Source organism: Rhodococcus sp. ARC_M6 (genome assembly GCF_022810305.1).
Taxonomy (GTDB): domain Bacteria; phylum Actinomycetota; class Actinomycetes; order Mycobacteriales; family Mycobacteriaceae; genus Rhodococcus_F.
Genome location: NZ_JALGQH010000034.1, coordinates 1 through 57,671 on the forward strand (window position 1 = coordinate 1; position 57,671 = coordinate 57,671).

55 protein-coding genes and 1 pseudogene (1 of these 56 running past the window's edge) are annotated in these 57,671 nt (G+C 59.7%); 33 read left to right on the plus strand and 23 right to left on the minus strand.

Translation table 11 applies throughout. The features are described from left to right. A partial coding sequence (locus MTX36_RS25135; protein ID WP_279394607.1) for a cholesterol oxidase substrate-binding domain-containing protein occupies positions 1-284 on the plus strand: 284 nt, incomplete at its 5' end. 405 nt (positions 285-689) lie between these two features. Continuing rightward, positions 690-3,362 carry a class III lanthionine synthetase LanKC gene (gene lanKC, locus MTX36_RS25140; protein ID WP_243622350.1) on the plus strand — a complete coding sequence of 891 codons (2,673 nt, stop codon included), beginning with the start codon at positions 690-692 and terminating at the stop codon, positions 3,360-3,362. Between the two features lie 603 nt (positions 3,363-3,965). Here the strand turns inward: lanKC and MTX36_RS25145 are convergent. The 3 genes from MTX36_RS25145 to MTX36_RS30310 form a co-directional block, all read right to left on the minus strand. Beyond that, entirely contained in the window at positions 3,966-4,640 is a 675-nt protein-coding gene (locus MTX36_RS25145; RefSeq protein WP_243622351.1) for a response regulator transcription factor, read from the minus strand. Next, the gene (locus tag MTX36_RS30305) at positions 4,640-5,938 is read right to left on the minus strand and encodes a sensor histidine kinase (protein ID WP_243622352.1); all 1,299 of its coding nucleotides are present in this window, start codon (positions 5,936-5,938) and stop codon (positions 4,640-4,642) included. The genes MTX36_RS25145 and MTX36_RS30305 overlap by 1 nt, the downstream gene beginning before the upstream one ends. Before the next feature lie 148 nt (positions 5,939-6,086). Continuing rightward, a complete protein-coding gene (locus tag MTX36_RS30310; protein WP_243622353.1) occupies positions 6,087-7,364 on the minus strand; it encodes a sensor histidine kinase in 1,278 nt (425 codons plus the stop codon). Positions 7,365-7,638: 274 nt separating this feature from the next. On the opposite strand from MTX36_RS30310, the gene MTX36_RS25160 reads away from it, so the two are divergent. After that, entirely contained in the window at positions 7,639-8,748 is a 1,110-nt protein-coding gene (locus tag MTX36_RS25160; RefSeq protein ID WP_243622354.1) for a hypothetical protein, read from the plus strand. Here the strand turns inward: MTX36_RS25160 and MTX36_RS25165 are convergent. After that, entirely contained in the window at positions 8,670-9,512 is an 843-nt protein-coding gene (locus MTX36_RS25165; protein WP_374230541.1) for an SDR family oxidoreductase, read from the minus strand. The genes MTX36_RS25160 and MTX36_RS25165 overlap by 79 nt on opposite strands. Positions 9,513-9,689: 177 nt before the next feature. On the opposite strand from MTX36_RS25165, the gene MTX36_RS25170 reads away from it, so the two are divergent. The 4 genes from MTX36_RS25170 (at position 9,690) to MTX36_RS25185 (ending at position 14,183) form a co-directional block, all read left to right on the plus strand. Further along, positions 9,690-10,697, plus strand: coding sequence for a diiron oxygenase (locus MTX36_RS25170; RefSeq protein ID WP_243622355.1), 1,008 nt, complete (start codon positions 9,690-9,692; stop codon positions 10,695-10,697). A 17-nt stretch (positions 10,698-10,714) separates the two neighbouring features. Continuing rightward, entirely contained in the window at positions 10,715-12,412 is a 1,698-nt protein-coding gene (locus MTX36_RS25175; RefSeq protein WP_243622356.1) for an FAD-dependent oxidoreductase, read from the plus strand. 113 nt (positions 12,413-12,525) lie between these two features. Continuing rightward, complete coding sequence (locus MTX36_RS25180; protein ID WP_243622357.1) at positions 12,526-12,996, plus strand: Zn-ribbon domain-containing OB-fold protein; 471 nt, start codon at positions 12,526-12,528, stop codon at positions 12,994-12,996. Next, entirely contained in the window at positions 12,993-14,183 is a 1,191-nt protein-coding gene (locus tag MTX36_RS25185) for a lipid-transfer protein (protein ID WP_094270446.1), read from the plus strand. Before MTX36_RS25180 ends, MTX36_RS25185 begins: the two co-directional genes overlap by 4 nt. Before the next feature lie 69 nt (positions 14,184-14,252). Here the strand turns inward: MTX36_RS25185 and MTX36_RS25190 are convergent, their stop codons facing one another. Next, entirely contained in the window at positions 14,253-14,900 is a 648-nt protein-coding gene (locus MTX36_RS25190) for a TetR/AcrR family transcriptional regulator (protein WP_243622358.1), read from the minus strand. 128 nt (positions 14,901-15,028) lie between these two features. On the opposite strand from MTX36_RS25190, the gene MTX36_RS25195 reads away from it, so the two are divergent. Together MTX36_RS25195 and MTX36_RS25200 are read left to right on the plus strand one after the other, a co-directional pair. Next, entirely contained in the window at positions 15,029-15,730 is a 702-nt protein-coding gene (locus MTX36_RS25195; RefSeq protein ID WP_243622359.1) for a phosphatase PAP2 family protein, read from the plus strand. Further along, a complete protein-coding gene (locus tag MTX36_RS25200) occupies positions 15,727-16,557 on the plus strand; it encodes an alpha/beta fold hydrolase (RefSeq protein ID WP_243622360.1) in 831 nt (276 codons plus the stop codon). Before MTX36_RS25195 ends, MTX36_RS25200 begins: the two co-directional genes overlap by 4 nt. 52 nt (positions 16,558-16,609) lie before the next feature. Here MTX36_RS25200 and MTX36_RS25205 read toward each other — a convergent pair whose 3' ends face one another. Beyond that, positions 16,610-17,431, minus strand: coding sequence for an alpha/beta fold hydrolase (locus MTX36_RS25205; protein ID WP_243622361.1), 822 nt, complete (start codon positions 17,429-17,431; stop codon positions 16,610-16,612). A 144-nt stretch (positions 17,432-17,575) separates the two neighbouring features. Between MTX36_RS25205 and MTX36_RS25210 the strand changes: the two genes are divergently transcribed. Beyond that, the gene (locus MTX36_RS25210) at positions 17,576-20,206 is read left to right on the plus strand and encodes a LuxR C-terminal-related transcriptional regulator (protein WP_243622362.1); all 2,631 of its coding nucleotides are present in this window, start codon (positions 17,576-17,578) and stop codon (positions 20,204-20,206) included. Positions 20,207-20,281: 75 nt separating this feature from the next. Beyond that, positions 20,282-21,049 carry a hypothetical protein gene (locus tag MTX36_RS25215; RefSeq protein WP_243622363.1) on the plus strand — a complete coding sequence of 256 codons (768 nt, stop codon included), beginning with the start codon at positions 20,282-20,284 and terminating at the stop codon, positions 21,047-21,049. Here the strand turns inward: MTX36_RS25215 and MTX36_RS25220 are convergent. Then, positions 21,038-22,729 carry a SulP family inorganic anion transporter gene (locus MTX36_RS25220; RefSeq protein ID WP_243622364.1) on the minus strand — a complete coding sequence of 564 codons (1,692 nt, stop codon included), beginning with the start codon at positions 22,727-22,729 and terminating at the stop codon, positions 21,038-21,040. The two genes, MTX36_RS25215 and MTX36_RS25220, sit on opposite strands and share 12 nt — an antisense overlap. 111 nt (positions 22,730-22,840) lie before the next feature. Beyond that, a complete protein-coding gene (locus MTX36_RS25225) occupies positions 22,841-23,500 on the minus strand; it encodes a GAP family protein (protein ID WP_243622365.1) in 660 nt (219 codons plus the stop codon). A 165-nt stretch (positions 23,501-23,665) separates the two neighbouring features. Between MTX36_RS25225 and MTX36_RS25230 the strand changes: the two genes are divergently transcribed. Then, on the plus strand, positions 23,666-25,072 hold the full coding sequence (locus tag MTX36_RS25230) for a DUF1254 domain-containing protein (RefSeq protein WP_243622366.1): 1,407 nt from the start codon (positions 23,666-23,668) through the stop codon (positions 25,070-25,072). A gap of 97 nt (positions 25,073-25,169) precedes the next feature. After that, positions 25,170-25,382: a hypothetical protein gene (locus MTX36_RS25235; RefSeq protein ID WP_243622367.1), complete on the plus strand. Its 213-nt coding sequence runs from the start codon at positions 25,170-25,172 to the stop codon at positions 25,380-25,382. Positions 25,383-25,453: 71 nt separating this feature from the next. On the opposite strand, the gene MTX36_RS25240 is transcribed toward MTX36_RS25235, so the two are convergent. Continuing rightward, on the minus strand, positions 25,454-25,864 hold the full coding sequence (locus MTX36_RS25240) for a hypothetical protein (protein ID WP_243622368.1): 411 nt from the start codon (positions 25,862-25,864) through the stop codon (positions 25,454-25,456). A 129-nt stretch (positions 25,865-25,993) separates the two neighbouring features. Here MTX36_RS25240 and MTX36_RS25245 point away from each other — a divergent pair, with 129 nt between their 5' ends. Beyond that, entirely contained in the window at positions 25,994-26,755 is a 762-nt protein-coding gene (locus MTX36_RS25245; RefSeq protein WP_243622369.1) for an acyl-[acyl-carrier-protein] thioesterase, read from the plus strand. Here the strand turns inward: MTX36_RS25245 and MTX36_RS25250 are convergent. Beyond that, positions 26,746-27,354, minus strand: coding sequence for a CHAP domain-containing protein (locus MTX36_RS25250; RefSeq protein ID WP_243622370.1), 609 nt, complete (start codon positions 27,352-27,354; stop codon positions 26,746-26,748). The two genes, MTX36_RS25245 and MTX36_RS25250, sit on opposite strands and share 10 nt — an antisense overlap. After that, entirely contained in the window at positions 27,351-27,554 is a 204-nt protein-coding gene (locus MTX36_RS25255) for a hypothetical protein (protein ID WP_243622406.1), read from the minus strand. The genes MTX36_RS25250 and MTX36_RS25255 overlap by 4 nt, the downstream gene beginning before the upstream one ends. A gap of 54 nt (positions 27,555-27,608) precedes the next feature. On the opposite strand from MTX36_RS25255, the gene MTX36_RS25260 reads away from it, so the two are divergent. The 3 genes from MTX36_RS25260 (at position 27,609) to MTX36_RS25270 (ending at position 29,867) form a co-directional block, all read left to right on the plus strand. Continuing rightward, entirely contained in the window at positions 27,609-28,067 is a 459-nt protein-coding gene (locus MTX36_RS25260) for a hypothetical protein (RefSeq protein ID WP_243622371.1), read from the plus strand. Next, on the plus strand, positions 28,064-28,666 hold the full coding sequence (locus MTX36_RS25265) for a hypothetical protein (protein WP_243622372.1): 603 nt from the start codon (positions 28,064-28,066) through the stop codon (positions 28,664-28,666). The genes MTX36_RS25260 and MTX36_RS25265 overlap by 4 nt, the downstream gene beginning before the upstream one ends. 154 nt (positions 28,667-28,820) lie before the next feature. Next, positions 28,821-29,867: a ParB/Srx family N-terminal domain-containing protein gene (locus tag MTX36_RS25270; RefSeq protein ID WP_243622373.1), complete on the plus strand. Its 1,047-nt coding sequence runs from the start codon at positions 28,821-28,823 to the stop codon at positions 29,865-29,867. Between the two features lie 40 nt (positions 29,868-29,907). Here the strand turns inward: MTX36_RS25270 and MTX36_RS25275 are convergent, their stop codons facing one another. Beyond that, on the minus strand, positions 29,908-30,558 hold the full coding sequence (locus MTX36_RS25275; RefSeq protein WP_243622374.1) for a TetR/AcrR family transcriptional regulator: 651 nt from the start codon (positions 30,556-30,558) through the stop codon (positions 29,908-29,910). A gap of 164 nt (positions 30,559-30,722) precedes the next feature. On the opposite strand from MTX36_RS25275, the gene MTX36_RS25280 reads away from it, so the two are divergent. Genes MTX36_RS25280 through MTX36_RS25305 form a run of 6 tightly spaced genes read left to right on the plus strand, consistent with a single transcriptional unit; the run spans position 30,723 to position 38,500 of the window. Then, entirely contained in the window at positions 30,723-32,111 is a 1,389-nt protein-coding gene (locus MTX36_RS25280) for an NAD(P)/FAD-dependent oxidoreductase (protein ID WP_243622375.1), read from the plus strand. Next, positions 32,108-33,262 (plus strand): serine hydrolase, encoded by a 1,155-nt coding sequence (locus MTX36_RS25285; RefSeq protein ID WP_243622376.1) that lies wholly within the window; start codon positions 32,108-32,110, stop codon positions 33,260-33,262. The genes MTX36_RS25280 and MTX36_RS25285 overlap by 4 nt, the downstream gene beginning before the upstream one ends. Next, complete coding sequence (locus tag MTX36_RS25290) at positions 33,259-34,299, plus strand: NAD(P)-dependent alcohol dehydrogenase (protein WP_243622377.1); 1,041 nt, start codon at positions 33,259-33,261, stop codon at positions 34,297-34,299. The genes MTX36_RS25285 and MTX36_RS25290 overlap by 4 nt, the downstream gene beginning before the upstream one ends. 19 nt (positions 34,300-34,318) lie before the next feature. Beyond that, a complete protein-coding gene (locus MTX36_RS25295; protein WP_243622378.1) occupies positions 34,319-35,980 on the plus strand; it encodes a class I adenylate-forming enzyme family protein in 1,662 nt (553 codons plus the stop codon). After that, positions 35,977-37,722, plus strand: a complete 1,746-nt coding sequence (locus MTX36_RS25300) for an amidohydrolase family protein (RefSeq protein ID WP_243622405.1) — start codon at positions 35,977-35,979, stop codon at positions 37,720-37,722. Before MTX36_RS25295 ends, MTX36_RS25300 begins: the two co-directional genes overlap by 4 nt. After that, the gene (locus MTX36_RS25305; RefSeq protein ID WP_308198252.1) at positions 37,718-38,500 is read left to right on the plus strand and encodes an SDR family NAD(P)-dependent oxidoreductase; all 783 of its coding nucleotides are present in this window, start codon (positions 37,718-37,720) and stop codon (positions 38,498-38,500) included. The genes MTX36_RS25300 and MTX36_RS25305 overlap by 5 nt, the downstream gene beginning before the upstream one ends. On the opposite strand, the gene MTX36_RS25310 is transcribed toward MTX36_RS25305, so the two are convergent. Together MTX36_RS25310 and MTX36_RS25315 are read right to left on the minus strand one after the other, a co-directional pair. After that, positions 38,497-38,982 carry a carboxymuconolactone decarboxylase family protein gene (locus MTX36_RS25310; RefSeq protein ID WP_243622380.1) on the minus strand — a complete coding sequence of 162 codons (486 nt, stop codon included), beginning with the start codon at positions 38,980-38,982 and terminating at the stop codon, positions 38,497-38,499. The two genes, MTX36_RS25305 and MTX36_RS25310, sit on opposite strands and share 4 nt — an antisense overlap. Beyond that, a complete protein-coding gene (locus MTX36_RS25315) occupies positions 38,963-40,108 on the minus strand; it encodes a dihydrodipicolinate reductase (protein ID WP_243622381.1) in 1,146 nt (381 codons plus the stop codon). The genes MTX36_RS25310 and MTX36_RS25315 overlap by 20 nt, the downstream gene beginning before the upstream one ends. A gap of 395 nt (positions 40,109-40,503) precedes the next feature. On the opposite strand from MTX36_RS25315, the gene MTX36_RS25320 reads away from it, so the two are divergent. Then, entirely contained in the window at positions 40,504-41,760 is a 1,257-nt protein-coding gene (locus MTX36_RS25320; protein WP_243622382.1) for an SMP-30/gluconolactonase/LRE family protein, read from the plus strand. An 81-nt stretch (positions 41,761-41,841) separates the two neighbouring features. Here MTX36_RS25320 and MTX36_RS25325 read toward each other — a convergent pair whose 3' ends face one another. Further along, on the minus strand, positions 41,842-42,513 hold the full coding sequence (locus tag MTX36_RS25325) for an NUDIX hydrolase (protein WP_243622383.1): 672 nt from the start codon (positions 42,511-42,513) through the stop codon (positions 41,842-41,844). Positions 42,514-42,573: 60 nt separating this feature from the next. On the opposite strand from MTX36_RS25325, the pseudogene MTX36_RS30315 reads away from it, so the two are divergent. Beyond that, a pseudogene (locus tag MTX36_RS30315) lies at positions 42,574-43,416 on the plus strand (ADP-ribosylglycohydrolase family protein); the annotation flags it as partial. A 570-nt stretch (positions 43,417-43,986) separates the two neighbouring features. Further along, entirely contained in the window at positions 43,987-44,496 is a 510-nt protein-coding gene (locus tag MTX36_RS30320) for an O-acetyl-ADP-ribose deacetylase (protein ID WP_308198253.1), read from the plus strand. Positions 44,497-44,687: 191 nt separating this feature from the next. On the opposite strand, the gene MTX36_RS25335 is transcribed toward MTX36_RS30320, so the two are convergent. The 4 genes from MTX36_RS25335 to MTX36_RS25350 are packed head-to-tail and all read right to left on the minus strand — an operon-like array spanning position 44,688 to position 47,388. Further along, positions 44,688-45,377 carry a YoaK family protein gene (locus tag MTX36_RS25335; RefSeq protein ID WP_243622385.1) on the minus strand — a complete coding sequence of 230 codons (690 nt, stop codon included), beginning with the start codon at positions 45,375-45,377 and terminating at the stop codon, positions 44,688-44,690. An 18-nt stretch (positions 45,378-45,395) separates the two neighbouring features. Beyond that, positions 45,396-45,761 carry a RidA family protein gene (locus MTX36_RS25340; protein WP_243622386.1) on the minus strand — a complete coding sequence of 122 codons (366 nt, stop codon included), beginning with the start codon at positions 45,759-45,761 and terminating at the stop codon, positions 45,396-45,398. A 35-nt stretch (positions 45,762-45,796) separates the two neighbouring features. Next, positions 45,797-46,609: an alpha/beta fold hydrolase gene (locus MTX36_RS25345; protein WP_243622387.1), complete on the minus strand. Its 813-nt coding sequence runs from the start codon at positions 46,607-46,609 to the stop codon at positions 45,797-45,799. After that, complete coding sequence (locus MTX36_RS25350) at positions 46,606-47,388, minus strand: IclR family transcriptional regulator (protein WP_243622388.1); 783 nt, start codon at positions 47,386-47,388, stop codon at positions 46,606-46,608. The genes MTX36_RS25345 and MTX36_RS25350 overlap by 4 nt, the downstream gene beginning before the upstream one ends. A gap of 163 nt (positions 47,389-47,551) precedes the next feature. On the opposite strand from MTX36_RS25350, the gene MTX36_RS25355 reads away from it, so the two are divergent. From MTX36_RS25355 to MTX36_RS25370, 4 genes are read left to right on the plus strand one after another with little or no spacing between them, the layout of a single operon-like run. After that, positions 47,552-48,553, plus strand: a complete 1,002-nt coding sequence (locus MTX36_RS25355; RefSeq protein WP_243622389.1) for an ABC transporter substrate-binding protein — start codon at positions 47,552-47,554, stop codon at positions 48,551-48,553. An 11-nt stretch (positions 48,554-48,564) separates the two neighbouring features. Then, a complete protein-coding gene (locus tag MTX36_RS25360) occupies positions 48,565-49,341 on the plus strand; it encodes an ABC transporter permease (RefSeq protein ID WP_243622390.1) in 777 nt (258 codons plus the stop codon). Beyond that, positions 49,338-50,132 carry an ABC transporter permease gene (locus MTX36_RS25365; protein ID WP_243622391.1) on the plus strand — a complete coding sequence of 265 codons (795 nt, stop codon included), beginning with the start codon at positions 49,338-49,340 and terminating at the stop codon, positions 50,130-50,132. The genes MTX36_RS25360 and MTX36_RS25365 overlap by 4 nt, the downstream gene beginning before the upstream one ends. Further along, the gene (locus MTX36_RS25370; protein ID WP_243622392.1) at positions 50,129-50,923 is read left to right on the plus strand and encodes an ABC transporter ATP-binding protein; all 795 of its coding nucleotides are present in this window, start codon (positions 50,129-50,131) and stop codon (positions 50,921-50,923) included. The genes MTX36_RS25365 and MTX36_RS25370 overlap by 4 nt, the downstream gene beginning before the upstream one ends. A 10-nt stretch (positions 50,924-50,933) precedes the next feature. On the opposite strand, the gene MTX36_RS25375 is transcribed toward MTX36_RS25370, so the two are convergent. Together MTX36_RS25375 and MTX36_RS25380 are read right to left on the minus strand one after the other, a co-directional pair. Continuing rightward, entirely contained in the window at positions 50,934-52,238 is a 1,305-nt protein-coding gene (locus tag MTX36_RS25375) for a diacylglycerol kinase family protein (RefSeq protein ID WP_243622393.1), read from the minus strand. A gap of 17 nt (positions 52,239-52,255) precedes the next feature. Further along, the gene (locus tag MTX36_RS25380; RefSeq protein WP_243622394.1) at positions 52,256-53,506 is read right to left on the minus strand and encodes a M23 family metallopeptidase; all 1,251 of its coding nucleotides are present in this window, start codon (positions 53,504-53,506) and stop codon (positions 52,256-52,258) included. Between the two features lie 176 nt (positions 53,507-53,682). Between MTX36_RS25380 and MTX36_RS25385 the strand changes: the two genes are divergently transcribed. Then, positions 53,683-54,318: a DUF5701 family protein gene (locus tag MTX36_RS25385; protein WP_243622395.1), complete on the plus strand. Its 636-nt coding sequence runs from the start codon at positions 53,683-53,685 to the stop codon at positions 54,316-54,318. Positions 54,319-54,327: 9 nt separating this feature from the next. On the opposite strand, the gene MTX36_RS25390 is transcribed toward MTX36_RS25385, so the two are convergent. Beyond that, on the minus strand, positions 54,328-54,660 hold the full coding sequence (locus MTX36_RS25390) for a hypothetical protein (RefSeq protein WP_243622396.1): 333 nt from the start codon (positions 54,658-54,660) through the stop codon (positions 54,328-54,330). Positions 54,661-54,929: 269 nt separating this feature from the next. Between MTX36_RS25390 and MTX36_RS25395 the strand changes: the two genes are divergently transcribed. Beyond that, the gene (locus MTX36_RS25395; protein ID WP_243622397.1) at positions 54,930-55,271 is read left to right on the plus strand and encodes a hypothetical protein; all 342 of its coding nucleotides are present in this window, start codon (positions 54,930-54,932) and stop codon (positions 55,269-55,271) included. Here MTX36_RS25395 and MTX36_RS25400 read toward each other — a convergent pair whose 3' ends face one another. Continuing rightward, positions 55,272-56,120 carry a fumarylacetoacetate hydrolase family protein gene (locus MTX36_RS25400; protein ID WP_243622398.1) on the minus strand — a complete coding sequence of 283 codons (849 nt, stop codon included), beginning with the start codon at positions 56,118-56,120 and terminating at the stop codon, positions 55,272-55,274. Between the two features lie 785 nt (positions 56,121-56,905). Here MTX36_RS25400 and MTX36_RS25405 point away from each other — a divergent pair. Beyond that, positions 56,906-57,671, plus strand: the 5' portion of a protein-coding gene (locus MTX36_RS25405) for an alpha/beta fold hydrolase (RefSeq protein WP_243622399.1). The gene runs 206 nt beyond the window's last position; the window shows 766 of its 972 coding nt (coding positions 1-766); it begins with the start codon at positions 56,906-56,908; the stop codon falls past the right edge of the window.

Below are 57,671 nucleotides of genomic sequence, written 5' to 3' on the forward strand. Positions count from 1 at the left end.
CCGGCACTCCCGGCATGTTCGCGTTCTACCGCGAAATGGAACAGTGGATGCGCAGCCACTACAACGACGACAACGCGACCTTCCGCCCCGAATGGTCCAAGGGCTGGGCATTCAGCAGCGAACTACCCTACAAGGACGCCCAGATCATCGAACACGACCTCCCGCAGACCTACCGCGACGGCGTCCCCGCCAACAACAACTGGGACACCGCGAACGCGGCGTTCAACCAGCTCGACCCGCACAAGGTATTCAGCAACACCTTCCTGAACCAGCTTCTGCCCTGATTAGTCGATTAGAAATGCTGGGCTGAAACAGATTTGGGACAGAACGACCGACAACCGATTGCCCTGGTGGGCACCTCCCACCAGGGCAATCGGTCCGGCGCGTCGAGAAGAAGCAACCTATCTGCTCGCAGGTGAATGTCCTTGATTCAACACACCGAAGTGTCCAAAAGAATTGCTTCGAAAATTCGTCGACAAATTTTCCCAAATCGACCACTGCACAATGGATTTGCCCTATCCTGATCCACATGAGCCGATAAAGACCGGCGCGTGATCCACAAGTCCGTTTCCCACCTCACGACGTATCTCACGGCGTGAGTTCACAATCTGGGAACCTCTGGCTCCTAGTTAACAAGCCACACAGATGCTGGGACGCAGTCCGGCCGCCGATCAGGAGAGGTGAAGTCAATGGATACGAAGTATCTCGAATATGCCTTGGCTGACAGGCGATTCTACGATCGACCCCACCAGGATCCGACACAGCGTCCCAGTGCCAACGTCCGCCGATACGAACTGACTTACCTCGAATCGAATATCGAGTGGAAATCAGTGGAATCCTATGGATGGCAACATCATCAGCCGTCGTTATCAGTGAAACTTCCGGATCAGGGGTGGAAGATCCACTGTTCGGCGACTTTGCAGAACGCCCAGGCAATCTTGGACATAACATCCAAGTACTGCATCGAACGGCACTACTCGTTCAAATTCCTGCCCAACTCTGCAGCGATGCTCCGTTCCAACATGAAGTACGCACACCGTGGAGGCAGCGGGAAATTCATCACTATCTACCCTCCCGATGCAAGGTCATGCGAGAGCATCCTCAATGAACTGAACGAGCTCCTTCAAGGATTCGACGGACCATACATCCTCTCCGACCTCCGATGGCAGGATGGCCCCCTCTATGTCAGGTACGGGGGCTTCGCGCTCAAATACGTTCGTGACCAGTACGACGAACTCGTGCCTGCGATCACCGATCCCGATGGCCGTCTCGTCCCTGACCTCCGCCAGCCCGCATTCCGGCCGCCCACTTGGGTAGAAGTTCCGGACTTCATCGCGAAACAAAAGGAACTTCTCCACGCGGACGGCGACGACCAGCCGTTCCCGTACAAAATGATCGACGCTCTCCATTTCTCCAACGGCGGCGGCGTGTACAAAGCCCTCAACGGCAATGGTGCCGAGATCGTCGTCAAGGAGGCACGGCCGTTCGCCGGAATCACACCGGATGGCCGAGACGCAGTTTCGCGCCTCCAGCGTGAACGAGATATTTTGCAGATGCTGAACGAATCACCCTATTTTGCAGGCATACTCGACTATTTCGAGCATTCGAGCCACCACTTCCTGGTGCAGGAGTACGTTCACGGCAGGACTCTCAATAAGGAACTGGTCGAGCGTAATCCGCTGGTGCGCGCCAACGAAACGCAACTAGACCGAGCGACATACCGTGATTGGGCTCTTGGCATCGTCAACGAGGTGCAATCTGCCATCGAGCACCTGCACAGTCAGCGGATCGTGTTTGGCGACCTCCATCCCAACAATGTCCTGGTCCTGCCGGACAACTCGATCAAGATCATCGATTTCGAGATGTCCTACGTAGAAGGGCAAGACGACGTAGTGCAGCCGATGGGCGCTCCTGGTTTCACCCCTGGGGACGGACGAACCGGGTTGTCGGCAGATCTGTACTCTCTTGCCTGCCTGAAAATTTCGATCTTCTTGCCACTCACCGTGCTGCTCGATCTCAGCGCCGAAAAAATTGAGCAACTGGTCGCGGAAGCACACGATCTCTTCGAACTCCCCGATAGCTACTGCCAGAGCGTTCTCGAGGTACTTCGTCCACGACTAAACGCGAATAACGTTGGCATCCATCCCCTCCGAGCTATGGAGCCTATCCAGCAATGGGGTGTCCACGACGTGGACGGCGTTGAAAAGATCCGGTCACTCATCGACCTTGGTATCCGTGAGTCTCGGCAACTCTCGCGCTCAGATCGCCTCTACCCCGGGGACATCGCACAGTTCTCGGGAGATTCATTCAGCATCGCTCACGGACCGTGCGGAAACCTCCTGACTACCGCCATGAGCGAGGAAGATAAGCGCCTCGCGACGGAATGGGTTGAACACACGATTCGTCGCGCCCCGAACGTCAGCGTGGGCCTATACGACGGATTATCCGGTGCTGCAAGCACCTTCGAACGCCTCGGACTGCACAGCACTGCCGATTCGTGGGCCGAGAGAATCTATCGAGCTCCGTTCGAACTGCTCCCGTCCGAGCTCTTCAGTGGACTCGCCGGCATCGGGCTTTACATGCTAGAACGGCACCGCCGGAATAGTGATCCTGCCTCGCTCGAAGCGATCAATCGCATCCGACAGGTCATGCACGACCGTCTACAAGTCCCCAACAGTTCCATCCATTCCGAAAATGGACAATTGCACGTCGCCACCGGAAAGGGAGGCCTCATGCATGGAGCGAGCGGACAGTCACTCTTCTGGATACGCGCGTATGAAGTCCTCGGGCACCAACAAGATCTTGACGACGCCAAAGAGGCACTCGAACAAGATATTTCGCTGCTCATTGACTGTCCCGACGGATCACTCCAGCTGAACGAAGGATGGCGACGACTGCCATACATCGCCAGTGGGTCTACCGGAGTCGGGCTAGCGATCATGCGCGTAGCGTCACACAGCCCGGAGCCTCGGTACGAGGACTTGCTCGCGAAGATCACCCATGCCGCGACCGCAGAATTCTGCATACAGTCCAATCTGTTCAACGGGCGCGCTGGATTCATCTACTACTTGCTCCAACTCATCGAAAGTGGCCGGGACTACGGCCAGACGCGCGAGCACCTCGACGCTCAGGTCAGACGCTTGCAACTGCACGCGATTCCACACGGAGTTGGAATCCACTTTCCGGGCGAACAGTTACTCCGACTGTCCACGGACTGGGCAACTGGTTCGGCCGGCGTTTCCAACATGCTTGGCCTCTACGCCGACAGCCTCCGAGGAACACATGAAACCACTGCTCCGTTCCTCGGAATGGAGATTCCATTGCACCGACCGAAACTGAATGCCGAGCGTTCAGTGGCCTAGACAACCCGTCGAGGGTTAACGGAGAAGAGTCCAACAGAGAAAGGATGATGCAAGAAGGACACTTCCCCAGCGATACGCTGCATCATCGACCTTGTCCGACGCGGACAAGTATCTATCCAGGTTAGCCCAATGAAAGGATGTTCATGATGAATTCCATACTTGAATTTCAGGAGATCTCCGAATCCGGAAATCAAACAGGATTGTTTGATGATAGCGTCTACTCTTGGAGTGCCTGGAGTATTTCACTCTGTTAGAATTCAATAATTGAGACGTTTTCTCAGCTGGATTCCTCCAGAATCTAAAGTGAATTTCTCCTCAATAATGGATTTAATCCTAGGATCCAACATGATGAGTCCATGATCTTTGAATTGAGGTCACGAGTACTGCGGAATACGTCTCGGCGAATCGATTAGCTTACATCGTTGCCGACTCACAGGTCGGAAACGATCATCCATGACACCGCCCGAGACTAGTGGTCGCTGATCTGCGGCCAACTAGTCTCGGGTTTCAATTTTTGAATGACATAGGTTCCACAATGAGAATTCAGCAGCACCCCCACCCGAACTGCCAAACAACTCAAGCGCACACTACCCGCAATTTCTGTCAATCTAGAGAGTGAGCATCAATGAGTCCTGATCTGTAGGCCCAGATCGCTGTTTGAAGTCGACTCTTCGTTCCTACCTTGTTGGATATTCGACCGAGGTGAGACTTGATGGTACTCACCTCGATGCATAGTTCTACTGAGATATCGTCGTTACTCAGACCCCGAGCTAGACACTGAACTATATCTACTTCACGAACAGTCAGGGGAATCGATATATCTACAGTTGATTTTACACTTTCTGCCGACACAGCCGATCGACGACCGAATTCGCGCGTCAAACTGCCGAGTAGAGTAGAACTGATAGAAGTGCCACCTTTGTGCGAATTATAGATGGCTTGAGCCAACTCACTTGGACCTGTATCTTTCAGAATAAATCCCGAAACACCTAGGTCGATAGCAGAATAAAGATAATCGTCATGTCCGAATGTCGTGATGATTATTATCTTTTGTTTTGGGCGATTTGAAAGAATAATCTTCGCCGCAGTCAGTCCATCACCGTCCGGCATTCGAATATCCATCAAAATGACATCCGGGTTGATCTGACCAGATTGATAGACCGCGTTCGGGCCGGAGTCAGCCTCTCCCACAACAACTATGTCTTCATAGTTTGTCAAAAAGAGTCTTAATCCGCGCCGAACTATAGGCTGGTCGTCGACTACGAGGACCGTGATCATCAGCCGTTTAACCCTTCGAGTGGTATTTCCGCCTGCACTTTCCACCGCCCCGCGCCCGAAGGCCCGGCCTCGAAGGAACCACCCAGATACTCGGTACGCTCCCTGAGTCCGACCAACCCGAGCCCCTGTCCATTCATGTCGCCTTCAAGCGACACTCCCACATCATTTTCAACAATGATTTTCAGACTTCCCGAATCCTGCCTTATCAATACAACGACACGGCTTCCATACGCGTGCCGAAGGACATTCGACAGACTTTCCTGCACTATTCGATAGCAAGAGACCTGTATTGCACTGTCGATGTCTACCAGGTCGCCACCGATGTCGGCCGTGACCGTAAGCCCTGATCGTTGGCATCCATCAACAAGACTCATTACCGATTGAATGGATGGCTGAGGGCTTTGCGATTCAGTGGGTCCAATCCGTAGTACCTCGACAAGTTGACGAAGGCTCCGAAGAGCACGTTCACCTTGATCAACAACACCGAAGAGTAGATCTTGCACCTCTCCAGGTGCTGTCTCGAAGATCTCAGCTGCTGCTTTGCCTTGTATAATCACGGCAGTGAGATGGTGCGCCGAGACATCGTGAAGTTCGCGCGCCATACGGTTTCGTTCATCAGCCACAGCTTTCTGAACAGCCATATCACGCTCTTGTTTCAGCTGCCGGATCCGCACCCCGTCGACCAACTTGTGGCGCCGTTGGTTTTGTACAACTTTACCCAGCGCAGTGAACAAGCCATAGCTCATTACGACATTTACTATTACGGGGACCACCAACTCTCCGAACGTGTCGAGCGAAAGCGGTAAATTTAGATCACTCATTCGAAGATGAATGCTAACCAGGAGGTCGGCACTAATTCCAACCAGCACAGGAAGATAAAAGGAGCGCCCCTCGGTTCCAATTGCCAACATCAGAATCGAGATCCAATAGAGAGGGGTCGCTGCCGCGGCACGATCGCCAAGTACAAGCGCCAGCACAATCATTGCAAAAACGCTCACCGAAAAAAAGAAGATCGGGTTATAGCGCGCCTTCGCCAGTGCGATTGTATTGATGGCGATGACAAGCATTGGGCCGAGAAGTTGTCCGTAGTCTATCTGAGATTCGGAATTTTTCGGAAGAGAATCTCCGCTCAGCATCGCGGCAACTAGGTACACAAGACTCAGCACGCCGACCAGAAGTACACCGGCGCGACCTACGTACGAGAGCTGTGAGCCTTGAGCGCTTCCCCACCAACCCCACTCAGTTTTCGACTCCGCTTCGTCGTTCACTGTTTCGTCGATTGCGGTGGAAGAGGTCACCGTCACATCCCTCCGCGAATTGTTGGTCCCGGCAGCGGACTCAAGCTATCAAATCGGACAGACACCCAGGATGAATTCGCGCAATTCAGTCGCACCAGATTTCAAACCTCCGGAGCACGGCTCAACTGCAGCTACAACGCGGGAGGGGTCATCCAACAATTCGGCCGGCCGTAGGGATGACTGCTTTTACTGTCCAGCCGTTGTCGAGGGGTCCGGCGAGGAGTGTGCCGCCCAACAGGGTTACTCGTTCCCGCATTCCCGAGATCCCCAAGCTTTGACCGTCAGTGGCGGCCGCGCCCATTCCTGCGCTGTTGGTGATATCGAGGCGGATCGAATCACTTTCGCATCGCACACTCACCTTCGCGGAACTCTGCGGCGCGTGGCGGAGAACGTTCGACAGTGCCTCTTGCACAACGCGATAAGACGACAGTTGGACTGCACTGTCGATTTCGACGAAAGCATCCTCCAGATCGAGTTCCAACAGCGGAATAGACGCCCGACAGCCCTCGACCAGTTTCGGAATATCGGCGATCATCGGCTGTGGATACCGGGGATCCGTCCCACCGATACGCAGAATCCCCACAGTCTGGCGCAAACTGTTCAACGCGCGGTCGCCATGGTCGATCACGCCCCCGAGCAATGCCTTCGCCTGAGCTGGATTGGACAAAAACAACTTGTCTGCGGACTTCGCTTGGATGAGCATTCCGGTGAGGTGATGTGCGGCAACATCGTGCAGTTCACGCGCCATGTTCTGGCGCTCTTGTGCAATTGCGTCACTCAGTCGCGCTTCGTGATTCAACTGCATTTGGTCAATGGCCATGGCGCTAGCGGAAGATTGAGCTCGATGTCTCGAGACAACCAACCCGATCGTGATCATGACTGCGTAGCTACTCGCGATGTTCACGACCGGCGCGAACAGTAGAGACGGCAAATCCCCGATCGGAACCTGAGAGAGCGTCATACCCTCGCCGACCAACTTGAGTTTGGTTGTCAGCAATATATCCGCTGCCATTCCAATCATCACCAGCAGCGCCAAGCGACTTCCCCTGGTACTCCCCGCTAAGACAGCAATCGCACACCAATACAGGGGAGTAGCCGCCGCTACGCGGTCCTCCAACACGAATGCCAGCGCCACCGTTCCGGCGAGTGTCAGAAGGTACACCCAGACTGGGTACCGACGGCGGAAGCACGCAACAACTGTCAATGCCACCAGGATTGCCGCAGCCCCTGCGAGAACCCCGGGGTTGCCCAGACTCTGGCCCCCTGAGTACCCCTTGCCGCCAAATTGACTGCACGTTGCACCCACAACCCAGACCGCGCTAAGGATTCCGGCAATAGTCGCCAATATAGCCGGATTCCGCGATAGAAGCTCTCGAGCTTCCAGCGAAATCTTCGCGAGCAACGAAGGTTGCTGACGAATGGTCACCACTTGCCATCTCCCCCTTGTGTGACGGACGGTCGAAATTTTCGCATCCACAGTCCCGCAAATTAAGCTCATATTCGCATGCAAACAACGAATCTATGGCCATTACCAGAATACATGCGAACGCACTAGTACTTTTGGTGGATAATTCTCGAATCTCAACCGCACCAAGAATTCTGGTTAATCCTATTCAATGCCGACACCCGAATTTCTCGCACGCGAACGGTAGCGTCCTGACCATGAAGACTGCCTTTATCTCGATTGTTCCGGTCGCCCCATGATCTTGGTGACCTGGCGACAATGCCGCACTCACATCGTGTGGGCATTGTCGATCGTGGTGCTGGTCATCGCGGCTTCTGCGATCGCCGGGATCTATGTCCACCGATCAGGGACCTTCTGGGAATTCGGCCGGATCTGCTCACGCTGGTACGACGTCGGTATCTGCCGGCCAGCGACGACTCTGAGCGTGACAACGCTACTGGCGCTGTTGCTTCCTGTTCTCTTCGGAATGTTTGTGGGCGTCACTATCTTCTCCCGAGACCTGGAGCACGGGGCACATGTACTCGGCCTACCACAATCAGTGAGCCGAATGCGGTGGTACTTCTCGCGGGTTCTCGTCGTATTCGTGCCGATCACACTGGCGATGACAGTCCTCGGACTGGTTCTCAGTTGGACTCAAAATTCGCGCAAGCGTCTGACGAAACCCGAAGATCGCGACTCATTTTCGATGTTCGACTTCCCGATCTTCGAGACCACCGGAATCGCGATCGGCGGCTACACCTTCTTGGCATTGATCACAGGAAGCGCGGCAGCGCTGATTCTGCGCAATACGGTCGGTGCAATGGTCGCCACACTCGTCATGTTCCTGATCGCACCCGTGATATTGACAGCACTACTCAGGCCTCACTACACAGAACCGGACACGAAGGTGCAGTCCATCAACGGCTACACCCGAGCGACCGAGTACGCGCCGTCTCCGTACTACACCGTCGACGCGAGTTGGGTTGTCGGAGCTGGATTCACCGACCGCGACGGCAACATGATCACGGCGGACTATTCACAATGCGTGCGCAAGGATTCCGCCAAGGTCCGAGCTGGCGAAACTACCCACAAGGACCGTGCCCGCACACAGATCGAGTATGCGGAACGGACCTTGGAATTCGACAACTGCCTCAGGCTGCAGCGCATCGACCACTACGAAATCCTCTCCCACCCGCAGAGTCGGTACTGGCAGTTCCAAACCATCGAAACTGCACTGATCCTGCTATGCGCTGAATTGATGTCTTTGCTCGCCAATATTCGAAGGCCTCAGATTCCCGCCCTGCGTACGAGAGCATCTGTCGCAGAAGGAGATACAACGCTAATGGCCCGCAACAGTCCGGCATAGCGCGGATACAACTCGATCGGCCGAGTTTCGATCGCCCTCACTATCCACGACGCCGCTTGATCCGCTGTCAAAGCCGGCTGACTGACGTAGGCAGCGGTGGGCGCGATCATCGGCGTGCGAATCAGCGGAAACTGCACCGTACTGACGTCGACGCCCGTGCCATGACATTCAGCTCCGAGGCTGCGGCCGAAGGCACTGAGCGCCGATTTCGATGCGTGATACGCACTGAACCTGGGCATCACACCGGCGCTCACACCCCACGTCCCCACATTGACGATGTGCCCGGAATGAGCTTCGAGCATCGAGGGCAACAGCCGCAACGTCAACCGCGCCGGCCCGAAGTAGTTGAGCGCCATCGTGCGCTCGTAATCATGGAACCGCTCCACTGAGTCGGCAGCAGTCCGGCGGATCGAGCGGCCCGCGTTGTTGATCAGAACATCGACGGCCCCGAATTGCTCGGCAATGGCGTCGGCAAGCTCGTCGACGCTCTCGCCTTTCGAGAGATCCGCCGGCAAGACGTGCGCCCGTCCACCTTCCCGCTGGATAGCGCCCTGCACTCTCTCGAGTTCTTCGACGCCGCGGGCGATCAGAATCAACTCGGCGCCCCGGGCGGCCAACGTGCGCGCGGTTGCCTCACCGATTCCGGACGACGCCCCGGTCAGCACCATTGTCTTGCCCGAGAGGTCGACGCCGGGCGCCGGAAGTAGCGAACGGAGTCGCGTCGGCGGACTCAACACAAAATTGCTGAAAAGACTTCTGATCACGTCAGTACCGGTCCTGTCTGCGGGTTCATGAAGCTACTCAACAGTAAGTTATGCGGCTCGACCCCACCAGGCCGAAGGGGGCTAGCTTTTCCTGATACCTGCGGTTACATTAAACGCAGACCGAGTGCCTGCGATCACACGAACCGGCCCTCGATACCACCGAAGAGGGAGACGAACATGACGCTCACGACGGCGTTCGACAAGAGCGCGGAAGCATCCGACGACTCGTACAACGAGACACTCCGCCTCCTGTCCGAGGGATCGGTACACAAGCGCTTCGACCCCTACCTCGACATTGACTGGGACTCCCCCAAACTCGCGGTCACGCCCAACGATCCCCGCTGGGTCCTCCCGGCCGAGACAGATCCGCTGGGCGCCCACCCCTGGTACCAGGCGCAGAGCGAGGCCAGGCAGATCGAGATCGGGATGTGGCGTCAGGCCAACGTCGCGAAGGTCGGCCTCCAGTTCGAAAACATCCTGATCCGCGGCATGATGCAGTACGTCTTCTCGCTGCCCAATCAGTCGGCCGAGGCCCGCTACTGCACTCACGAATCCGTCGAAGAGTGCAACCACACCATGATGTTCCAGGAGATGGTGAACCGCATCGGCGTCGACGCTCCCGGTATGAGCCGCCCGATGCGCATGCTGGCACCGTTCATCCCCCTCGCTGCCGGACCGTTTCCCGAAATCTTCTTCGTGGGCGTCTTGGCCGGCGAGGAACCGATCGATCACATTCAGAAGAGCATCCTGCGCGCCGGCGGTGATATTCACCCGATCATGGCGTCCGTCATGGCAATTCACGTTGCCGAGGAAGCACGACATATCTCGTTTGCGCACAAGCTCCTGAGCCGTCGCATCCCACTGATGTCCCGCCCCAGCCGCTTTGTGCTGTCACTTCTCTTCCCCCTGGTCATGCGAATCCTGTGCGACGCCATCGTGATTCCGCCGAAGACCTTCTGGAAGCAGTTCGACATCCCGGCATCCGTGAAGAAGGACCTCTTCTGGGAACTTCCCGAATCGCGTCAGACTCTGCGCAACTACTTCGGTGACGTCCGCATGCTCGCCACCGAAACCGGCCTGATGAATCGCGCGTCGCGCCTGGTGTGGAAGGCCTGCAAGATGGATGGCCGCGCATCACGTTTCCGCAGCGAGCCCCATCGCAGCACACACAACGCCGCAGCCTAGATCGGAACTTTGCCGCCATGTCACACGTAGTCACGCAGTCCTGCTGCAGCGACGCCTCCTGCGTCTACGCCTGCCCGGTCAACTGCATCCATCCGACGCCGGACGAGCCGGATTTCCTCACCGCCGAGATGCTGCACATCGACCCCCAGGCCTGCGTCGACTGCGGGGCGTGCGTATCGGCCTGCCCCGTCGATGCGATTGTGCCCGAGTCGAAACTGACTGACCCGCAACGTGTTTTCTTGCAGATCAATGCGGATTTCTACAAGGAGGAGCGGCCGCGGCCACTGCTCGCCAAGGTGATTCCGGCTGCGACCATCGATCAGGGGCGTCCACCGCTGCGTGTTGCGATCGTCGGATCCGGTCCGTCGGCGATGTATGCGGCCGACGAGTTGCTGACTCAGCCCGATGTGCAGGTCAACGTCTTCGATCGACTTCCCGTGCCCTACGGTCTGGTTCGCGCCGGCGTAGCTCCCGATCATCAGAAGACCAAGCAGGTCACCCGCCTGTTCGACAAGATCGCCGCACAAAAGGGTTTCGAGTTCTACCTGAACGTGGAGATCGGTAATCACCTCTCCCACAACGAACTTCTCGAAAACCATCACGCCGTCCTGTATGCCGTCGGCGCTTCGTCCGATCGCGGCTTGGGCATCCCGGGTGCCGATCTGCCCGGAACAGCCTCGGCCACAGACTTTGTGGCGTGGTACAACGGCCACCCCGATCATGCCGACGACGTCTTCGACCTCTCGCATCGACGCGCCGTCATCATCGGAAACGGTAACGTCGCACTCGACGTCGCTCGCATCTTGACGGCAGATCCCGAGAAGCTCGCAGCCACCGACATCTCGGCCCACGCCCTCGCAGCACTGCGGAAGAGTCGCGTCGAAGAGGTAGTCATCGTCGGCCGCCGCGGAATCGCGCAGTCCGCCTTCACCGTTCCCGAGTTCACGGGCCTGATGGCACTACCGGACATCGAGTTGTCGGTCGGGCCCGACGATATGATTCTCGATCCCGCCACCGAACATGCAGACGCGCTGCCGCATGCCGTCGAGCAGAAACTCAAACTCCTCGAGGCTTTGAAGAACCGCGATCACGTCGATGTCGGTAGCAAACGAATCACCTTGCGCTACCTGCTCACACCAACTGCAATCACCGGCGAGAACCACGTCACCGGCGTCGAGTTCGACCGCAACACACTCGTCGACGGCGACGGCACCGCTGGTATCGAACCCACCGGCGACACCGAAACCATCGACGCCGGCTTGGTGCTCACGTCCATCGGCTATCGCGGCGTCCCCCTCGCCGGTGTCCCGTTCGACGAGCGGGCCTCGGTGATTCCCAACGACGGAGGCCGTGTCCTCGAAGCGCCCGGTGTCTACGCAACGGGCTGGATCAAGCGTGGCCCCAGCGGCTTCATCGGCACCAACAAATCCTGCGCCCAGGAAACCGTCGGCAAGCTCGTGGACGACTTCAACAACGGCCGCCTGACAACCCCAGTCGACGACGCAACCGCTCTGGATCGATTGGTCCGAGCCAGGCAACCAGCCGTTGTCGATCGCGAAGGTTGGCACGCCATCGACAAAGTCGAACGTGAACGCGGCGCTGCCCACGGCCGGATTCGCGAGAAGATTCTCGATCAGGCCGAGGCGTCGTCGATCGTCAACGCCGCAGCTCAGGCAAAACCGGCGCGTCGCAGGCTCTGGAAGGCGTCCCACTGACCGAAAATTTCGACCCATCTGCGCTGCATATCGTGTAATACTGCAACTTGTTTCAGTAAGCGGCTACAGCGGCCTCGATCTCCGGATCAGGCACGCCCACAGATGAGGTATGCATGAGCGAGACTGCAACGCCGGCAGTTGAGGGCTGGTTCACGACCGGCGCTGAACCGGCTCTGATCGGCACCAAGTGCCAATCCTGCGGCACCATTTCCTTCCCCCGCGAGACCACGTTCTGCAAGAACCCGAGCTGCTCGGGTGAAGAGTTCGCCGACACCGAGCTCTCGCGTCGCGGCACGGTCTGGTCGTACACCGACGCGCAGTACCAGCCGCCGCCGCCGTACATCCCCAGCTCCGACCCGTACGTGCCGTTCGCCCTCGCAGCCGTCGAGCTGCCCGAAGGCCTCGTCATCCTCGGCCAGGTGGCCGACGGTTACGGCGTCGACGATCTCAAGGTCGGCAACACCGTCGAACTGGTTGTCGAGCCGCTGTACACCGACGAAACCGGAGTCCGCACGACGTGGCGCTGGAAGCCCGTCGCCGCAGCAGCAGACACAGCCGCAGCAGCACAGGAGTCGCAGTCATGAGCAAAGACGTCGCAGTACTCGGTGTAGGTATGCACCCGTGGGGCAAGTGGGGCCAGTCGTTCGTGAAGTACGGCGTCGCCGCCGCTCGCGCCGCACTCGCTGATTCCGGTGTCGACTGGAAAGACGTCGACTTCATCGTCGGCGGCGAGACCGTCCGCAACGGATACGGCGGATACGTCGCCGGAGCCACCTTCGCTCAGGCCCTCGGCTGGAACGGCGCTCGCGTCGCCACGTCGTACGCCGCTTGTGCGACGGGTGCCCAGGCACTCGATACGGCTCGCGCCCGCATCCTCGCCGGCCTCAGTGAGGTCGCCTTGGTCGTCGGCGCCGACACCACCCCCAAGGGCTTCCTCGCTCCCGTCGCCGGTGAGCGTTGGGACGATCCGGACTGGCTGCGTTTCCGCCTCATGGGCATGACCAACCCGGCGTATTTCGCACTCAATGCGCGTCGACGCATCGATCTCTACGGCGCAACGTCCGAGGACTTCGCCAACGTGAAGGTCAAGAACGCCAAGCACGGTCTGAACAACCCGAACGCGCGTTACCGCAAGGAGGTCACCGTCGAAAACGTGTTGGCTTCCCCCGTGGTGTCCAACCCGCTCCACCTCCTCGACATCTGCGCCACCTCCGACGGCGGAGCAGCCATCCTGCTGACGTCGATGGAATACGCCCGCAAGATGGGTATCGCGGAACCTGTTCGCATCAAGGCGATTTCGACGGTCACGCCGACGTTCCCGCAGACGATCATGGACATGCCGAACTTCTCCACCGATTCCAGCTCCGCCGTGCCCGCACCGGAGCGCACGTTCAAGGAATCCATCGGCTACGCCGCTTACGAAGAAGCCGGCATCTCGCCTGAGGACGTCGACGTCGCCGAGGTCTACGACCTCGCTACGTCCGTCGAACTCGACTGGATCGAAGACCTCGCACTCTGCAAGCGCGGCGAGGCCGAACACCTCCTGCGCGCCGGCGACACCACCATCGGCGGCCGCATCCCGGTCAACCCGTCCGGTGGCCTCGCCTGCTTCGGCGAAGCTGTTCCCGCACAGGCACTTGCGCAGGTCTGCGAGCTCACCTGGCAGCTGCGCGGGCAAGCCGAAGGCCGTCAGGTCGAAGGCGCTCGCATCGGCATCACCGCAAACCAGGGCCTCTTCGGCCACGGCTCATCGGTGATCGTTTCCGCCTGAGTCCGATTTTTCGAAACCGCGCGGGGTGTGACACACACCCCGCGCGGTTTTGTTTTGGAAAGACAAGACCTACCGGGCTCGCATCGCGTCCAGGGTCTCGTGCAGATATGTCCGGAACACCGCCGCCATGTCCACTGCATCAGCATCGACCAACCACTGTTGCTGGAGTCCGTCCATCATGGCAACCAGCCGGAACGCGTGAGCCTCGGGATCAATATCGGCCCGGAACTCTCCGGACGCGATCCCGGTGCGGATACCGTCCGCGATGAACGCTCGAATACGGCGATAGCGGTTGTGCGCCCAGGCGTGAGCAGGATGATCGACGGTGACGGACTCGGCGCTCAGGACAGTGAAAAGCTGAACGAGTCCGGGAATGCGCTGGTTGCGCTCTACAAGGTCTGCGAGGGCCTCCATCGCAGGGATCCCGGTGAGCCGCGCGCCGTCGGCGTCGGTGAAGCGCTCTACGTCCATGTCGTCACGCAAGTCCAGCGTGGCCGCCAGCAACTCTTCCTTGGTGCGGAAGTGGTGCAGCAGACCCGGCTGGGAGATTTCCGCGCGCTCGGCGATCCGGGCGAGCGAGGCGCCGCGGTAGCCGTTCTCGGCGAACTCCTCCATTGCGACGTGCAGGATCCGGGTTCGTCGGGCCCGCCCGACGGCGTAACTGCCGCCTTTCCGGGGTCGGACGGTCATATTTCGGCCCTTCTCTCCAGTGTCCACAGTCTCACCTTAAGAGGTCAGGGATAACATCGCGATAACAAACCTAGTGGGCACTCGGTATTGGGGACTAGCCTCGAACCTTGTGGTCGAAAGACCCAGTCCATGAGACGGCACGAAGGAGTCTATTTGTGAACAGCCCGCCGGAGACGGCTCGGAACACTACTGAGCCGATCCCCGCCACACGGCCGCTGGGGCTTCTGATCTCGGGTGTCGTCCTGCTGCTTCTCGGCATCGTCGAGGCCGCGATCATCATGTCGAACGTGATCACACCGCCGTGGCAGAGCCTGGACGACTCCTGGCGACGGACCATGGAGAGCAGTCGCGAAGGCCCGCTCACCGGCTTCGCCAAGGTCGTCGACTTCCTGGGCGGGCCGATCGGCAGCATCGTGATCCTCCTGCTGCTGATCGGTGCGTTCCTGTATCGCAAGCGGCCGCGCGCGGCAGTCTTCATTGCCGTCGGAACTGTGGCAACCAGCGTCGTCGCCCAGGTCGTGAAGAAAGTCGTCGACCGACCCTGGCCGCTCGAGCCACTAGTGAGGGTCGACCACGGGTCCTTTCCCTCCGGACACACCGTGTTCGTCGTCAGTACCGCCATCATGCTGATCGCACTGCTGAGCGTCCCGGGCCGGCGGCGGCTCGGTGTCATTCTCGCGGTACTAGCAACCGCGGTAATGATCTGGGACCGTACATATCTCGGCGCCCACTGGTTTTCGGACACAATCGGCGGCCTGTTTCTCGGAGGCGGCACTACCCTCGTGCTGTGGTGGCTGATGACGCCCTACCTATCGACCGAAAAGCTTGTGAACACCAACAAGGAGAACGCGACATGACCGTGAATTTGTCCCGCATCAAGATCTCGCGCGGCGAGCTGTCCTACTTCGAGGCGACACCCGACGCCGGCACCGACGTCAAGGGCACCGTCGTGATGGTTCCCGGCTTCACCGGTTCCCGGGAAGACTTCCTCCCCATGGCGCCGTTCGTCACCGCCGCCGGCTACCGCCTGATCTCGTACTCGCAGCTCGGACAATACGATTCGGATGGCCCGGACGGACGGGATGCGGTCGGCGAGTACACAATCGCCAAGTTCGCCGTGGACCTCGCCGAGGTGCTCGACGCAGTTGCGCCCGGCGAGAAGGTCCACCTCCTCGGCCACAGCTTCGGCGGGCTCGTCACCCGCGCGGCCGTGCTGAACGACCCGGCACGATTCCTGGACTACGTAATCCTCGACTCGCCGCCAAACGGTCAGGACCTGGGCGGAGCTGTCGACATGGGCCAGATCCCGGAGCTTCTGTGGGCGGGAGGCAACGAGGCGTTGTGGCAGGCCATGTTCGGGGCCTTCGAGGACATCTTCCCGGCACCGGTCAAGGAGTTCCTGCGAGGCCGCATCATGGCGACCAAGACAGCGAACATCGCCGGGATCGCCCTCACCATGAGCGCCGAGCCGGATCGCGTCGAGGAGTTGGGCGCAACCGGCGTGCCGATCCTCGTCGCCGCCGGCGAGAACGACGTCATTCCGCTGGACGCCCAGGCCGACGCCGCGGCGCGCCTCGGCGTGAAGTTCGAGATTATTGCCGGGGCCTCCCACACCCCCAACGAGGAGAAGCCCGAGGAGCTGACGAAGGTACTCGTCGACTTCTGGGCGGACCACACTGCCTGACACTGGTTTACGTCATGAACGGCTCCGGCGGTGCACGTCACCGCCGGAGCTTTCAGTTCCGGATGAAATCGAGAAGGTCTGCGTTGAAAGCCTTTTCGTACTCATCCACAAGTCCGTGAGAGCCTCCCGGGTACACCTTGAGCTTCGCACCCGAAACCAGTTCCGCAGTACGCAATCCCGCGGCTTCGATGGGCACGATCTGATCGTCGTCACCAACCGCCACAAATGTCGGGACATCGATCTTTGCCAAATCCTCGGTGAAGTCCGTCTCTGAGAATTCCTTGACACAGTCGTAGGCAGCTTTGATGCCGACCTGCATGCCCATCAGCCAAAAGGCATAGCGCGCACCGTCGGAGAGCGTCGAACCTTCTCGATTTCCGCTGTAGAACGGAACGCTGAGGTCCAGGTAAAACTGTGAGCGATCAGCTTCGACTCCAGCACGGATATCGTCGAACGCGCTGCGCGGTGTTCCCTTCGGATTGTTCTCCGTCAACAGCATCAGCGGTGGCACCGCGCCGACGAGCACCATTTTCGCAACTCTCGACGTCCCGTGCCGACCGACGTAGCGGGTAATCTCGCCGCCGCCCGTGGAATGTCCCACCAAGATGACATCTCGCAGGTTCAGTTGCCCGATCAAGGCGGCGAGGTCGTCGGCCCACGTATCCATAGTGTTGCCGTCCCACGTTTGGGACGACCGCCCGTGCCCACGACGATCGTGGGCGATCGCTCGAAACCCGGACGACGCAACCAAACCAAGCTGCTTGTCCCAGACATCCGCCGTCAACGGCCAACCGTGGCTGAAGACGACGGGTTGACCGCTGCCCCAGTCCTTGTAGAAGATCTCGGCTTTGTCCGGCATCCGCGCAATTGGCATTTCGACTCCTCTTTCAAGCACAGAGTTCCCTGGCAGGAATACCCGATACCGACATGGGGAAACGGCTGAGCCGACGAAACGCTGATTAAGCAATGCCCGAATTGGGTAATTTCATAGTGCCACTCCACCGACGCCAGGAGTCCGATGAAAAGCTCGGTTCGCGTATCGGCTGTACCAGGGCCCGAACCGGGTGAAATGACGTCCGAGGGTGAACGTCAGAGCAGGTTCCGGCCACCGTCAGCTATTGCACATGCAATTCCGAGGCCACGCCTGCATCGGCAACTCTCCGAGTCCACTCACTCCCACACCGTGACCCTGCTGTGCGCGCCGGCCGGCGCAGGCAAGACACTCCTGCTGGCCGACTGGGCCCGCGAGCAGTCCCACACAGCGGTTTGTTGGCTGACTCTGGCTGAACGCGACAACAACGCCCGCATCCTGTGCACCTCGCTGAGTGAAGCCCTGTCCCAGCATGTCGAACCCATCGCACGCAGTGCGCCCCCACAGTTCTGGCTCTCCGGCTTCATGGACGCAATCGCAGCCAGCGAACGCCCGATCACGCTGATTCTCGACGACGTTCATGCATTGCACGATCCCATCTCGATTTCGACGCTCGATCACGTTCTCTCGAATGCCCCGCCCAACCTGTCGATTGTTCTCGCGGCCCGGTACGAACCCCCATTAACCTGGCATCGGCTAGCACTCGAGGGTCGGCTGAGTCGATTCGAAGCGAGCAATCTCGCCTTCGACAGCACCGAAATCACGACGCTCTTGGCTGAATACGACATCAGCCTGACCGCGGACCAATTGGCGATCATCGAATCATTCACCAAGGGATGGGGCGCCGTAGTCCGATTGGCGGGCGCCTACCTCTGCGGACGCGGCGACAAGGCCCACGCCGTCGAGGAATTCACGCACACCCCACGACCCGTCGCCGATTTCCTCGTCGACGAGGTCTTAGCCGCACTGCCCCCACATCTCACGACGTTCATGCTCCGCACTTCGGTTGTCGACGCATTCTCCATCGATCTGGCCGAAGCCCTCACCGACGACGACGCCGGCACCGAAATAGACTCGCTGATCCAGTTCAATCTGCCGCTCACACGCACCGATTCGGCCGATCACACAACCTGGCTGCGTTACCACCCGCTGCTACGCGAACATCTCCGAGCAGAGTTCCGGCGCGTCGATCCCGGAGGACGAGTACTGGCCAACGAGCAGGCGGCCGGGTGGCTCGAGACTCATCAGTTCGAAGTGGAAGCGCTGGAACTCGAGATCGGGATCGGTGACACCGCAAGAATTCTCGCATTCCTAGACCGCTGTGGACTGGGAATCGTACTGGATGGGTATGGCAGCGATCTGGTTCGAATTCTGGAGTCCGCGCCGATCCCGGTTGCCGAGTCACCTTGTACGCGAATGCTTCTTGCAGCTTCGGCATTGCATTGCGGCGACGTCATTACCGCCAGTGCGTATCTGAATTTCCTCGGCGACGCGTCACTCCTGCACGAAGACGCACTGTATTGCGCCTTGACCCTCGAATCTCTTTATGTAACTGCCGATTCACAACACGCCACCACACTCACTGCGCTCGCAGAACGACAGCGCAGCACAAATTCCGATGTCGAAGCATACGCACACCTTCAACTCGCGACCGGATACTTTCTGGGCTGCGATTTCGACAGAGCAACAAACGAATACACCCAAGCTGCCGCGCTGGGAATGCTCCGGGGACGCACCCGTCTGGTCTTGAATTCCTTGACCGGTCTCGGATTCGCCGCCGCCATGGACGGCAACGCCCTGGCAATGACCGCGCATTCGACGTACGCCCTCCGTTACGCAATCAAGCATCACCTCGTCGGCACCGCAGAATACGAGCTGTCGACATCCGTCGCCGCGCTGGCCGCCTATCTCTGCAACACAACGGATCTCCCGTACAAGACCCCGTCAGCCCAGAACTGTCGCCAAGCAGATGTTCTCGGCGTCAGCATCCCCGCGTTCGGATGGCATACCGTCGTCACCTTCGGATTGCAGCGACTCGACACTGCCGGTGATCGCCGGTCTACAGTTGCAGAGATTCGCGACGCGATGCTCAATGCCGTTGAATCGGGAACCTTTTCGATAGCAAGTTCGGCTCTCCTCCCCGCCGTGGTCAATGCTTGCCTGTCCGTAGGCGAACTGGACTGGGCAAGCCGCCTGATCCACGACGCCTCCCGTCACCTCGGCGAGATCCCCGAGGTGCACCTGGCCCGCGCATCACTACGGCTTGCCGCCAACAGAAACACCGAGGCACAGATCGAACTGGAAGCCGTCACGCACGAACCTCACCGGCCACTACTCGGCCACCATATATACACGTCGGTCTTACAATCCTGCATTCACTCCGCAAACCGGCAACCCCGCAAGGCTTTTCAATCACTACACAACGCCTTGCGCAGCGCCGAACACGAAAATCTCCTTCGACCTTTCCTCGACTACGGCCATTCATTGCGGCGAGTCCTCGATGATTTCAGTGGGCACTTCGGAGATCAGGAACCATTTGCCGAACGCGTGCGATCACGCCTGCACCCCAAGGAATTGGTCAGCGCGCCCATTCTGACACCGGGTGAGTACACCGTCCTACGTGAGCTCGCCACCGGAGATACGACGGAATCGATAGCCGAAACTCTGTTCTTGTCCGTCAACACCATCAAGACGCATCTACGCGGGATCTACCGGAAACTCGACGTCAGCAACCGCCGTGACGCCCTCAAAGCCGCGCGGCGCGGCGGGCTCATCTGAGCCGACGTAGCTGATATGCGCATACAGATGCCGCCGCGGATTTACAACGACACGCGGGACCGTATGAAGGTGTGGGTGACCATCACGGCGCGGCGACGCCTGGCATCTCGAATCTCGTTGGATGTCCTCGAAGTCGGGTTGGTAGACAGTGCAATGACTCTCGCGGCGCAAGCCTTCACCTCGCTGCTACCGGTGATGATTGCGGCATCGACGTTCCAACGATTGCAACCACTCGCAGCGACTGCCCGAGACGATCTGGGTATCGACCTGCCGCCGACCGATTCTGCGAGTGTCGGCACCACAGCAGCTTTCGGGGTTCTCGGGCTACTGATGTTGCTGGTGAGTTCCACGTCCTACGCCCGCGCGTTGGGACGAATGTACGGACGAATCTGGCATGTACCGATTGCCACACTTCGACAGGCCTGGCGCTGGCTGGCGGTGGTTCTCGTGATCGCCACTTCGGTAGCCGCAGCGGTGATCTGCCATCAGTTGAAAACATTTCCCGCAGCGGGTCGCCTACTCGAGTTCGCGTCCGTCTACGTCGTGGGGGCGCTGACCTGGACTGCGGTGCCCATGTTACTGACCGCCAACCGGATGACCACCCGAATGTGTATCGGCTCCGGCCTTTTGACTGCCACAGGCCTCAGCGCCCTACATGTCGCCAGCACCCTTTTCCTGCCCCGGATCACCCATACTTCTCAGAACCAATTCGGCCTTCTCGGTGTGATGTTCACACTCATCAGTTGGCTGTTCATTTTCTCCGGCATCATCGTGGTGGCGAGCGTGATCGTGAGCTCTGTCGCCAAAGACGATGGACCGTTGGGAATTTGGTTACGCGGGTGACGGATCTGCCATAGCTTCTGCGACGCTCGGATACACGTCAACTTTCACGCCGCCGGCAGCTCCCGCGAGAACATCCCGAAACTGCCCCACATCACGGGCCACGCGGAACGTGATGTTCTTGCGCTCCAACGAGTCGCGCAACTGCGCCAACATCTGAGCGCCGCTCACATCGATGAACGGTGATGTCTCGGCGTCGAGGATGATCATGCTCGTGTCCTCGGTAACGAGGGCGTCGATCTGATCCCGAACATGGTCTGCGTTGGCAAAGAACAAACCCGCTTCCACCCGGACCACGATCACACCGTCGGCAGGTTTCAACTCCGGATGACTGCTGATATCAACCCAGCGCGTGCCCTCCTTCGCCAGTGCTGCCACATGGGGCTTGGACACCCGGTAGAGAAGCAGCAACATCGATACCGCGATCCCGATGATCAACCCGGGCAACGTATCGAAGAGCAGTACGCCGAACATCGCCGCAATGGCAGCGGCAAAATCTGCGCGAGCAGCCAACCCGTAGATGCTACCCAATCGCCTTGTCCAGACCCGGTACAGCGCTGCGAGAGAAGAAAAGTCGACAAGTTCTATCACTGCGGCGATCACCACGGCCGAGAGCGTCGCTTCCGGAAGCTTTTCGAACAGCCCGGTAAGAAACAGCAGCGTCACCACCGTCAGTACCGCAACCACCAAGCCGCTGACTTGAGTCTTTGCGCCCGCCCCGCCGTTGACAGCTGTCTTGGAGAGGCTTCCGTTAACAACCATGCCCGAACAGAGGCCCGCCCCCAGATTCGCAGCACCCAACCCGGTCAGCTCCCGGTTGGCGTTTACGGTGTATCCGGCCTTGGCTGCGTAGGTCTTTGCTGCGCCCAGGCCTTCGGCAAAGCCGATGAGCAACACACCGACCGCGGGCCCGACCAAATCCAGATAGTCCTCGGCCCGCACCCCCGACGGAAGTCCGACGCTCGGCAGACCGGCATCGATGTGCCCGACGATGTCGATTCCCCGATCGTCGAGGCCGAACAATGCGACAGCAGCGATGCCCATCAACACAACCAGCAGTGAGCCCGGAACCAATGGTAGCCAGCGCTTGACCGCCAAAACAGCTGCCAAGCTGAGTAATCCGACGAATACCGTAAGACCGTCAACGTTGCCCAACTCGCGCACCACCGACCAGGCCTGAACGAAGAAGTTCCCTTCCCCTTTCTCCACTCCGAGCAACTTGGGTACCTGCCCGATGATGATGGTCAGGGCCAGACCGACGATGAAACCTTTGAGTACCGGCTCCGAGATGAACGACGCAATGAACCCCAGCCGTATGAATCCGGCGAACAGTCCGACCAGCCCCGTGACTATCGCCAGCGCCACGGACAGTGAGAGGAACCGTGAATCATCCCCTCCGGCAAGGGGAGCGATCATTGCAGCGGACAATGCCGCGGTCGCAGACATCGGACCGACGATGAGGTGGCGCGAACTACCCGCAGCGGCATACAGGATGAGCGCCGGCACTGCTGCATACAGTCCGATAACCGGGGGAACGCCCGCAATGCTGGCGTAGGCCAATGCCTCCGGGACCAGGACGGCCCACACCGTGAGACCAGCAATTATGTCCGGGCGAAGCCACGATCGCTGATAGTCGGCCAACGAACCGAATACCCACCAGTTGCGAGAGTGCGGAGTACTCATAGCCCTTGAACTCCTTTACTGATCTGCATCGCCGCGATCAAGACGAGGAGTCCGACGTTCAGCAGGTGAGTATTGGTTGCGATCCAGGTGCGGATCTTTGCCTCTTCTCGGTCAAAGCCCCCCGATTCCCTTGCCGATCAACACCACTCCGATGACCAGGATCAGCACGCTCATCACAGTCGTATTGTTGCCTTGAAGCCAAACCTTCAACTGGGCCAACGGTGCACGCAGGCGATCTGCAGCAACCAGATATCCGATCACGGGCACACACACCGTCGACGCTGCGATGACGGCGTAAATCACGATGGCAACAACTACCTGACCCGTCGGCAGTGCCGCTGAACCGATTGAAATGCCGGCAGCGATACACATCATCAGGTTCTTCGGATTGATCGCAGCCAAGGCAAACCCGAGGCCGAATCCTTTGGCCGCCGTCATATCGTCGATGGCCTGCATCCACTTGGGAGTTGCATGTTCACCACCGCGGCCGCGCCATTGCGCTACGCCGAAGGCCAGAAGCAACACACCCAAGACGAGCTTGATCCATGAAACAACCACTGATGGCTCGTCGTCGGATTTTTGCAAACTACTGGACAGAAGTACGAATATCACTGTTGCGACAACGATTCCAAGCACCCATCCCACTGCGAAGCCAATACTAGTACTGCCTGCCCGCTTCGACAGCAGCATCAGAATGGCAGCGATGATGGGAATTGGTGAAACTGCAACACCCACAGCAAGTGGCAGTAGATCGCCGATGACAGAACCCATGAGTGCCTCTTCTCTCTCCCGCTAGAGAATAGGTAGAGGCGTGCGATCAGGCCTCACACGAAAGGGATGAAAGTCGTGAGCGCAACAGATTCATCCCTGATAGGTGAAGCGTCTGCAATGCGCACGAGTGATGCTGGAACTCACCATCGGAATAGGAGTGCCAGCATGAGCGACAGCCCAGCGGGAATCGGAATCCCCGATCAGATAACGACGCCTCTCGGAACATTCGAGTTCTTCGACGGTGTACCTCTACCTGAGACCACACGCACGCTGTACGACGGTCTGGACTTCATACGCGGCGTCGACGTGTTTCTCAATGCCGTTCCGGGAGCATCCCTGGTCGCTATGCGACGCGGATTCCGCAGTATCGGTGTCGAGGGACTCAACGTTCTCGGCGTCGCCGATCCTCGGGCGAATTCGAACAGCTTCTTCCTCACTCCGAATACCGAAACTGCCTATGGGACAATGTTCATCGATCTTCACGACGGCCCGGTGGTCATCGAGCCGCCGACGGACTCACTGTGCGTCGTCGATGATTTCTGGTTCCGCTATGTCACGGATATGGGGATCGCCGGGCCGGACAAGGGAGAGGGCGGAAAGTATCTGTTCCTGCCACCCGGCTACGACGGCGTCGAGCCCGACGGCTACTACGTCTACCGGACCGCGACCTTCACCAACTGGGTGGTGTTCCGTGCACTCGCAGGCATCGAAGCCATCAAAGCGACTCGCGTCTATCGTTTGGCCGATGCGGAAGATCCGCCGGCGATGACATTCGTCAATCTTGCCGACCAAGTAGTCAATACGGTGCACTCGAACGACTTCTCCTTCTTCGAAGAGGTCAACGAACTGGTTCAGGAAGAGCCTGCGGGATCCCTCGACCCCGAGCGCGCCGGTCAACTCGCCGGGATCGGCATCGAACACGGGCGCACCTTTGCACCGGACACACGACTGAAAAAGATCCTCGATACGGCGGCAACCACAGCGGCAGGAATCAGCCGTGCGCTGGTTTTCTTTCCGCGGACCCCGGAAAATCTTGTGTTCGAGGGTGCATCCTGGAAAGAAGCGTTTGTCGGTGGCAGCTACGAATTTCTCCGCAACGGCGCTCGACTGCTGGACGCACGCACTCTGTTCCACTATTGCGCCACCGTCATCACCCCGGCGATGGCTAGCCCACAGGTCGGGACCGGGTCCGCTTACACATACACCGCTCAAGACTCGAATGGTCGTCTCCTCGACGGCGGCAAGACCTACCGGTTGGTGCTCCCCCCGAATCCGCCGGCCAAGAACTTCTGGTCAGTCGACATCTACGACACTCAAACCCGATCGCTTCTGCAAACCGACAACCCTTACCCGAGCCTCATGAGCTTGAGCGGGACCGTCGCCGAAGAACAGGATGGTTCACTTGTTCTCTGGTTCGGTCCGAGCGCGCCGGAAGGCAAGGACGCGAACTGGATTCAGACCGTCTCCGACAAGAGTTGGTTTCCGATAATCCGTCTCTACGGCCCACTTCAACCGTGGTTCGACAAGAGTTGGCAACCCGGTGAGATCGAAGAAACTCCGCAGGACCGCTAGGCCCCGCCATTCACCCGAATCGGATGACGCTTTGCCTTGCAATGAGCGCGAAACTTGTTGGGATACAACGTACGTCAATGAGGAAGGAGTGCAAGGAATGAATGCTCCCACTCGCTACCAATTCCTCATCGACGGCGAAGTATCCGACCGAGTAATAGCAGCCTTCCCCGAACTGGCCGTAGCGCCCGCTGCCGGCGGGTACACCAGCCTGTACGGACCCGTCGCCGATCACAGCGCCATGCGGAGCATCATGGCCCGGCTCGACTCACTCGGTTTGACAGTAGCCGAATTACGCAGGCTGCCAGACTGATCGAGATGTGTGCAGACTCCTGGCCCCGACCGTCGTAGCGGTCGGGGCCAGAGGCTTGTTCGCGTAGTGATCTACGCGGTATCCCACGTTGCAACAGCCCAAATGACCACAACGTCAAGCGCAATCACCAGGATCGACCACATCGGGTAGTAGGGCAGCCACAGGAAATTCGCGATGATCGAGATTGACGCAATCACGATTGCCGAAGCACGAGCCCACACTGCACCGGTGAAGAGTCCCAGCGCCACCAGAATTCCGATGATGCCCAGGACGATATGAATCCAACCCCACGTCGAAATATCGAACTTGTAGGTGTAGTTGATTCCGACGACAAACAGATTGTTGTCGGCAACTGCCGCGATGCCCTGGAGCAAAGCAACAATGCCGGCGGTCAACAGCAGAATTGCCGCTGCGAACGTCGTACCAACCGCGAAGCCCTGTTTGACAGGGTGCTCCGCGGGTTCTCGCGGTGGAGCAGTCATGAGCGTTCCTTTCGACGAGAGTGCACTTCAGTTCTCAGTCTCGAGTGCTGGTCCGGTGAAGACATCACCCGTCGAGGATGAACCGCATACGCCGGGGTTCAATGAAATCTGACCGGGTATGGCAATCGTGTGAATCGACTCCTAGAGGACCACGCACCATTGGCGCCGCTACCTCATGCCGGACACATCTTCGAAGCTTCTTGGCCGGTCCGCACCGGCGATATCCACAGCGATCGACGCCTTCGTCTGGACGGAGTCGCCCGCTACCTTCAGGATGTGGGTTTCGACAACCTCATAGCGTCCGACGCGCTGGATATCCATCCGACGTGGGTTGTCCGCCGCACAGTGATCGATGTAGTCAGGCCGATCAGATGGCCTGATCGAGTGCAACTGCGACGCTGGTGTACCGGGATATCCCACAAATGGTGCTCCATGCGGGTGCGTATCGACTCCGACGACGGAGGGTTGGTGGAAACCGAAGGCTTCTGGATCAACGTCGACCCGAAAACCGGAATGCCCGCGCGGATAAGCGAACGGTTCACTCGAGAACTAGACTCCACTGTCGTTGATCAGCACCTGCACTGGCATCGCTGGATTACCCCGGAAGTGAGTGACGCGCCGGAACGATCTTTCCCGTTGCGCGCCAGCGATTTCGATCCATTCGACCACGTGAACAACGCGGTCTACTGGCAGCCGGTCGAAGAAGCAATGGGAAAGAACCTGCGAGAGCAGCCATTTCGATCGATCGTCGAGTATTCACAGCCCATCACTCGAGCTGAGCAGGTAACTGTGTGCGAGCGTGCTGACGGCAGAACCCTCGACATCGATGTGGACGGGAAAACTCGTGCATCTGCGCGCTGGTTTCCACTCGCTCGAGTCTGTCAGGGCTGAAGCTTTCCGAACCCGACGACTGCGGAATCCGACGCCCAATCCAGGTCGTGAACCCGCACTTTTCCGAACTCGTTGCCGCCGACAGTAATTGCGTTGTCACCATCAACAGCTACAACGATATTGGTATGTTGACCGACCCAGCGCGAACTGTCGTAGATCACGACATCACCCACATCGGGGGTGTAATCGCCATCGTTCTCGGCGTAGGCGCCGATGCCTTGGTAGTACTCCTGCAGCGTATATACGCCCGGGATACGCCAACTCCCGGAATTAGGGTTGGACAGTGGGCGGCCCGCTTCACGCATGATCCAGCTGACAAAGTCGGCGCACCATTCTTCGTCGATACCGTCTGAATAGTAGGTACCTGGACGGTCCTTCTCGTGCTCGGCTTCCAGCAGCTGAAGCACCGTCATTTGATCGGTCGATAATGCGCTGGTATCGATGGCCGGAAAATCGGCGGTATCCCACGGCAGATAGCGGGACGGCGCAATCCACACCACGACGATCCCTACAGCGACGACAGCAAGCGTCAGAGCAGCAGCAATCCACAACACCACTCTGCGCCGGCCGCGGATTTCCCGACTACGAAGTTCACTCACCCCATCGAGTGTGCCAGCGCGGTCAACGGATCCACCATTGCAGCGCCGAAACCGCCACCGCCATGTCCGACATCCGTCGGGATCCCGATCGTCTCCCAATACAGGGATTGCCCGTCCTCGACATCAAGCATCCCGGACTCGTACGGTTCCACCGGCGGATACAACAGACCACTCCTGGACCGATCATTCCATCGACGCATGTCGGAACCGTGGCCTACCGTGGGCAGAACGTCCCGGCGACAGGAGAACATCAGATGCGTAACGGGTTTCGTTTACCTGGCTATGGTGGCGGTGCAGTCTTCCTGCGCAGCCATGCCGTTCCGGCGCGGACGCTCGGGACCGAGGCCCCCAGCCTCGTATTCGACGTGGGTTTACTGAGTCCCGACGAATACAACCAGTATCTCGGCCGCCCCGTCGGCGATGGATTTGTCGAGCGCCTCGCAACGTTCTTCTTCCACGCTGCCGCCGATTTCCATCCCGAGCAGTCGCTGCCGGTATTCACCGATGAAACCCTCGGACTCGCAATCTCCGCCCGTTCCAGCACTGACCTCCGGGTGGAACTTGAATTCTCACTCTCCGAGGATGCTGATTCCGATGACTCGGCACGAGACGAATTAAACTTCGAGACAAGCAGAGTCGTCCTTGCAGCGTCCGCTCAATCGGTCTGCCAACTCAGCGGCCGGGCAAGCAACCACTTCGACGGCGAGGTATGACCGTGGGATTTCTCTTCGAACTCCTCGACTTCCCCGAAGGTAGCCGGATGACGGACCTGTGGAACAACAGTTGGACCGACGAAGCCGTGGGAGACGAAATTGCGACGGGCCACTTCATCCACCTCGGCGATGATCAGCACGTCGACGTCGAGGCGGACTTTCTGAGCAGCCACTTACCGTTTCATGTCGCAGGATTGGGCGGTGTATTTCCCGATGGCAAGCCGTGGATGTTCATCATGCAGAAGGCGCCCGCCGATATCGCCATTCTTCTTCGCGGCCAAGAAGATCCCCACGCGATGCTGCGCGAAGCTCTCGACCGTGCGCTGGAGTTCAATCCGGATGCGATAGTCGCAGAAGAGTTGTCCTGGTATGTCCACGATCTCGTGAGTGTCTACGAGGACGAGGGTGCGCCGAGGTCGCTTGTCGAAAATTGGTCGGTGGCCGATCTGCTTCGTGGACTCTTGGCACAGTGTTGTGGTGCCGACCTGTCCGATATTGTTGCGGGCTACCCGGACTGCGCATTTCCGCACACCTCGCACGCCTGCGAGGATGACGTCTTCAATGACATCTTTGCCGGGTGGGTCGCCGGCCTGCAGTGATCGACGGCCACAGAACTGACAGCCGTGGACGCAATACAAGTTCACGTGAAGTCCACCGCCTGGAAATCTATTGTCTCTCAACAAGAAATCGCCCTGAGCGATTGTGACCCAAGCCGTTTCACCTTGGAGCCGCACTCACCAGGAGTCTTCTGTCATGCGTCGTACCGCCCTCTCCACCCTCACAACACTGATTCTGCTCGGCGCCGGAACAGTGGCGGGAACTCCAGCCATTGCATCCAGTGCGCCGGCGACGTGCGGAGTCTCGACCGGGTCGTTCTCGGGTTCACTCGGCGGCTCGGAGTACCTGTGCGCCAAGGAAGGTGATCTTCTCGACGTCCGCATCGGCGACGTTCATGCCACGCAGCCTTCCCTCGGATACGACGAGGTGTACTACAAACTCGGGCGATACACACTCGGAAAAGACGCCGTCAACAAGAAGTTCGACGACTGGTGCGAGGCCAACGGACAGGTCCGGGCCACAACAGCTTCCGAAACATCAACGCTGAAAGATCCCGCATCCTTCACCTGTGAGCTTCCCGTGGGACAAGAAACCACTGACAGCATCGCACCGATGAAAACCGTCGTCGTAGGACCTCGCGGGGAACTGTACCTAACCGACGGCCACCACACTCTTACCTCGTTCTACGAGACCCCGGACGGTGGGCCCGAGACGCATGTTCGCCTCCGAGTCCTCGACAACCTCAGCAATCTGAGCGAGTCGGCATTCTGGGCCGAGATGGAGAAGAACAAGTGGGTATGGGCGCGTGACGTCGACGGAAATCCGGTTTCGGTGCAGTCACTCCCCAAAGGAGTGGGCCTGGCCAACTTCGCCGACGACAAGTACCGGAGCCTCCTGTACTTCGCCCGCGACATCGGATTCGCCTCCGGCTCAATCCCTTTCCAAGAATTTTACTGGGGAGCCTGGGTGCGCGACACCGCTCCCGTTGACCTCACCGGCTGGAACAGCAGCGACGCCGCGAGCTACCTGAATACCGTCAAGGCTGTCACCAAGGCCCAAACGGCATTGGCCGGAGATGCGGTCGTCGGCAGTGGTTTCACCGCAACAGATCTGGGCGTACTGACAACCTGGAACGACGGAAAAGCCGAAGGCAAGGGAGAATTCGCCAAACTTTCCAAGCCCTACTCGGACGAGAAGCCGGGCAAGATTGCCTATGCGTTGGAGTACAAGTCCAGCCTCTGACGGCTCGAACTACATACGCTCATCGATCCGCTCGTCACCGCTACTGCGGGGCGGGCGGATTTCTGTACAACGCGGGGAACCAGATGTCCGTCAGTACCTCGGCCGCTTGAGCGCGGGTCACGTCGATGGTTCCCTGCACCGCCCAGCGGGTGAAAAATCGTTCGAGCTGAGTGACAAGCAATTCGACCCGTAACCGAGCCTCGTCCTGCTTGTCGGCCGGCCACCGTGCCAGATATTTCGGCATTGCATCCGGTAGCCCACTAATCCCGTCGCGGGCGGTGATCCGAAATTCGGGTTCGAGCGCCACAGCCTCGTCCCAGGCGGGCAACAACCGCTTGTTCTCGTCGAACCAATCGAAGGACTGCTCGAGCCAAGCAGTAAATTCTGCGCGCGAACCCGAGTCCAGCACCTCATCGAGATCCATGTAGGACGCCAACGCACTGGTGGCCATGCCGGCCGCGCCGATCGTTTTCAGCATTTCAACCCGGCTGGGGAAATGCACGTAAAACGTGGCCCGGCTGCATCCCACTACGGAGGCGATGTCATCAACCGTCACCGCTGCGTATCCACGCTCCTCGAACAAGGTTCGTGCCGCGTCCACGAGCTTGGCCCGTGTCGCGCGTTTCTGCTCGTCGCGCAGCGTTCCGCGTTTGCCTTTCGAGCCCTCAGTTGCCGTACTCACAATGCCCACCTTTGTTGAATTCCGCCGGAGTGGCAAATCGCCGACTTGATGTCATCGACCAACATAGCGTCACTCATTGACACAGCGTCAGTCAATGATGCACTATGACTCAAGTCACTTTTCGGGCGCCGCTTTCGACCGCATGCCCGGAACAGAAGAGAAAGCGATGGCCAATGAGCCCCACAAAGTTGCCGAGAGTCTGCATCATCGGCGCAGGTCCCACCGGAATCACCACCGCCAAGCGGATGAAGGAATACGGGATCCCCTTCGACTGCTACGAAGCATCCGACGAGGTCGGCGGAAACTGGTACTACAAGAATCCCAACGGAATGTCCGCGTGCTACCAGAGCCTCCACATCGACACATCGAAGTGGCGACTGGCGTTCGAGGACTTCCCCGTCTCCGCCGACCTGCCAGATTTTCCCCACCACTCCGAGCTCTTCCAGTACTTCAAGGACTACGTCGAGCACTTCGGCCTGCGCGAGTCGATCATCTTCAACACCAGCGTCGTTGCAGCGGAGCGTGATGCGGACGGACTGTGGACCATCACCCGCTCGGACGGAGAAGTCCGAACCTACGACGTACTGATGGTCTGCAACGGACACCACTGGGACCCCAACATCCCGGACTACCCGGGCGAGTTCGACGGCGTCCTCATGCACAGCCACTCGTACAATGACCCCTTCGACCCGATCGACATGCGCGGCAAGAAGGTTGTCGTCGTCGGTATGGGCAACTCCGGCTTGGACATTGCTTCCGAACTGGGCCAGCGATACCTCGCCGAAAAGCTCACCGTGTCAGCCCGACGCGGAGTGTGGGTGCTGCCGAAGTACCTGAACGGCGTGCCCGGCGACAAATTGATCACCCCGCCCTGGATGCCGCGCGGTTTGCGCCTATTCCTGAGTCGCCGATTCCTCGGCAAAAATCTCGGAACGATGGAAGGCTACGGCCTACCGAAGCCCGACCATCGCCCCTTCGAAGCCCATCCCTCGGCAAGCGGCGAGTTCCTGGGACGCGCCGGAGCAGGCGATATCTCCTTCAAGCCGGCGATCACCAAACTCGAAGGCAAGCAAGTTCGTTTCGCGGACGGCACCGCCGAGGACGTGGACGTCATCGTCTGCGCAACCGGATACAACATCACCTTCCCCTTCTTCAGTGACTCGAAGTTGGTGCCGGACAAGGACAACAAGCTCCCCCTCTTCAAGCGCATGATGAAGCCCGGAATCGACAACCTCTTCTACATGGGTCTCGCACAACCGATGCCGACACTCGTCAACTTTGCCGAGCAGCAGAGCAAACTCGTCGCGGCGTACCTGACCGGCCGATACCAGCTGCCGTCACCGAGCGAGATGCAGGACATCACCAAGGCCGACGAGGCATACTTCCTCGCCCCCTATTACAAGTCCGCCCGCCACACCATTCAGGTCGAGTTCGATCCCTACGTTCGCGACATGAACAAGGAAATCGCCAAGGGCGCCAAGCGCGCTGATGCCTCGGGCAACAAGCTGCCCATTGCAGCCCGCGCCGCAGCGCACGAACTCGAGAAAGCGGAGCGCGCATGAGCCTGGTGAACGGTCACTGCGACAACGAGTTCGAAGCTGTTTACAACGCTTTCGAAGCGCAACTCGCATCCGGCGAGGAGCTGGGCGGGTCCATCGCCATCACCGTCGACGGTAAGCCTGTCGTCGATATCTGGGGCGGCTACGCCGACGAATCACGGACCACTCCTTGGGGTTCCGACACCATCGTCAACACCTTCTCCATCACCAAGACAATGGCAGCACTCTCGGCGTTGCTTCTCGTCGAGCGTGGCCAACTGGACGTCTACCAGAAGGTGGCTCATTACTGGCCCGAATTTGCGGCAAACGGTAAGGCCGACATCGAGGTTCGACACCTGCTCTCCCACACCTCCGGAGTCTCCGGCTGGGAACGTCCGATCGAACTGGAGGACCTTTACGATCTCGAGGCTTCCAGCGCGCGACTCGCAACTCAGGCCCCCTGGTGGCCACCGGGAACGGCGTCGGGCTATCACGCCATCAACTACGGCCACCTGATCAGTGAAGTGATCCGCCGGATCGATGGACGCACCCTCGGCAGGTTCTTCGCGGAGGAACTCGCCGGACCGTTGGGCGCGGACTACCAAATCGGCACATCCGCAAAGGATTTCGGCCGAATCGCCACACTGGTTCCGCCGCCCGAGCTCGAATTCGATTTGTCCACACTCGATCAGGACAGCATCTTCATCAAGACCCTGACCTGCCCCCTGCTCGACTACCCCAAGGTCAATACCGCGCCGTGGCGGGAAGCCGAAATCGGTGGAGCCAACGGTCACGGAAACGCGCGCTCCATCGCCCGAATCCAGTCACTGATCTCCAACGGCGGCGAACTCGACGGCAAGAAGTTGCTCTCCCAGAGCACGATCGACCTGATTTTCGAGATTCAAGCCGACGGCCTCGACCTCGCGATCATGACTCCGCTGAAATTCGGCATCGGCTACGGACTACCCCACCCCGACACCGCGCCGCTCGTACCCGCGGGTCGTTCATGCTGGTGGGCCGGGATCGGTGGTTCGATGCTCGTCAACGATCTGGACCGACGGATGACCTTCGCCTATGTCATGAACAAGATGGCACCGGGCCTGATCGGTTCTGACCGCAGCAACGCTTACCTGAGCGCTGCCTACAATTCCGCAGTAAGTGAGGTTGCGTCGTGAAAGCAGCTCAACTCATGGGACCGGGTGTCCTCGAGATCAACGACGTACCGATCCCCGAGATCGGCCCGTCGGAAATCCTCATCCGGGTGGGCGCGGCCGGAATCTGCCACTCCGACCTTCATCTCCTCCACTTCCCGTACAAGATGCGAGAAGAACCGCTGACCATCGGCCACGAGATCGCCGGCACCATCGAAGCTGTCGGCAGTAATGTCGACGGCCGGACCGTCGGCGAGCGTGGCGTCGTATACCTGTGCTGGTCATGCGGACAATGTCGAGAGTGTATGAGCGGCAACGAAAACATGTGTCTGGCTGCCGGACGCACCGCGATGCCGCCCTGCCCCGGTCTGGGCCCCGAAGGCGGAATGGCCGAGTACGTGAAAATCCCGGCCCGCTCCTTTGTCCCGATCGGAGATCTCGATTTCCTCCAGGCCGCACCACTCGCCGACGCCGCACTGACCAGTTACCACGCAATCCGCGGCGCTCGTGAACACTTGCAGCCGGGCACCACTGCTGTGGTGATCGGCATCGGCGGCCTGGGCCACGTTGCGGTGCAGATACTTCGGGCGAGCAGTGCTGTACGCATCATTGCAGTCGATGTCGGACAGGATCAATTGGATCTTGCCAAGCGATGCGGAGCAGATATCGCGCTCGAGTCTGGACCGGACACAGCGAAGCAGATCCTCGACCTGACTTCAGGCCGAGGTGCAGAAACCGTCTTCGACTTCGTCGGTATCGACGCCACCGCGCAGATGTCCGTCGAAGCCGTCGCCCCGAACGGCGCCTACCGCATGGTCGGTCTCGGCGGCGGAAGTCCCGGAATTACCACTGAGGCTGCCGGCGGGCCGGGCTGGCCGTGGGGAGCATCGATCCGAAAATCTTACGGTGGCACCAGGAACGATCTGGTCGATTCCATCGCCCTGGCACAGGCCGGTCTGGTAACGGTAGAAGTCGCCCGATTCGATCTCGCCGATGCTCGCGACGCTCTCGACCGTCTCGAACACGGCAAGATCACCGGACGCGCAGTGCTCGTACCCTAATCCTCGAAAGGTGCTTCACGTGACCACCCCCGCTGATACACAAGCATTCATCGCGTCTGTTCTGGCCGGACTCACCGGCCCCGGAGGACGTTTCGAAATGGGCATCGAGGATGTCCTGGGTAGTTCGATGCCTGTCATGAAGAACCGTGACAAGTCATTGGGCGCCGTACTCGAGGCCTCACTCGACTACGGATCTCGTGACTATCTGGTGACGAAAGACCGTCGCTTCAGCTACCTCGAACACGGCGCGGCCGTGGCAGCCTTGGCGACCGCCCTCCGCGACAAGTACGGAGTACGCAAGGGCGACCGAGTTGGCATCCTCGCCGCAAACACCCCGGAGTGGGTCATTGCGTTCTGGGCTGCTCAAACTCTCGGAGCCATCGCGGTCGGCTTCAACTCATGGTGGGTGGCGCGTGAGGTGGAGTACGGAATCGAACACACGACGCCCACCGTGGTGATCGCCGATGCCAAGCGAGCACACATTCTTGCCGGGTTGAACACCGACTTTCCGGTGATCACGATGGAAGAGGATCTCCCCGCCCTACTCGAGAAGTACTCGGGATCACCACTCCCGCATACCGCTGTCGACGAGGACGACCCGGCCGTCATCCTGTACACGAGTGGAACCAGTGGCCGACCCAAGGGGGCTGTCCACACTCACCGAAATGTCTTGGCCGTCATCGACTACCACCGCTTCAACGATTGCCTGGCCGCTGCATTCACCGGACAGCCGATCGACGATCGACCGAGTGACCTGCGGTACCTGCTGACCGCGCCGCTGTTCCACATCGCCAGCCTCCACAACCTCGCAATCCCGCGACTGGCCACCGGTGGAGCCGTAGTCATCCATCAGGGCGCCTTCGACGTCGACGAAGTCCTCAGCCTCGTCGAACGAGAAAAGGTCACCAATTGGGCCGTGGTCCCCACCATGGCAAGTCGCCTCCTCGAGCATGGCAATCTCGGGAAGTACGACCTGACGTCGCTGAGCGCCTTTGCTTTGGCCTCTGCTCCATCGTCGCCGGCATTGCAGGATCGCCTCCGGGAGCACTTGCCGTTTGCGCAACACTCGTTGGTGGACAGCTACGGACTCACGGAATCCTCCACCGGCATCTCCGTTGCAACGCCCCCGGAACTCGCCGCGTTCCCGGGAACTCTGGGGCGCCCGGTTATCGGAGTGAGTGTGGAAATCCGCGATGCCTTCGGCGTGAGCCTTCCGGATGGAGAGGAAGGCGAAATCTGTGCTCGCAGCGCCTATGTGATGCTCGGCTACTGGAACGACGAAACCGCCACCGCCGCCGCCATCGGCCCCGACCGTTGGCTCCGGACCGGAGACTACGGAGTCCTCGAAGACGGCCGACTCCGACTGACCGGACGTCGATCCGACCTGATCCTGCGCGGTGGCGAAAATGTCTATCCGCTCGAGATCGAACAGTGCCTCGACGAGCATCCCGCCGTACTCGAATGCATCGTCTTGGGCATCGATTCTCCCGATCTCGGGCAGGAAGTGGCTGCCGTGGTGGTCGTACATTCCGAGGACGCCGTGACCGAAGACGAATTGCGGGACTTCGCCGGCGAACGTTTGGCCTACTTCAAGGTCCCAGTCAAGTGGCAGATCACTACTACCCCCTTGCCTCGCAACGCAACCGGAAAGACTATCCGCACAAAGGTGGCTATCTCATGATCTACGACGCCGTGATCAACAACGGACGCTGGTTCGACGGCACCGGGGCACCGTCGGCGATTCGGAACCTCGGCATCCGGAATGGCCGCGTCGCCGCCGTCTCGGCCGAATCACTCGACGAAACCGGTTGTCCCCGAGTCATCGACGCCGGCGGCAAATGGGTACTCCCAGGAATCGTCGACATTCACACGCACTACGACGTCGAGATCCTGAACAGTCCCGCACTGAGTGAGTCTCTGCGCCACGGGGTTACCTCGATCTTCCTCGGATCATGTTCCCTGTCCACCATTCACGTAGACCCCTCCGACGCCGGAGATCTGTTCGGGCGAGTCGAAGCCATTCCCCGCAAGCACGTCGTCGAGGCGCTAGCCCGGGTCAAAACGTGGACGTCGGCCCAGGAATACGTCGACGCACTCGAATCACTTCCTCTGGGCCCCAACGTCGCTGCTTTCATCGGACACTCCGATATTCGCGCTGCAGAGATGGGTCTCGACCGGGCGACCCGAAAAGACGTACGGCCCAGCGCCCTCGAACAGGCGTCGATGGAAAGGCAATTGGTCGAGGCGCTCGACGCAGGCTTTGTCGGAATGTCGGCCCAGCAACTGATGTTCGACAAACTCGACGGCGAAACCTGTCGTTCGCGTACCCTGCCGTCGACGTATGCCAAGCCGAAAGAACGACGGCGACTCAATGCAATTCTGCGTCAGCGAGGCCGGGTGATGCAGGCCGGCCCCGACCCCACCAATCCTCTCAGTACCGGTTCGATGGCCTTCACCAGTGTGGGAATCTGGCGCAAGCGACTCAAGACCAGCATGCTCTCGGCAGCCGACATCAAGTCGAACAAGTTTGCAGTGGCGATCCTCGGCCCTCTTGCGCACCTGGTTAATCGACTCGGTGGCGACTTGAGGTGGCAGCATCTGCCGGTGCCATTCGAGGTGTACGCCGACGGTATCGACCTTGTTGTCTTCGAGGAATTCGGTTCCGGTGCCGCAGCACTGCACCTTACGGACGAGATGGAACGCAACATCATGTTGCGTAGCGAGGAATACCGTCGCCAGTTCCGCAAGGACTACGACCAGAAGTTCGGCGTCAAGGTGTGGCACCGCGACTTCTTCGACGCCGAAATCGTAGAGTGCCCGGATGATTCGGTAGTCGGTAAGACTTTCGGACAGGTCGGTGTCGAACGCGGCGTCGCCCACCCCGTCGACGCTTTTCTCGATCTGATTCTCGAACACGGCACCAAGGTCCGCTGGCGCACGACAATCTCCAACCATCGGCCCGAGATCTTGGACAAATTCGCCCAGGACAAGGGTGTTCAGATCGGATTCTCCGACGCCGGAGCACATTTGCGCAATATGGCGTTCTACAACTTCGGTTTGCGCCTACTCCGCCGGGTACACGACGCGGAACTGGCCGGGCGTCCGTTCATGACGGTCGAGGCCGCAGTACACCGGCTGACCGGCGAACTCGCCGACTGGTACGGCGTCGACGCCGGCCACCTGAGGCTGGGCGACCGCGCCGATCTTGTTGTCATCGATCCCGCGCACCTCGATGATTCACTCGACAGCTACTCCGAAAGCCCGATCGCGGAGTTCGACAATCTCTCTCGCATGGTCAATCGGAACGACAAGACCGTCACCGCAGTATTTGTCGGAGGCGAGTATGCCTTCGGCGAAGGCGAAGCAGCACCGGTTCTCGGCAACCGTCGAATCGGAAAATTCTTGAAAGCAGGCGCACATTAATACTTCCAGGTTTGCCGGCAAGACCGCTGTCGTGACCGGCGCGGCTTCAGGGATCGGCGCGGCAATTGCCTTGCGTCTCATCAGTGAAGGCGCGCGCGTTGCCGGTATCGACGTCGCCGAGGACGCCCTCAAGGAGATGGCGACACAGCATGACGGTGCATTCTTTGCTGCCCCGGCCGACGTGACCAAGGAATCCGAGGTTGCTGCGGCCGTCGCCGCCGCGGCAGCCGAATTCGGTGGCATCGATATTGCATTCAACGTTGCCGGTGCGTCGAGGGTCGGGCCCATTGTCGATCTCGACGAAGCGGATTGGGACTTCACGATCGATCTGGTGCAGAAGGGCGTATTCCTATGCACCAAGCACGAGGCGCGCCACATCAAGGAGCACGGCCGCGGCGGCGCCATTGTCAATGTCGCCTCGCTCAACGCTCACATTCCGATGCCGTACGGTAGCCCCTACTCCACCGGCAAAGCGGGCGTGGAAATGTTCAGCAAGGCTGCTGCGGTGGAACTCGCGGGCGCCGGCATTCGCGTCAATTCCGTTCTGCCCGGCCTGGTCGACACCCCTCTCGTCGCACCGGTCATGGCGTACGAACCCGCCCGAGACATGTTCCTCGCGCGTATTCCCATGGCACGGGCGGCAACTCCCGAAGAAATTGCCGGCCCGTGTCTCTACCTTGCGAGCGATGACGCCACCTATGTCACCGGAACGTCATTGGTTGTTGACGGCGGATGGGAAGTGTCCAACTACCCCGATCTGACAACCCTCGGCAGTTAAGTTTCGCTGCTGGGCAATGCACACACCATGTCGAGGCCGAGGACGTGGTTGAGCCGACCTGAGGCCAACCACGATCCGAGGCACATACTCAGTTCGACGATTTCGGCCTGAGAGTAGTGGGCGCTCATGCGCTCCCAGAACTCGTCGTCGAGGTTGTGATGATCGATGGCGTACCGCTCGGCGTATTCCGCGGCCAAACGGGTTCTGTCGTCGAAGGCATCAGTGGTGCGCCAATCGGTGACGGCCTCGGCAAAAGTGGACTCCACAATTTCGCCGTCACGTTTCGTTCGCCAGTCCTGACACGTGATGCACCCGTTGATCTGCGCGATACGCAGACGTGCGGCCTCGAACTCCCGAAGCCCGAAAGAGCTTTTGCTGTAAACATTTTGAGATAGTGCAGCGGCCGCCGGACCTATGCCCGGAACCATCTCTCCCCACACATAGGCCAGAGGATCTTTGCCTTCAGGAATGTCGATGTTCATGCTCTGTCCTCCAAGTTTCGGCGCCGAGTTTACCGACACCAGCGGTGAGTGGAACGTCGAGCGCATCGTACAAGCCAGGCTTCGCGGCACGTAGCCACGGGATGGCATTGACGAGACGCCCTACCGCAGTGGCGTTTCCGCCGGCAGCACGGTTTCCGCCCTCATCGGTCGCCTCGACATTGATCTCGATGCGCGGGCGACCTTCGATGATGACCTTGTGCGCTCCGTCGCCGCCGTCCGGTGGCATCGGCCAGTCCGGAGCACACGACGGATGGATGCGCGTGACGTGTTCGATGACGATGAGCGGCTTACCGTCGACGATCCCCTGGACTTCGAAGCGCAACGCGCCCTGGGTTCCGGCGGCAAACTCACCCATCTGCTCCGTCGTGACGCTCTGATCGAGTTCACGACGCAGCAGAGTCTCACGCACTGCGTCGAGTTCAACACCCAAAGCCCGGGCCATGAGCCGAATCTGGCCGCCCCACACCATCGTCGGCACACCGGGGGCCACCATCGGGGGCTCGTAGTCCATGGGTTGACCCATACCGACCAGATAGCGAACAGAATCGGGTTGATCGTAGGTTGTGTAGTCGAAAATTTCCTGGCACCGGATCTGATCGATCGTTCCCGCCAGCCCCGTGAGGAGTACCGGCAGAATGTCGTTGCCCCAACCGGGATCGACACCGGAGACGAACAGTGCGCCGCCGCCGGCCTTGGCCGCAGCCTCGACGGGTTCGCGTACCTCAGGTGGCGCCGAACGGTGGTCGTAGAGCGCATACACCGACGGCGTCACCACCACCGCGCCGGCGGTCAGCGCGCGCGTGATGTCCGCAACCGCATCATCGGGCCGTATATCCCCGGACGCGGCGTAGACCACCGCACCGGGGGCGGTAGCAAGCACAGCGTCGGCGTTATCTGTGGCGGCTACGCCGAGGCGGTATCCGAGTTGAGCAAGATCCCCCGCGTCTCGGCCGACCTTGTCGGGGTTCGCGACAATGACCGCTGACAACTCGAGGGCAGGATTTGCGACCACTGCGCGAATCGAGGCGCGACCGACGTTCCCGGTCCCCCAGACGACGGTTCGGATCCGTCCAACAAGACCTGCCGTGGCATCACTGACATCCATGAGTCGGACATTACTCAGCCCGGTGTTCATCGCACGGCCGAATGCGCGAACTACCCGGTCAGGAACACCACTCAATTCAGCTGCACCATTGAAACTCTCGATCAGTACGACCGTGCATATCGGACCGACTTAGGAGCATGCCGCACCCAGCGGCAAAGCTGGACATTAGTGGCCAACTGCAATGACGGCTACAAACGGTCACACATTTTGCGATTTGTCCGTTACAGTCGCCTTGACGCGTGAGCCCGGTTGAATCCAGATGCCCAGTCGCGCAGCATCTCGGCAACTGCCCAGTCGGCGATTCATATTCGATCAAGGGAGTCCATTCAATGTCGCACAAGATTCTTACCCCACCGCCAGGTGTACACGCCGGGCAGATACGCCACACGACACAAATGTTGTTCGCAGCAATGTTGTCCGTAGCCGGTGTAATGATCTCGTCAGCACTGCCCGCGCACGCCGATACAGTCGTTACCCAAATTTCGGTCGGTAGCGACCCGCACGGGATTGAAATTACTCCGAACGGCAAGCAGGCATACGTCACCAGAAATACTCCGAACACGGTGTCCGTCATCGACATCGCTACCAACGCCGTCACCAAGGATATTCGTGTCGGCACAAATCCCCGAGGAGTTGCGATCACCTCGGATAGCGCTGAGGCTTACGTCACCAACATCAACAGCAGCAATGTGTCGGTGATCGACACCGAGAAAAATACCGTCGTGGCCACGATTGGTGTTGGCAATTCTCCGGTCGGCGTCGCGATAACCGGAACCAGAGCCTACGTCGTAAATGCCGGCGCCGACACGGTGTCGGTCATCGATACGGCCAACAAAAATGTCATCGAAACTATCAGTGGTCTCGGTGACTATTCGAACAGCGTGGCAATTACACCCGACGGCAGCAAGGCGTTCGTGACAAACACCTACGGAAACTCGGTTTCGGTGATCGACACTGTAACCAACACTGTCAGCACCACTATCCGTGATCTGGGCAGCAGCCCTAACGGGCTGGCGATCACTCCGGATGGCGCAGACGTCTACGTTGCGAATCTCTCCTCCGGCACTGTTTCGGTGATTGACACCCAGCGCGACGTCGTCACCGATACGATCTCAGTCGGCCCGGGTCCGAGCGACGTGGCGATCACGCCCGACGGAACTCGCGTGTACGTCACGCGGTATTTCGACAATTCGGTCGCGGTGATCGACACCGCCACCCGTTCAGTCACACCCGTTGGTGTCAATTGGCCGAGCGGGGTTGCGATCACCCCCGATGGCGCCTACGCCTACCTCGGTGACACCAGGAACGGGAACGTGTCAGTCCTCGCGATCGGAAAGGACGCCCCCACCCTCGCCGGCGAACCGACGGCCGGTGTCGTCGGCACGCCCTACCGTGACGCCTTCTCCGTGACCGGGCAACCCGCACCCGTAGTCACCGTCACCGGCGGAGACCTCCCGGCCGGACTCACCCTCAGCAGAACCGGAGAACTATCCGGAACACCCACCACTGCAGGAACATTCATCTTCACTGTCACCGCCACCAATGGCTTCGGAAGTCCCGTCACTCTCGATGCCACTCTCACGGTCGCTGCGGCGCCTGAACGTCCAGTGACAGGTTCCCTGACTTTCTTCGGCGAGCTTTTCGGGTCGTGACCTCGGCGCCCTGACCCGCCTGCTGCAGCATCGAATCGTGGCCGCTCATCCTTTGGGGGTGGGCGGCCATCGTCGTTAGCGCTACCCGGTCAGGAATACCGAAGCCTGCGTCGGAAGGGGCGCGCCGAGTTTGCGGCGATACGTCTCGGCGGGACGACCTGTGCCAGCTCGGGCATATTCTCCGGTGCTGATCAATGAGTCGATGACATGACGCCGGAACCCGTCCTTCTGCAGCTCGCGGTCGAAGACGACCTCGTACAGTTGCCGCAGTTGAGGGACCGTGAAGGTGCCCCCGAGGAACCCGGCCGGATCGATATTGGCGGCATATCGGTGCCGCAAGTCGGTGACGGCAAGCCTGACTATCTCGGTGTGGTCGAAGGCCATATCGTCGGCACCGTACGCATTGAGCAGGATCGCACCGGCGGGCAGCGCCGATTCCGGGATCGCGGCAGCATGCGCCACCGACAGCACCCATCCTCTGTCGTCACGGTCGGGGTTGTCGAGGATAGCCAGTTGATGAAACTCCGTATTCGTCATGTCTGCTTTTGCCTGCAAGGCGCGATCAGCTGCGGCAGTGAGCAATTCACGTTCATGGAGAAACGTTCCGGGTAGCGCCAGCTTTCCGTGGCGATGCTGGACTGCCAGCACCTTCAGTGCGGCATCCGAGTAGGTCAGCACTGCCACATCGACGGCGATCGACGGGCGGGGGTAATCCGTCAGGGCATGACCAGTCGAATCTTTCCATTCATCCACTCTTGCATGTTAGCTCAAACATGATCTATTGTTAACTCAAAGTTGAGCAAAGGGGCGAACATGAAACTGACCGCACTGCAGTCCGACCGCGCAGCGGGGGTACTGCTCGGCACCGCAGCGGGCGACGCCCTCGGCGCGGGATACGAATTCACGTACCCGAACGCCAAGGCAACCATCAATATGATCGGCGGCGGCCCCTTCAAGTGGGCGCCCGGCGAATGGACCGACGACACCTCGATGGCCATCGCTATCGCCGAAGTTGCGGCCACTGGCATCGACATCGGCGGCCATGAAGGTCTGGATGCCATTGCCTCGCAGTTTGTTCGGTGGTACAACTCCGATCCAGCCGACATCGGAAATCAGACCCAGGCGGTATTGTCTGCACGGTCAACCAGCGCATCCGCCATGACAGAGTGTGCCCGGGCGGTCGACGGCCTCAAGGGCGGCAACGGTTCGCTCATGCGCACCGCACCCGTTGCACTCGCCTATCTCGACGACCCGGACGGCGCAATCAACGCCGCACAGCGCATCAGCGCACTCACCCATGACGATCTGCGTGCCGGCCAGGCATGCCAGATGTGGACTCACGCCATCAGACACGCAGTCCTCCACGGCACCTTCGACGGCGTCCGCGATTACCTGTCCATCGCAGATACCGAGGCCGCCGGCTACTGGCGCCCCCTGCTCGATCAGGCTGAAACAGGCAGTCCACGAAACTTTTCCAAAAATGGTTGGGTGGTCCACGCACTCCAAACCGCATGGTGGGCAATCACCTCCACCGACAGCAGCGACGTAGGCCACCTTCAGCGCGCCCTCGAAGCTGCCGTCCGCGCCGGTGGCGATACCGACACCACAGCTGCCATCGCCGGCGGTCTGCTCGGCGCTCGATGGGGAGCATCGGCCGTCCCGGCGCGCTGGCGTCGCATCATGCACGGCTGGCCCGGCTACACCTCCGCCGATCTGATTCGTCTGGCGATCAAAACTGCCCGCGGCGGCACCGACGATCGAAATGGTTGGCCGTCCACCGAAACACTCGACTACTCACGGTTCAGCGGCACTCACCATCTGACCACACATCCGCACGACGACGGTGTCCTGCTCGGCGGAGTGGATGCGGTATCGACTGCGCACTACGACGCCGTAGTCAGCTTGTGCCGCATGGGAACTCAACAAGTCAGTGCCGAACACATCGAGTTCCGGCTGGTCGACGACGGCCACGAATCCAATGCGCACCTCGATTTTGTCATCAACGACGCCGCTCAGACCGTCAAGACGCTGCGAGAAGAGGGCAAACGTGTACTGCTGCACTGCGTTCAGGCACACAGTCGCACGCCGTCCATTGCTGCGCGGTACTCGGTACTGCTGGGACGCAACCCCCTCGATGTGCGTACCGCCATGCCGTGGGCACGCCCGAAGGTCGAACTCTGGAACAGCGCCGTCACACCAACAACCGTCACACCAACCGGAGGAACCATGCCCACGATAACCGTCGTCGAAGGCGACATCACCACCCTCGACGTCGATGCCGTCGTCAATGCCGCCAACTCGAGATTGCTCGGCGGCGGCGGAGTCGACGGAGCGATCCATCGCGCCGGAGGTTCGGCAATCCTCGAAGCCTGCAAGGTTCTTCGAAACACCAGCCTGCCCGACGGCTTGCCGGTGGGTGCCGCCGTAGCAACGACTGCGGGGAAGATGAAAGCCCGCAACGTGATCCACACCGTCGGACCGCGCTACTCGGATACCGAAGACCTCTCGGCCCGGCTCCGTTCCGCATACACGCGCAGCTTGGCGGTTGCCGATTCCCTGGGCGCCCGGACGGTTGCATTTCCGTTGATCTCCTCCGGCGTTTACGGCTGGCCGAAAGAAGATGCAGTGCGGCAGGCGGTTTCCGCCATCCGTGCAGCGGACACCCAGGTGGAATCCGTCATTCTTGTCGCCTACAACCAGGAGTCTGCGGCCCTGATGCGGCGCGTTCTTGCGTGAGCGCTAGCGGGCCCGCATACGCCGGCTCAACTGCCGGTTTCCGAAGTCCAGACCCGAGCCGTCACTGGCGACCAGTGCGGTAAGTCCGGCGGCGACCAACAACGAGATGATGACTACGCTCATGATGCGTCACCTCTTTCTGATGTAGATGGAGAACTCTGAGCCTGTCGGCCGACACCAAGTATATGTAACTAATGGTTACGTGCAATGTGGTGTCTCTCACCTGCACTGGGTGACGGCGATACCAGCCATGCGACTTCGATCAGGCCGGCGGCAACTACCGCTGCCGGCCAGAGCGCATGGACACCGATCCAGCGGTGCATCAACGCGCCGAGAATCGCTCCCACGATCAGCCCCGCACACATACCGAAGTGCTGCAGCCACGCCCACCGCGGTCCACCGAGAAATGCACCGGTCAGTCGCTGGCCCATCTTCACCAAAGCGCCCGTCATATAGGTGACACCGATCGTCACCTCACCGTCACGCTGAAACACCGAGTTAACGGCACCCATCGCCAACGCCATCGCGGTGACCGCCCCCGGCGTGATGCCGAAGCTGCTGAAGACAGAACCCACGACCAACAGAGTTGTCACCACCGACAAGACCGTCACCTTGCGGGCTCGTATCGAAAAGCGTTCGGTGACATGGGTAATGACCGTTCCGAGTGCGGTACCGACAAGGAAGAGCACAATCACTGCCGCCGGCACGCTGGCCACCGACCATAGATCCTCGGAAATCGAGACGCTCATCTGAGTCATGTTGCCGCTCATGAAGGATACGAACTGTCCGCTCAGGACGATGAATCCGAGCGCATCGACGTACCCGGCCAGACCGGCAAGAGCAATCGCGAGCCCGATCAGTGATCTGCTGTATCCCGTCACCTGACAAAGCGTGACACATTATTGGGGCGTATAGGCCATGCACTCCACTTCCATGTGGGCACCCAGCGCCAAGCCATCGGTGCCGAACGCACTTCTCGCCGGCAACCGACCCGCCGGGAAGTACTCCAGGTAAACCTTGTTGAACTCCTGCCAGCGCGACATGTCATCGAGCATGACTGTGCATTTGAAGACTGCGTCCATGCTCCACCCGTACGCGACCAACGACGCCGAAATATTCTCCATCGTCTGGCGTGCCTGCTGCTCGAATCCCTCGGCAAGTGTTCCGTCCGGCAACATCCCGATCTGTCCGGACAGATACAAGATGTCTCCGACGCGAACCCCCGTGGAGAACGGCGTATCGAAGGCGGGCGGGATGAAATCCATTGCTACTCCTCGTTCGTGCTCAATCAGATTCACAGTCAGAGCGTTTCGCAAGTACGAACCTCGGCGAGAAAATCGGCCACCAATTGATTCCACGCATGCGGGTCCTCGAAATACGGTGAATGACCACGTTCTGCCAGTTCGATCACTTCGGACTTGGGCAGGAACTGCGCTGCCGAACGGATCCGTTCGGGCGTCATCAATGCATCGAGTTCTCCGGCAATCATCAGCACCGGCACGTCGATGCCCGCAAGCACGGAAGGGCCGTACGTGTAGTTGGTCAGAATACGAAAGAACTCCGCATCAGATGGACGGTGCCCGAAGGATCCGAGCGCTTGATAGAGATACGCGCGGGCCGGATCCAGGCTGAGCAACCGTTCCCCAACCGCCGGATGCACGCCGAGGGGTCGGGCCGTCACTGGTCCAGCGGCGACGGGCGGGTTCACTTCTGGTCCGAAGCCGACAGGAATTCCACCCGTCGTACACGCCAGGACAACGGATTCCACCCGATCCGGCGACTCGATTGCCGTACCGAGTGCCGCCCAACCACCCATCGACTGCCCGACGATATGCGCCCGATCCACATTGAGCAGATCCATGATCTCGCGAAGGTCGGAGACAGCGGCACGCGGACCATGATTGCCGTCGTTGTTGGTCGAACGGCCGAATCCTCTTTGATCCCAGGTGATTACCCGATAGTTCTGCGCGAAGTACGGAACCTGCTGGTACCAGACTGCCGCGTTTCCACCCAAGCCGTGGGTGAGGATCAGATCGGGGCCGGTACCTGCCGTCTCGTACCAGATCTGCTCACCGTCGGCGGAGGTGAGAAATCCTTCGGTGCGTGGGATCATCCTTCGTCTCCTGATTCGGCAGAGCGCTTGCCGCCCGCATGATCGGTGAGCAGTTGTTCGATGTCATCGGTGGTGCGACGCAGATGCTTCTGGACCATCCCAACGGTGTCGTCGTCGAAATCGCTGTCGAACCCGATGACCGTCACTGCACACAGCGGAGAACCCTTGCGTGAGCATGCTGCCCGCGAGACAGATCCGATAATGTCGCGGGACCGCTTGTGTACCACCGCAAATCCCGTCGCGCGGGTTTCCTCGATATCGGTAAGAAACCCGTTGGGTCCGTCGAGCGGATAGCCGGCCTGTTCCACCAACTTCAGGTACGGCGCAAGCGCGCTCGCGTCCAGTGCGGCGAGAAACGCCAACGGGCCGGCAAACCGGTGCGGCGGAAGCAAATCGCCGAGCATGCGAGTGATCATCTTCAGGCGATCGGGACGCAGCGCAGCGATAATTCGGCTGCCGGAACTCTCGAGAACCTGCAAATTCACCATCATGTCGGTTTGCTCCGACAGCGCCTGCAACGCCGGATTGCACAGTGCGGCCAACGAATGTGCGGCGGCCTCGTGAGAGACCTGAAGCGCCGCCGGACCAGGCAGGTACCGACCGTCGTAGCGGAACACCCAACCACGGCTGGCCAACTCACCGAGAACCCGATGGGCCGTCGGCCTGAGCATGCCCACCTCTTCGGCGAGTTCACTGAGCGTCATCGGTGTCGTCGACCGGGCAATCGCCTCGAGCAGGTCGAGAGCCTTGTCGACGGCGGACGCCGAACCCTTCGTCATCCGTTTCCTCCTGGTGCCGGTTTTTGAAAAGTCTTGGCATTCGCCTTGGAAATTACTATAGTCACAACAATCATTCCGTACTACGGAATTCTACGAGCGTTTTCACCCTTCCCTCCGGACTACCGGCAAGGAATCGATTCTCCTACGCGAGAGGCTTTCGGACATGACGGTTGGACACACCCTCCGGTCTGCGCGACAACTCAAGACCGCCGCGATCGCGACCATCGCCGCAGCCGGCCTGGTACTGACGGGATGCTCGGACGACGCCGCAGCGACGCAGGACAATGCCGCGCAAGCCACGACGATCCGTATTGCACCGCAAGCCATTGCCGACTTTGCGCCGATCTGGCTGGGCATGGATCAGGGCTACTTCACAGAACAGGGCCTCGACATCAAGCTCGTCGAGGGTGGAGCCAGCTCCGCCGCTCAGATTCCGTTGCTACTGAGCGGAAATGCCGATGTCGCAGCCACTACCGCGACAGCAGCGATCCAGGCACGTAGCCAGAACATGGACGTCACCATCGTCGGCGGACTCACCGACTTTGCCGAGTCCGATGCCGTTGACCAGTCCGGACTGGTAGTTGCAGGCAACAGCCCCATCACCGGATTCCGTGAACTCGAAGGCAAGACAGTCGCGATCAGCGGCCTCAAGTCAGTAAGCGAGGCAGTCATTTCCGCAGCTGTCGAGAAGTCCGGCGGCACACCGAGCAAGGTTTCCTTTATCCAGGCACCAATGCCCAACCTCGGAGATCTAGTAGCCAGCGGAGGTGCGGACGCCGCATTCCTGATCGACCCGTTCCTGAGCAAGGCCACCGCGTCCGGCCTCAAGATCCTCGGCCATCCGTTCCCGTTGGCAGCACCCGGCGTTCCCGGCACCTCCCTCGTAGCGTCGACGGCATTTGCCGAAGCCAACCCGGATACAATCACGAAATTCCGTACGGCACTGGCACAGTCGGTCGAATTTGCCAATCAGAACCCCGACAAGGTCAAGGCAGCGCTGTCCGCGCAGGCCAAGATTCCCGCCGAGATGCTGGCAAGCAGCAAGAATCCGCAGTTCAGCGCCGTCGTCGATCCAGCGTCGCTCACCGAGGAGATCAACCTGCTGGTCAAGTACGGAGTCCTGACCGACACGGTTGACGTCAACTCGATTCTTCTGGCCAACTAGGCATTCTCACAGTGTCCACTAAGCGCAGGACGCACGTGCTGCTCGGCCGGCTGCTGACGCTCTTCGCGTTGGCAGCCGGTTGGCAGATCTTCGGGATGCTGAATTCCGGTGACGTCAAGGCGATCCCAACGTTCAGTGCGGTAGCCGGAGCCTTCATCGACGAACTCGGGACATCGGCGCTCTGGGACGCGATCGGCCGCACTCTCTCTACGACAGCCATCGGCCTGGCGCTGTGCCTGCTCATCGGCATCCCTGCCGGACTGATCCTGGCAGCCCATCCATTCCTGACGGTATCCTCACGATTTGTCATCGACTTCTGCCGGACGGTTCCCCCATTGGCGGTCATCCCGCTATTTCTGCTGATCATGGGTCCGACCCAGCGCATGGCTGTTGCACTCATCATCGCCGTGAGCATCTGGCCCATCCTGCTGCAAACCGTTCACGGGGTGAAGAACGTCGACCCTGAACTACTGTCCACTGCGCGGTCTTTCCGATTGCCGCTCTGGCGTCGACTCCTACTGGTCGTCGCGCCTGCATCGATGCCGTACGTATTCACCGGAATTCGAATTTCCGCAACTCTGAGCCTTCTTCTCGCCATCGGCGCCGAATTGATCGCCGGTGTTCCCGGATTGGGCAAAGAAATTCTGCTCAGCCAATCGGTACCCGACCGAATGTTTGCGTTGATCGTCGTGGCCGGATTGCTGGGAATGCTCCTCACCTTCGCGGTGACTGCGATCGAAACACGGTTACTCGCCTGGCATTACGTCCCGAGGAGAATGAACGCGTGAGGATACTGTCAGGATTCCGACTCCTCGCCTGGGAACTGTGGCTGCCGATTCTGCTTGTCACGGTGTGGTACTTCGGTTCCGCTTCCAGCAAGTCACCGTACTTTCCGCCGCTGTCACGCATCTGGAAAGCCTTTGTGGACAACTGGTTCGGTCCCGGATTCACGCAAGATGTGGTTCCCAGTCTCACCAATCTCGCGGCCGGACTGACCATCGCGCTGGTCATCGGAATTGTCGCCGGGCTCGCTCTGGCACTGTTCCCGCTCGCTGCGGAGATCGCCGATCCGTTTCTTCAGTTCTTCCGCGCGATCCCCGCGCTCGCGGTACTGCCCGCACTGTTCATCGTCTTCGGCACCGGACCTTCGGGCAATATTGCTGCCATCGCCTTCGGAGCCGTCTGGCCGATCCTTCTCAACGCCCTGGACGGCATTCGGTCCATCGATCCGAGCATCAGGCTCGTAGCCCGCAGCTACCGAATCCGCACCCCACTCCTGATCAGTCGAGTACTGCTCCCGGGGGCGATGCCCCAGATCACCGTCGGCATCCGAACGAGCCTGGCAATCGGTGTTGTCATCATGGTCGGCAGCGAAATGTATGTCTCCACAGCAGGAATCGGCCACTTCGTGATCGTGGCCCAACAAACCTTTGCGATCGCGGACATGTGGTCCGGCATTCTCCTGCTCGGCATCATCGGATACATCCTCAATGTCGGATACGGCGTTATCGAACGGTGGCTGCTGCGATGGCAACCACGTACCCACGGAGCCCTCGTCGCGAAAGGCGCACAATCATGAGCACCAATGAACCTGCCGTCGAATTGCGCAACCTCGGAGTGACCTACGGTGGCCCGACCGGACGCGAAGTGCTCCGTGGAATCGACCTCGAAGTTCGTGATAACGAGATCGTCTGCATCGTCGGGCATTCCGGCATCGGCAAGAGCACATTGATCCGCTGCATCGCCGGATTGCAGAAGCCGACCACCGGCGAGGTACGCATCACCGGAAAGGTCATCACCGAACCGCCCGCCACCCTTGCGTTGGTCTCCCAGGATTACGGCCGAACGCTCATGCCGTGGCTCAAAGTCGGCGAAAACGTTCGACTTCCACTGCGAGGCATCGGTTTACCTCGCAAGACACAGAACGAACATGTAGCCCAAGTACTCGCCGCCGTCGGCCTCGACGGCGCCGAGCGTTCGTACCCGTGGCAATTGTCCGGCGGAATGCAGCAGCGCGTCGCCATTGCCCGAGCACTCGCCTACCGCCCCCAGGTACTCCTGATGGACGAACCATTTGCGTCCGTCGATGCCCAGACCCGCGCAGAGCTCGAAGACCTACTCCTCACGCTCCAACGTGATCTCGGCATCACGGTTCTGTTGGTAACCCATGACGTCGACGAGTCGGTGTACCTCTCCGATCGCGTAGTCGTTCTCGGTGGCACACCTGCATTAGTGCGCGATGTCATCGACGTACCCCTGACGGGAGTGCGTGATCAGCTCACCACCAAAGCAGATCCACAGTTCATCGAATGCCGCTCCCGGGTTCTGACCTCGATTCAGCTCTCGAAGACCGCTCCCGCATCAGTCTGACGAGGACAGGCTATGCGCCGGTCCCTCGGAAGCTAGCCAGTTCACGCAACTTCACCAGGTCGAAGGTTCGTTTCGGCCGCGCCACCCCCGGACGGTGGCGCGGCACCCGAACCCGAAGAGCAGCCGGCCGAACCGTACATCGCACCGGTGTCGTCATCTGCAATGCTTCTCCGTCGACACCGACCGGGATAGACGGCATGTTTGCGTCGACGATTACCTCGGATGTTGTTGCCTGCGTGAGTCCACGCTGATGCGTGCGGCGAAGCAATCCGATCACCTGACGCGTATTTGTCACCGACAGAGCGACAACCCCAAGTGTTCCCAAATCCAATCGCGGGCGACGACCGAGGCCTGCCAGGTCTGAGGTTTCGTAAGGTCCGTTGCTCACTAATACCGCTTGCGGGCAGTCGATCACGCTGCCCGCAACGTGTGCGATCAGGTGAGCGCCATCCTGCCCGGTAAGCACATCCGGGAGCATCCTCAAGGCGGTGCTGGTCTTGGCGTCGCGATACGACGGACTTTGCACCACCTCCGCGTACGCACCGAACGACGCGTTGTTGACAAACGTCCGCCCTCCGACCGTCCCGATGTCGACGTAAATGTCGGTGCCGTCGGTCAGCGCATCCAGACAATGAGACGGATCTTGAAGGTCCAGACCGAGGTCGGCAGCAAAATGATTTCGCGTCCCCGCACTGATCACCAGAAATGGCAGACCATGTTCCGCCGCGACAGCCGCGACCAGGGCCTGCGTTCCATCTCCGCCGGCCACCCCGAGTAGATCAGCTCCGTCATCGACGGCCTTGCGTGCAAGTTCCGCCACATCCACCGGGTTGTCCGCATCGAGAACAAAAACCTCTGCGCCCAACGCTTCGGCCTTCTCACGCAATCCGAACTTGCCGACCTTTCCTCCGCCGGAATACGGATTCATCACCAGAAACGGACGGAGGGGAGGCGTCGACGGATGTTCCGGGACAACAACATCCGACGGTTTGTCCGCGAGTGCTGCACGGGCGCAGAGCGCTGCCACTACCAACAGCCCGAAAGTCACCAGCACCACCCAAAGTAGGTGCGCACGAACGAGAAAGACCACCACCACTATCGGAGTCAACACCCCAACGCACAGGGCGAACCACCGCAGCAAGCCACGACTGGTCAGAAACCAGTAGGCCGCCACCACACTCACGACCAAGGCTCCGACACCCAGGATCAGGAGCATCAACGTCTTCAAGCCGGCAAAGACAAGCAGAACGACGACGGCCACGAACATCGCCGCCACTGCTGATCGGGCCAGCCACCTCTGACTACCGGTTCCCATTTACACAAGCCTACTGATTAGCCGGCGGCCACGTCGTACGTCATGACATCGAGTGTGAGCGGCATCTGGTTGCTGCGAGGACCAGTGGCCGCTCCCGTCGCGAACTGTGCTGCGCCACCGGTGTCCGTGACGTCGGCGAGGTTGTCCATATTCACGATCTGGTTGGTGAGATCAAATGAACGAATCTCGAAGGGAAGGCCGTTCGAGGCCAAAGGATCCGGCCCGTCCATGATGTGGAAATGCAGATGGGGAGCGTCGGTATTTCCGGAGTTACCCAGCTTGCCCAACGATTGACCCGCGATCAGGTTGTCGCCAACCTTGAACGGCACGCTTCCTGTTTGCAGATGAGCATAGAAAGCGAATCGACCGTCTCCAAGATCCTGAACGACATGATTTCCACCGTATTGCTCAATAGTCAATCCCGTGGGGTTGGCACCCGGCGTCTGCTCCGGAAGATCGTTTACGATCGACACGATCTTTCCGGCAGCCACTGCATACACATCGGTCCCGTAGTACGGATAGCTGTTGACCGAAGTCCGATCTCCGTCGAACATCTTCCCGTCAGACGTCAATTGAACGTAGTCAATGGCAAACCGCTCGGGTGCAACCAATTGACCATTGAGGGGGCTGACTGCGCCGCGGTGCGCCGTCACCGAACAACAACCGTTGCCGTCGAGCCAGTTCGCACCCTTCAACGGCGGATCAATTGTGAGCGCAGACCTCTTGGACACTTCCGTCAGCGCAACGGTCTCCGTCAGATCCGCTGGCAACAGAGGCGGATTCGGGGTGGTGACCTGCAATGATATCCGGTGCTCCATCACCTCGGGGATATCGGCCGTCGACGGCACTGTCACATCCAACCAAGCCAGTGCCGACTGCCCGGGACCCAGGATCGTTGTCGGTTCCGTAGCCCCGAAGACCTTGACCCACGGCAAGAGATTCTCGGTAATCGGACTCTGCAACGGAACCCCGTTTGCCATCGGCGCAATACCTCGCAGATTAACCGACTGTGGGAGCGTATTCGTCAGGAAAAGTTCATAGGCGAGGTGAACTTTGCCGTCGGTGGCCGTTACCGGTATCGGATGAGCAAGAGCCACAGCAGTCACCGGAGTAAGAACGGCCGGAGCAGGACTGGAAGACGGCGCCGTAGTCGCAGATGATTCCGAAGAGGTCGCCGGCGTCGCATCGTCCACGCCAGAGCAAGAAGCCACCAACGCTACGCCGCCAATAATCAATGCAATGCGGTTCTTGCGAGTCAGACAGGCCATTCGTGAATATTAGATCAATGCATGACCGGTCGGAATAATAGTCGAAAATACATCGAATGTATTTATGAATCCATTTTTAGACCGAATCAATTGACATACCCATAAACTTGCATTGCAACCATGGCCATCCATTTCAGTAAATGCACCGCCTTCGCGAGAGTCCGTACAATTGACTGATGCCTTCAACACTCCCCCCACTCGACCAGCAAGCCGAACGACTGATCGAACTCGGAGTTCACCAACTCGCAGGCCTCCCAGCCGAAGCCCTACGTGCCGCCGCAGCACCGGCACACACTGCGGGTGCACTACTGACAATCCATGAAAAGTTCGCTCCCGCATCAGTATTGGCGCCACTGCTCGAGCTCCACGGCAAGCAAGGCTTCATCGTCACCGACATGACTGACGTCGACCAGTTTCTACCCATCGAACAGAGTGCGCTCCCGGATAATTCGCTGCACCTCCTCGAAGGAGTCGATCGGGGCGACGACATGGCCAACTGGAGTCCGGACGAAGCACTGCCCGCAATGATCGAAGCCCAACGCACACCGCTGACTCTCACCGAGGGAATCCATTGGCTCTTGCAGTGCCCCGACGCCCTCGAACGCGGCAAATGCTTCATGACCATCGGCTCGCGACTCCGTAAACCCAACGGCGCCCTCGATTCCCGTACACCCGCACTGTGGATCAGTAACGGCACCGGGCGCGATGGACGCGACAACAAGAATGCACCGAAAGTCGGATGGTGCTGGGCCGGTAACCGTCACACCTGGCTCGGATTTGCTTCCGCGAGCAACCGGACGCCGCTGGGGTAGTTGACGTTGCTACAGGCTTCCGAAGGAGCCGAACGGATTCGAATTAGGTGCAACCCACTGGTTGAACTGATTGCCCTGGTTCTGGTTCCACTGGTTGTTCTGATTCCACCGGCCGGGATCTTGATTATTCCAGTTCTGATTGCCATGGTTGCCGTCACGGTCGCCATCGTGATGACTGACGTCGACGGGATAGGCACCCTGTGTCGCTGAGTGATCCACAGCAGCCGGAGTGTCCGCGACTGCCGGTGCAGCAAACAGCCCCACCGGGAGAATCACCAGCGACCCGATGACAGCGATCCGGACAAGCCGGTGCTGTGGGTGAGCCTTCTTGGTGTCGTTCATGATAAATCCTTCGTGATCGCAGCGAGGATAAATCCTTCGTGATCGCAGCGAGGCCACTTCACTCGTCCCACGCCTCGCCAGTTCTATCGTTGCAGCCCGTGTTCAGGCCATGAATCCAGTCAACTCCCGCCAATGCCACTTTCCTGGCATCACCCTGTGAATTGGATCCGAATTCCCAAACCAGCTGACAACCTGGCCGCATAGATCCGCTCAGACGGGGTAGACGAGCAGTACCGACCGCCACACCACCTCATTCAGTGGAGTACGCAATGCTTCTTAACGACCAGTCGATTCGTGATCGCGCCCAGAGCTTCGCGGCAACGTTGTCCCCGGAGCCGAAATGGCCGCCGCAAACTCCGGCACAACGTGTCGCAACCTGGAGCGAGAGGTCAGAGATGCTCGGCGCCCTGTCAGTGCTCGTTTTCTGGGCTTTCGGATTGGGCATCGTCCTGGGCATCGGCGCGATCGCTGCCGGGGTATTCGCGATCGGTCAACGAGCGCCGGAGCGCGGTAAATCCATACCTGTCGACGCATTGGTCGGGTTGGCGGTGGGCACGCTCGGCTTGATCTTCAGCGCCGCGTTCTTCGGCATGGTTCGACCATATTTGTAGCTATTCGCCCTGAAGCCCGAAGGTATGCCGCATCTCGCCGATCCCCTCCACGTACGTCGTCAACGTATCCCCTTCACCGAGCAGAACTTTCGGGTCACGACTGAAACCGACCCCGGCCGGCGTGCCGGTGAAGATGGCATCTCCGGGTAGAAGCGGCACAATCCCAGACAGATACTCAATCACTTTCGGAATCGTGAAGAGCATGTCGCTGGTGCGACCCTTCTGCATCTCGACGCCGTTGATGCTGCAGCCGAGTTGGAGGTCATCGGGGTTCTCGAACTCGTCAGGCGTGACTAGTACCGGACCGATCGGACTGAAGCCCGGGAACGACTTGGCCAAACTGAATTGTTGCGGCGGAGTTCCGGCCCACTGTGCATGACGCTCCGAAAGATCCTGTCCCACAGTTAATCCAGCCACATGACTCCATGCATCTGCAGCCCTCACACCCTGCGACGGCTTGCCGATGACCACAACAAGTTCCGTCTCGAAATCGACGGCTCCCGGTGGCAAGAGAATCCGATCGTACGGACCGGCCACCGAGGCGGGAAACTTAGCGAATACGACCGGAATCTTAGGGACGTCCAAGCCTGCCTCCACCGCATGGTCACGATAGTTCAGACCAATCGCGAATATCTGTGGCGGCAACGGCACCGGACTCGCAAGCTCCGACGCTTCGATAGCGATCGTCGGCGCGCCGCCGAAACCCGCGGCCCACGTAGTGAACTCATCCCATCGGGAGTAAACGCTCTGCACATCCGGGGAGAACTCCCCGCCGCTAGCAATCGCGATATCGACAGCGCCGGAGCCTGTTCCAAGGCAAGCGCGACCTGAAATATTGTAGATACGCATAATTGAAAAGCCTTTCGAATAGAGATTGCCGCTAGTCGGTAATGAACGTGCCGCCCCAGGACGGATTTTGCGTTATCTGCTCTGCCGGAGTCTCGCCGCAATTACCGGCGAACACGATCGTCTTTCCGTCCCGAGAGTAGACGGAATTTCGGCACCCGCTGGAACACAACGTGATCGCCATCCGGGAATACGCTGGGTACGCGGCGCACTCACGTCCCGGCGCCGGCCGGGCGGACTCATCAGGATCATCGGCATCCGGTCGGGAGAGTAGGCCGGTGAACTGGACTTGACCGCAAGCTGTTTGACCTTGCCGCAGCTCAGCGCAACGGACAACGCGCTGCCAGATGCAGCTACTCGGTCGATCCCCGGCACGATCTCATCCCTTCATCAGTCGTTTTGTTTCATAGTGCCAGCGATGCAGTACTTTCCGAGGCGCTTCACGAAAATCAGATGTGATCGTGCAGAGTATCGACGGCTGCGGTTGCGTGCGACGTCAAGCACATCGTCAGCCCACGCAGGTCATTCTGATCTCTACGAGCACCGCCACTTGATGTAAGCGGTCCGCTACATGATCCAGGAGAAGGCATGCCGACAAGGTGGTGCCGCTCGTGTTCGCCTCTGCTACTACCGAGAGTGTTTCGAGAATTTGATCATGAAGCGCCACAATGCGATTAACTTATCGGCAAGATCCACGGATACCGCCACCGCGATCGGGTACTACTCGAACAGGCGACGTCGCGGCCAGACTCCGGCCTCAATGCTGCCCCGCTTACGAGGAGACGGACATGATGAATATTGGATCACGCCTCGCGATAACGCTATTTGCCTGCACAACAATGGTTTCAGCTGGCTGCTCGAGCGCCCCGACGCCAAGCACCACAACCAGTGGAGACTTCTCCGGTCTCGTGGACATCGGCGGAGGCCGCGCCATGTATCTGACGTGCCAGGGGTCAGGATCGCCCACCGTCGTACTCGTCTCCGGCCGGACCGACCGAAGCGATATCTGGCAGAGTGTGGCAACCCCGGAACAGCCCGGCCCGACAGTCTTTTCCGGCGTATCCGAGACGACGCGTGTATGCGCCTATGACCGTCCCGGGACAGTGACGATCACGGGAGAATACGTGGAGGCCAGTCGCTCTACCCCCGTTCCTCAACCCACCACCTCAGCCGACGGGGTGCGGGACCTTCACGCCCTCCTGAGCGCAGCCGAGATCCCGGGTCCGATTGTTTTGGTCGCGCATTCCTGGGGAGGGCCAATTGCCCGCCTTTACGCCGATACCTATCCAACAGGCGTCGACGGCCTGGTTCTCGTCGACACCCTCACCGAACTGCTGTACGACGGTCTCACCCCGCAAGAGCAGGAGTGGTGGCTCACGCTCAACAGTAATTACTCACCGGACCTCGAGCCGTACAACCAGGAGAAAAGCAACTTCGAACCCAGCTTCCAGTCACTGCGGGACGCCGGTGATCCTCTACCCATGCCGGCAGCCATCCTCACATCGGACCAGCCTTATAACCTTGAACCCATTGCTGCTGCAGGCGAATTGCCGC

Coding starts and splice junctions, on each gene's coding strand:
- MTX36_RS25145 (WP_243622351.1), bottom strand. CDS start 4,640: ATGATCACGGTCCTCGTAGTCGACGACCAGCCTATAGTTCGGCGCGGA.
- MTX36_RS25380 (WP_243622394.1), bottom strand. CDS start 53,506: ATGGCCTGTCTGACTCGCAAGAACCGCATTGCATTGATTATTGGCGGC.
- MTX36_RS25170 (WP_243622355.1), top strand. CDS start 9,690: ATGACGCTCACGACGGCGTTCGACAAGAGCGCGGAAGCATCCGACGAC.
- MTX36_RS25160 (WP_243622354.1), top strand. CDS start 7,639: ATGATCTTGGTGACCTGGCGACAATGCCGCACTCACATCGTGTGGGCA.
- MTX36_RS25345 (WP_243622387.1), bottom strand. CDS start 46,609: ATGATCCCACGCACCGAAGGATTTCTCACCTCCGCCGACGGTGAGCAG.
- lanKC (WP_243622350.1), top strand. CDS start 690: ATGGATACGAAGTATCTCGAATATGCCTTGGCTGACAGGCGATTCTAC.
- MTX36_RS25220 (WP_243622364.1), bottom strand. CDS start 22,729: ATGAGTACTCCGCACTCTCGCAACTGGTGGGTATTCGGTTCGTTGGCC.
- MTX36_RS25390 (WP_243622396.1), bottom strand. CDS start 54,660: ATGAACGACACCAAGAAGGCTCACCCACAGCACCGGCTTGTCCGGATC.
- MTX36_RS25355 (WP_243622389.1), top strand. CDS start 47,552: ATGACGGTTGGACACACCCTCCGGTCTGCGCGACAACTCAAGACCGCC.
- MTX36_RS25230 (WP_243622366.1), top strand. CDS start 23,666: ATGAGCGACAGCCCAGCGGGAATCGGAATCCCCGATCAGATAACGACG.
- MTX36_RS25310 (WP_243622380.1), bottom strand. CDS start 38,982: ATGAACATCGACATTCCTGAAGGCAAAGATCCTCTGGCCTATGTGTGG.
- MTX36_RS25225 (WP_243622365.1), bottom strand. CDS start 23,500: ATGGGTTCTGTCATCGGCGATCTACTGCCACTTGCTGTGGGTGTTGCA.
- MTX36_RS25340 (WP_243622386.1), bottom strand. CDS start 45,761: ATGGATTTCATCCCGCCCGCCTTCGATACGCCGTTCTCCACGGGGGTT.
- MTX36_RS25300 (WP_243622405.1), top strand. CDS start 35,977: ATGATCTACGACGCCGTGATCAACAACGGACGCTGGTTCGACGGCACC.
- MTX36_RS25280 (WP_243622375.1), top strand. CDS start 30,723: ATGAGCCCCACAAAGTTGCCGAGAGTCTGCATCATCGGCGCAGGTCCC.
- MTX36_RS25385 (WP_243622395.1), top strand. CDS start 53,683: ATGCCTTCAACACTCCCCCCACTCGACCAGCAAGCCGAACGACTGATC.
- MTX36_RS25285 (WP_243622376.1), top strand. CDS start 32,108: ATGAGCCTGGTGAACGGTCACTGCGACAACGAGTTCGAAGCTGTTTAC.
- MTX36_RS25200 (WP_243622360.1), top strand. CDS start 15,727: ATGACCGTGAATTTGTCCCGCATCAAGATCTCGCGCGGCGAGCTGTCC.
- MTX36_RS25175 (WP_243622356.1), top strand. CDS start 10,715: ATGTCACACGTAGTCACGCAGTCCTGCTGCAGCGACGCCTCCTGCGTC.
- MTX36_RS25315 (WP_243622381.1), bottom strand. CDS start 40,108: ATGGATGTCAGTGATGCCACGGCAGGTCTTGTTGGACGGATCCGAACC.
- MTX36_RS30320 (WP_308198253.1), top strand. CDS start 43,987: ATGCCCACGATAACCGTCGTCGAAGGCGACATCACCACCCTCGACGTC.
- MTX36_RS25260 (WP_243622371.1), top strand. CDS start 27,609: ATGCGTAACGGGTTTCGTTTACCTGGCTATGGTGGCGGTGCAGTCTTC.
- MTX36_RS25210 (WP_243622362.1), top strand. CDS start 17,576: ATGAAAAGCTCGGTTCGCGTATCGGCTGTACCAGGGCCCGAACCGGGT.
- MTX36_RS25400 (WP_243622398.1), bottom strand. CDS start 56,120: ATGCGTATCTACAATATTTCAGGTCGCGCTTGCCTTGGAACAGGCTCC.
- MTX36_RS25375 (WP_243622393.1), bottom strand. CDS start 52,238: ATGGGAACCGGTAGTCAGAGGTGGCTGGCCCGATCAGCAGTGGCGGCG.
- MTX36_RS25270 (WP_243622373.1), top strand. CDS start 28,821: ATGCGTCGTACCGCCCTCTCCACCCTCACAACACTGATTCTGCTCGGC.
- MTX36_RS25320 (WP_243622382.1), top strand. CDS start 40,504: ATGTTGTTCGCAGCAATGTTGTCCGTAGCCGGTGTAATGATCTCGTCA.
- MTX36_RS25350 (WP_243622388.1), bottom strand. CDS start 47,388: ATGACGAAGGGTTCGGCGTCCGCCGTCGACAAGGCTCTCGACCTGCTC.
- MTX36_RS25235 (WP_243622367.1), top strand. CDS start 25,170: ATGAATGCTCCCACTCGCTACCAATTCCTCATCGACGGCGAAGTATCC.
- MTX36_RS25180 (WP_243622357.1), top strand. CDS start 12,526: ATGAGCGAGACTGCAACGCCGGCAGTTGAGGGCTGGTTCACGACCGGC.
- MTX36_RS25265 (WP_243622372.1), top strand. CDS start 28,064: ATGACCGTGGGATTTCTCTTCGAACTCCTCGACTTCCCCGAAGGTAGC.
- MTX36_RS25185 (WP_094270446.1), top strand. CDS start 12,993: ATGAGCAAAGACGTCGCAGTACTCGGTGTAGGTATGCACCCGTGGGGC.
- MTX36_RS25395 (WP_243622397.1), top strand. CDS start 54,930: ATGCTTCTTAACGACCAGTCGATTCGTGATCGCGCCCAGAGCTTCGCG.
- MTX36_RS25255 (WP_243622406.1), bottom strand. CDS start 27,554: ATGCGTCGATGGAATGATCGGTCCAGGAGTGGTCTGTTGTATCCGCCG.
- MTX36_RS25370 (WP_243622392.1), top strand. CDS start 50,129: ATGAGCACCAATGAACCTGCCGTCGAATTGCGCAACCTCGGAGTGACC.
- MTX36_RS25240 (WP_243622368.1), bottom strand. CDS start 25,864: ATGACTGCTCCACCGCGAGAACCCGCGGAGCACCCTGTCAAACAGGGC.
- MTX36_RS25205 (WP_243622361.1), bottom strand. CDS start 17,431: ATGCCAATTGCGCGGATGCCGGACAAAGCCGAGATCTTCTACAAGGAC.